This window comes from Cupriavidus sp. FW305-3-2-15-C-LB2 (assembly GCF_058787575.1).
Genome location: NZ_JBYSZW010000059.1, coordinates 1 through 49867 on the forward strand (window position 1 = coordinate 1; position 49867 = coordinate 49867).

The 49867-nt window shown below is 66.0% G+C and carries 41 protein-coding genes; 5 read left to right on the forward strand and 36 right to left on the reverse strand.

All coding sequences use genetic code 11. From position 1 onward, the window contains the following. Positions 1-9: 9 nt before the first annotated feature. Together AC3WRR_RS30400 and AC3WRR_RS30405 are read left to right on the forward strand one after the other, a co-directional pair. Positions 10-708: an AroM family protein gene (locus tag AC3WRR_RS30400; RefSeq protein WP_010809487.1), complete on the forward strand. Its 699-nt coding sequence runs from the start codon at positions 10-12 to the stop codon at positions 706-708. An 84-nt stretch (positions 709-792) separates the two neighbouring features. Next, positions 793-1785 (forward strand): Bug family tripartite tricarboxylate transporter substrate binding protein, encoded by a 993-nt coding sequence (locus AC3WRR_RS30405; protein ID WP_058697173.1) that lies wholly within the window; start codon positions 793-795, stop codon positions 1783-1785. A gap of 37 nt (positions 1786-1822) precedes the next feature. On the opposite strand, the gene truB is transcribed toward AC3WRR_RS30405, so the two are convergent. From truB to AC3WRR_RS30445, 8 genes are all read right to left on the reverse strand, one after another. Next, positions 1823-2770 (reverse strand): tRNA pseudouridine(55) synthase TruB, encoded by a 948-nt coding sequence (truB, locus tag AC3WRR_RS30410; protein WP_010809485.1) that lies wholly within the window; start codon positions 2768-2770, stop codon positions 1823-1825. 98 nt (positions 2771-2868) lie between these two features. Next, positions 2869-3237 carry a 30S ribosome-binding factor RbfA gene (rbfA, locus tag AC3WRR_RS30415; RefSeq protein WP_010809484.1) on the reverse strand — a complete coding sequence of 123 codons (369 nt, stop codon included), beginning with the start codon at positions 3235-3237 and terminating at the stop codon, positions 2869-2871. A 60-nt stretch (positions 3238-3297) separates the two neighbouring features. Next, positions 3298-6186, reverse strand: a complete 2889-nt coding sequence (gene infB / locus AC3WRR_RS30420; protein ID WP_010809483.1) for a translation initiation factor IF-2 — start codon at positions 6184-6186, stop codon at positions 3298-3300. A 91-nt stretch (positions 6187-6277) separates the two neighbouring features. After that, a complete protein-coding gene (gene nusA, locus AC3WRR_RS30425; RefSeq protein ID WP_010809482.1) occupies positions 6278-7753 on the reverse strand; it encodes a transcription termination factor NusA in 1476 nt (491 codons plus the stop codon). After that, positions 7750-8238, reverse strand: coding sequence for a ribosome maturation factor RimP (gene rimP / locus AC3WRR_RS30430; RefSeq protein ID WP_010809481.1), 489 nt, complete (start codon positions 8236-8238; stop codon positions 7750-7752). Before rimP ends, nusA begins: the two co-directional genes overlap by 4 nt. 302 nt (positions 8239-8540) lie before the next feature. Beyond that, positions 8541-10430, reverse strand: a complete 1890-nt coding sequence (rluB, locus tag AC3WRR_RS30435) for a 23S rRNA pseudouridine(2605) synthase RluB (RefSeq protein WP_492298934.1) — start codon at positions 10428-10430, stop codon at positions 8541-8543. Between the two features lie 5 nt (positions 10431-10435). Further along, positions 10436-11290 carry an SMC-Scp complex subunit ScpB gene (scpB, locus tag AC3WRR_RS30440; RefSeq protein ID WP_010809479.1) on the reverse strand — a complete coding sequence of 285 codons (855 nt, stop codon included), beginning with the start codon at positions 11288-11290 and terminating at the stop codon, positions 10436-10438. 568 nt (positions 11291-11858) lie between these two features. Further along, positions 11859-12617: a sulfite exporter TauE/SafE family protein gene (locus AC3WRR_RS30445; protein ID WP_011615605.1), complete on the reverse strand. Its 759-nt coding sequence runs from the start codon at positions 12615-12617 to the stop codon at positions 11859-11861. A gap of 78 nt (positions 12618-12695) precedes the next feature. Here AC3WRR_RS30445 and fnr point away from each other — a divergent pair, with 78 nt between their 5' ends. Further along, a complete protein-coding gene (fnr, locus tag AC3WRR_RS30450) occupies positions 12696-13421 on the forward strand; it encodes a fumarate/nitrate reduction transcriptional regulator Fnr (RefSeq protein WP_010809477.1) in 726 nt (241 codons plus the stop codon). A gap of 63 nt (positions 13422-13484) precedes the next feature. Here fnr and AC3WRR_RS30455 read toward each other — a convergent pair whose 3' ends face one another. From AC3WRR_RS30455 to ugpB, 18 genes are all read right to left on the reverse strand, one after another. After that, positions 13485-13730: a hypothetical protein gene (locus AC3WRR_RS30455; protein WP_492298936.1), complete on the reverse strand. Its 246-nt coding sequence runs from the start codon at positions 13728-13730 to the stop codon at positions 13485-13487. Next, on the reverse strand, positions 13727-13936 hold the full coding sequence (locus AC3WRR_RS30460; RefSeq protein ID WP_011615606.1) for a membrane protein: 210 nt from the start codon (positions 13934-13936) through the stop codon (positions 13727-13729). Before AC3WRR_RS30460 ends, AC3WRR_RS30455 begins: the two co-directional genes overlap by 4 nt. Before the next feature lie 29 nt (positions 13937-13965). After that, on the reverse strand, positions 13966-15453 hold the full coding sequence (ccoG, locus tag AC3WRR_RS30465; RefSeq protein WP_492298939.1) for a cytochrome c oxidase accessory protein CcoG: 1488 nt from the start codon (positions 15451-15453) through the stop codon (positions 13966-13968). 49 nt (positions 15454-15502) lie between these two features. Next, positions 15503-16420 (reverse strand): cytochrome-c oxidase, cbb3-type subunit III, encoded by a 918-nt coding sequence (ccoP, locus tag AC3WRR_RS30470; protein ID WP_011615608.1) that lies wholly within the window; start codon positions 16418-16420, stop codon positions 15503-15505. Positions 16421-16422: 2 nt separating this feature from the next. After that, positions 16423-16587 (reverse strand): cbb3-type cytochrome oxidase subunit 3, encoded by a 165-nt coding sequence (locus AC3WRR_RS30475; protein ID WP_010809472.1) that lies wholly within the window; start codon positions 16585-16587, stop codon positions 16423-16425. 3 nt (positions 16588-16590) lie between these two features. Further along, positions 16591-17253 carry a cytochrome-c oxidase, cbb3-type subunit II gene (ccoO, locus tag AC3WRR_RS30480; protein WP_010809471.1) on the reverse strand — a complete coding sequence of 221 codons (663 nt, stop codon included), beginning with the start codon at positions 17251-17253 and terminating at the stop codon, positions 16591-16593. 18 nt (positions 17254-17271) lie between these two features. Then, the gene (gene ccoN, locus AC3WRR_RS30485) at positions 17272-18720 is read right to left on the reverse strand and encodes a cytochrome-c oxidase, cbb3-type subunit I (protein WP_010809470.1); all 1449 of its coding nucleotides are present in this window, start codon (positions 18718-18720) and stop codon (positions 17272-17274) included. Between the two features lie 155 nt (positions 18721-18875). Then, the gene (ccoS, locus tag AC3WRR_RS30490) at positions 18876-19022 is read right to left on the reverse strand and encodes a cbb3-type cytochrome oxidase assembly protein CcoS (protein WP_010809469.1); all 147 of its coding nucleotides are present in this window, start codon (positions 19020-19022) and stop codon (positions 18876-18878) included. A gap of 3 nt (positions 19023-19025) precedes the next feature. Further along, on the reverse strand, positions 19026-21593 hold the full coding sequence (locus AC3WRR_RS30495; RefSeq protein ID WP_037024106.1) for a heavy metal translocating P-type ATPase: 2568 nt from the start codon (positions 21591-21593) through the stop codon (positions 19026-19028). 105 nt (positions 21594-21698) lie between these two features. After that, a complete protein-coding gene (zapE, locus tag AC3WRR_RS30500) occupies positions 21699-22796 on the reverse strand; it encodes a cell division protein ZapE (RefSeq protein WP_011615610.1) in 1098 nt (365 codons plus the stop codon). 90 nt (positions 22797-22886) lie between these two features. After that, the gene (gene lpdA, locus AC3WRR_RS30505; RefSeq protein WP_010809466.1) at positions 22887-24311 is read right to left on the reverse strand and encodes a dihydrolipoyl dehydrogenase; all 1425 of its coding nucleotides are present in this window, start codon (positions 24309-24311) and stop codon (positions 22887-22889) included. A 102-nt stretch (positions 24312-24413) separates the two neighbouring features. Continuing rightward, a complete protein-coding gene (gene odhB, locus AC3WRR_RS30510) occupies positions 24414-25664 on the reverse strand; it encodes a 2-oxoglutarate dehydrogenase complex dihydrolipoyllysine-residue succinyltransferase (RefSeq protein WP_010809465.1) in 1251 nt (416 codons plus the stop codon). Positions 25665-25753: 89 nt separating this feature from the next. Continuing rightward, positions 25754-28606 (reverse strand): 2-oxoglutarate dehydrogenase E1 component, encoded by a 2853-nt coding sequence (locus AC3WRR_RS30515; protein WP_010809464.1) that lies wholly within the window; start codon positions 28604-28606, stop codon positions 25754-25756. Between the two features lie 329 nt (positions 28607-28935). Next, positions 28936-29682: a glycerophosphodiester phosphodiesterase gene (ugpQ, locus tag AC3WRR_RS30520; RefSeq protein WP_492298941.1), complete on the reverse strand. Its 747-nt coding sequence runs from the start codon at positions 29680-29682 to the stop codon at positions 28936-28938. Between the two features lies 1 nt (position 29683). Then, entirely contained in the window at positions 29684-30784 is a 1101-nt protein-coding gene (locus tag AC3WRR_RS30525; protein ID WP_010809462.1) for a sn-glycerol-3-phosphate import ATP-binding protein UgpC, read from the reverse strand. 37 nt (positions 30785-30821) lie between these two features. After that, entirely contained in the window at positions 30822-31670 is an 849-nt protein-coding gene (gene ugpE, locus AC3WRR_RS30530) for a sn-glycerol-3-phosphate ABC transporter permease UgpE (protein ID WP_010809461.1), read from the reverse strand. Between the two features lie 12 nt (positions 31671-31682). After that, entirely contained in the window at positions 31683-32564 is an 882-nt protein-coding gene (gene ugpA / locus AC3WRR_RS30535; RefSeq protein WP_010809460.1) for a sn-glycerol-3-phosphate ABC transporter permease UgpA, read from the reverse strand. Between the two features lie 153 nt (positions 32565-32717). Continuing rightward, positions 32718-34034 (reverse strand): sn-glycerol-3-phosphate ABC transporter substrate-binding protein UgpB, encoded by a 1317-nt coding sequence (gene ugpB / locus AC3WRR_RS30540; protein WP_010809459.1) that lies wholly within the window; start codon positions 34032-34034, stop codon positions 32718-32720. A 195-nt stretch (positions 34035-34229) separates the two neighbouring features. Between ugpB and AC3WRR_RS30545 the strand changes: the two genes are divergently transcribed. Continuing rightward, a complete protein-coding gene (locus tag AC3WRR_RS30545) occupies positions 34230-35021 on the forward strand; it encodes an HAD-IIB family hydrolase (protein ID WP_011615611.1) in 792 nt (263 codons plus the stop codon). Positions 35022-35095: 74 nt separating this feature from the next. Here the strand turns inward: AC3WRR_RS30545 and ntrC are convergent, their stop codons facing one another. The 4 genes from ntrC to AC3WRR_RS30565 form a co-directional block, all read right to left on the reverse strand. Beyond that, positions 35096-36643 (reverse strand): nitrogen regulation protein NR(I), encoded by a 1548-nt coding sequence (gene ntrC, locus AC3WRR_RS30550; protein WP_011615612.1) that lies wholly within the window; start codon positions 36641-36643, stop codon positions 35096-35098. An 87-nt stretch (positions 36644-36730) separates the two neighbouring features. Beyond that, positions 36731-37909 carry a nitrogen regulation protein NR(II) gene (gene glnL / locus AC3WRR_RS30555; RefSeq protein WP_010809456.1) on the reverse strand — a complete coding sequence of 393 codons (1179 nt, stop codon included), beginning with the start codon at positions 37907-37909 and terminating at the stop codon, positions 36731-36733. Between the two features lie 4 nt (positions 37910-37913). Continuing rightward, entirely contained in the window at positions 37914-38489 is a 576-nt protein-coding gene (locus tag AC3WRR_RS30560; RefSeq protein WP_037024141.1) for a hypothetical protein, read from the reverse strand. Between the two features lie 140 nt (positions 38490-38629). Then, on the reverse strand, positions 38630-40045 hold the full coding sequence (locus tag AC3WRR_RS30565; protein WP_010809454.1) for a 3-hydroxylaminophenol mutase: 1416 nt from the start codon (positions 40043-40045) through the stop codon (positions 38630-38632). Positions 40046-40497: 452 nt separating this feature from the next. Between AC3WRR_RS30565 and AC3WRR_RS30570 the strand changes: the two genes are divergently transcribed. Beyond that, entirely contained in the window at positions 40498-40962 is a 465-nt protein-coding gene (locus AC3WRR_RS30570) for a rhodanese-like domain-containing protein (RefSeq protein ID WP_454749758.1), read from the forward strand. Between the two features lie 68 nt (positions 40963-41030). Here the strand turns inward: AC3WRR_RS30570 and AC3WRR_RS30575 are convergent, their stop codons facing one another. The 6 genes from AC3WRR_RS30575 to hrpA all read right to left on the reverse strand — a co-directional run. Next, positions 41031-41855 (reverse strand): competence/damage-inducible protein A, encoded by an 825-nt coding sequence (locus AC3WRR_RS30575; RefSeq protein ID WP_011615614.1) that lies wholly within the window; start codon positions 41853-41855, stop codon positions 41031-41033. A gap of 12 nt (positions 41856-41867) precedes the next feature. Continuing rightward, the gene (locus tag AC3WRR_RS30580; RefSeq protein ID WP_439668035.1) at positions 41868-42767 is read right to left on the reverse strand and encodes an EI24 domain-containing protein; all 900 of its coding nucleotides are present in this window, start codon (positions 42765-42767) and stop codon (positions 41868-41870) included. A gap of 153 nt (positions 42768-42920) precedes the next feature. Then, positions 42921-43895, reverse strand: coding sequence for a sterol desaturase family protein (locus AC3WRR_RS30585; RefSeq protein ID WP_439668036.1), 975 nt, complete (start codon positions 43893-43895; stop codon positions 42921-42923). Then, positions 43895-44755, reverse strand: coding sequence for a polysaccharide deacetylase family protein (locus tag AC3WRR_RS30590; RefSeq protein ID WP_011615616.1), 861 nt, complete (start codon positions 44753-44755; stop codon positions 43895-43897). The genes AC3WRR_RS30585 and AC3WRR_RS30590 overlap by 1 nt, the downstream gene beginning before the upstream one ends. A gap of 18 nt (positions 44756-44773) precedes the next feature. Beyond that, positions 44774-45772 carry a YVTN family beta-propeller repeat protein gene (locus AC3WRR_RS30595; protein WP_010809448.1) on the reverse strand — a complete coding sequence of 333 codons (999 nt, stop codon included), beginning with the start codon at positions 45770-45772 and terminating at the stop codon, positions 44774-44776. A gap of 153 nt (positions 45773-45925) precedes the next feature. Continuing rightward, positions 45926-49867: ATP-dependent RNA helicase HrpA (gene hrpA, locus AC3WRR_RS30600; RefSeq protein WP_492298945.1), on the reverse strand; the 3942-nt coding region annotated here is incomplete at its 5' end.

The window sequence follows — 49867 nt, forward strand, 5'->3', positions numbered from 1 at the left end:
AACCGAGGCATGAACACGCCTGCCGCACGCCAGCCACGCGTGGCCTTCGTCACCATCGGGCAGGCGCCCAGGACAGACGTGGTCCCGCAGATGATTGCCGACCTGGGCCTGCCGGCCACTGTGGAAGAGTTCGGCATCCTGGACGCGCTGGGCCCGCAAGATATTGCCGCGCTGGCGCCCGCGCCCGGCGAGTACCGCTTTGCCAGCCGGCTGCGTGACGGCACGCAGGCGGTGATGGGCAAGCCGGTGGCCGAGGCCATGCTGGCCCGGCTGATGACCTCGCTGGACGACGGCCGCTTCGACGCCCTGGTGCCGCTGTGCACCGGCACCGCCCTGCCGCCGATGCGGACCCTGGTCATCGAACCGCAGCAGGTAGTGGACCATCTGACCGTGGCGCTGGCGCAGGGCTGCAAGCGGCTCGGCATCGTATTGCCGCTGGAGGCCCAGGTAAGCAGCTTCCACCTGATCCAGCCGGTGCCCTGCGAACTGCGCGTCACCCATGCCTCGCCTTATACCGACGCCAGCACCGATCGCTTCGCGCAGGCGGGCGAGACGCTGCGCGGCTGCGACCTGGTGGTGATGCACTGCATGGGCTACACCGAAGCCATGCGGGCCGAGGTGGCGCGCCATGCCGGCGCGCCGGTGCTGCTCTCCAACCGCATGGTGGCAAGGCTGCTGGGACAGGTACTGGCTGGTGCCGCGGCCTGAATCCAGGCACGAAGCGAATCCATTTTCGGGTAAGGGCAAGCCCGCTGACAGATTGCCCATGACACTGCTGGAGTGGAAGTAACAATGAAACAGGTGGCGAAGTGGATGGGGCCGCTGGCACGCGGCATGATGTGGATGAGCCTGGGCGCGGCGGTAATCCCGGGCGCGCAGGCGCAGGAGTGGAAGCCGGCCAAGCCGGTGCGCCTGCTGGTGGGCTTTGCGCCCGGCGGCTCGGCCGATCTGCTGGCGCGCCTGGTGCAGGCGCCGCTGTCGGAAAGCCTGGGGGTTCCGGTGGTGGTGGAGAACGTGCCGGGTGCGGGTGGCAATATCGCCGCCGACAAGCTGGCCAAGGCCCCGGCCGACGGCTACACCATCGGCATGGGCGCCGCCGGCGCGATGGCGGTGACCCACGTGCTCAACCCCAAGGGCACGCCATACAAGGCGGATGATTTCACGCCCATCGCCATGCTGGCCACCCAGCCGAATGTCGTGATCGTCAATCCGGCCCTGCCGGTCAAGACCATGGCCGACTTCGTCGCCTACGTCAAAAAGACGCCGCAGGTCACCTACGGCACCGCCGGCGTCGGCACGTCAAATCACCTGATTGCCGAAACCATGCTGCACCGTCTTGGCATCGACATGGTCCATGCGCCGTACAAGGGTGCCACCCCGGTGACCACCGACCTGATGGGCGGGCATATCGCCATGACGGTCGACAACATCACCACCGCGGCGACGCTGGCCAAGACCGGCAAGGTCAAGGCGCTGGCAGTCACCGGCAGCAAGCGCTCGCCCCTGTTGCCGGAGGTGCCGACGCTTGCCGAGAGCGGACTGAAGGACTTCAACATGCCGACCTGGCAAGGCATCTTCGGGCCGAAGGACCTGCCGAAGGCAATCGTGGTCCGCTACAACCAGGCGCTGGTCAAGGCCTTGGCGAACCCGGAAGTCAGGAAGAAGATGGCTGAATTCGGCTCCGAGCCCGTGGGCGATACGCCGGAGCATTTCGCCGGGTTCCTCGCCCAGGACCGCAAGATGTGGGCCGATGTCATCAAGACGGCCAAGATCACGCTCGAGTAATTGCTGACGGGGCGGCCATTTACGCCCCTCACGCAATTTACAGCTTGACCAGCCGCTCCGGCCGCAACGCGCCTTCGCGCATGCGTGCCACGCCCAGCAGCCGGGCTGGTTCGCCGGCATAGACGCGCGCCAGCGCATCCTCGGCCAGCCCGGTGTCGGCCGGCAGGTCGCGCTGAGCGATGCGCTGGCCCTGCAGGAAGCGCGCTGCAGAGACCTCGTCCAGATGCACCGGCGCACACTTCTGCAGCAAGGCGTCCACAGGTGCCAGCATGGCCGGGCGCTGCGAGTCGTCGCGCTGCTCGATCTGCTCCAGGGTCACCGCGCCGTCCAGCGTCAGGTCGCCCACGGCGATCCGGCGCAGTCCGGTCAGGTGCGCGCCGCAGCCCAGCGCTTCGCCGATGTCCTCGGCCAGCGTGCGGATATAGGTGCCCTTGCTGCACGTCACCCGCATCGTGAACGACGGGGCTTCGGGCAAGGCGCACTCCAGCAGCGCAATCGAACGGATGGTGACGCGGCGCGCCGCGCGCTCCACGGTCTGGCCGGCGCGCGCGTATTCATACAGCGGGCGGCCGTCCTTCTTCAGCGCCGAATGCATCGGCGGCACCTGTTCGATCTCGCCGAGGAAGCTTGCCAGCGCCTGCTCCACTGCGGCGCAATCGCAGGTGACCTCGCGCACGTCGAGCAGTTCGCCTTCGGCGTCGCCCGTGCTCGAGCGCGAGCCCAGCCGCACTACGGCGTCATAGGTCTTGTCCGCTTCCAGCAGGTCCTGCGAAAACTTGGTGGCTTCGCCGAAGCACAGCGGCAGCAGCCCCGTGGCAAGCGGATCCAGCGTGCCGGTATGGCCGGCCTTGGCCGCGCGCAAGAGGCGCTTGGCGCGCACCAGCGCGTCGTTGGACGACAGGCCCAGCGGCTTGTCGAGCAGCAACACACCATGGACCTCGCGGCGCGGCAGGCGCGGCGGACGGTTGGCGTTGGAATCGGTCATCGGGAGAAAGCGGGAGGCGGGACGGCGATGCGGCGCGGATGGCGGCAACGTAAAGTAGTGGCCGCGAAACCCATGCCAGGGCGGCATGGGCGCCGGCTTCAGTCGTCTTTCGAACGCGTGGCGTTCGCTTCGTTGATCAGCTTGGACATCTCGATCGCATGTTCGACCGAGGTATCGTGGAAGAAGCGCAGCGTCGGCACGGTATGGATGTGCAGGCGCTTGTACAGCAGCGAGTGCAGGTAGCCGGCCTTTTCGTTCAGGATGGCTTCCGCCTCGGCGGCTTCGGCGCCCAGCACGGTGAAGTACACCTTGGCGTGCGCGTAGTCAGGCGTCAGCGCGACCGACTGCAGCGTGACCAGGCCGAGGCGCGGGTCGCGCAGTTCGCGCTGGATCATCTCGGCCAGGTCCTTCTGGATCTGGTCGGAGATGCGGAGATTGCGGGAGGAGATACTGCCTTTCTTGGCCATTCAATACAGTCTGGTCGAGATGACAACGGCAGGCCGAAGCCTGCCGTTGCTTGCGACGCCTTACAGCGTACGCGCCACCTCTGTGATTTCGTACACCTCGAGCTGGTCGCCTTCCTGAACATCGTTGAAGTTCTTGATCGACAGACCGCACTCGAAGCCTTGCTTCACTTCCTTCACATCGTCCTTGAAACGCTTGAGCGAATCCAGCTCGCCGTCGTGGATGACCACGTTGTTGCGCAGCACGCGCACCAGCGAGTTGCGCTTGACCAGGCCGTCGGTGACCATACAGCCGGCCACCGCACCGATCTTCGGCACGCGGAACACCTGACGTACCTCGACCTGGCCGATGGTGGTCTCGCGCTTCTCCGGCGCCAGCATGCCCGACATCGCCGCCTTGATCTCGTCTACCGCATCGTAAATGATGTTGTAGTAGCGGATATCGATGCCGTTGTGCTCGGCCAGCTTGCGCGCACCGGCGTCGGCACGCACGTTGAAGCCGATGATGACCGCCTTCGAAGCCGTCGCCAGGTTGACGTCGGATTCGGAGATGCCACCCACGCCGCCATGCACGATCTGCACGCGCACTTCGGCGGTCGACAGCTTCTGCAGCGACTGCACCAGCGCTTCCTGCGAACCCTGCACGTCGGCCTTGACGATCAACGGCAGCGTCTGCACTTCGCCTTCGGCCATCTGCTCGAGCATGTTCTCCAGCTTGGCGGCCTGTTGCTTGGCCAGCTTCACGTCGCGGAACTTGCCCTGGCGGAACAGCGCGATTTCACGTGCCTTGCGCTCGTCCGGCAGCACCAGCACTTCTTCACCGGCGGCAGGCACTTCCGACAGACCCTGGATTTCCACCGGGATCGACGGGCCGGCTTCCTTGGTCGGCTTGCCGTTCTCGTCCAGCATGGCACGCACGCGGCCGTAGGCGCTGCCAGCCAGGACCACGTCGCCACGCTTGAGCGTGCCGCTGCTGACCAGGATGGTCGCGATCGGGCCCTTGCCCTTGTCCAGCTGGGCTTCCACCACCAGGCCCTTGGCCGGGGCATCCACCGGAGCGGTCAGTTCCAGCACTTCGGCTTGCAGGAGCACTTGCTCGAGCAGGTCTTCCACACCGGTACCCATCTTGGCGGAAACCGGCACGAACGGCGAATCGCCGCCGTATTCTTCCGGCACCACCTGCTCCGCCACCAGTTCCTGCTTGACGCGGTCCGGGTTGGCATCGGGCTTGTCGATCTTGTTGATCGCCACCACGATCGGCACACCGGCAGCCTTGGCATGCGCAATGGCTTCCTTGGTCTGCGGCATCACGCCGTCGTCGGCGGCCACCACCAGGATCACGATATCGGTCGCCTTGGCACCGCGGGCACGCATGGCCGTGAAGGCCTCGTGACCCGGGGTATCCAGGAACGTGATCACGCCGCGGTCGGTTTCCACATGGTAGGCACCGATGTGCTGCGTAATCCCGCCGGCTTCGCCCGCGGCCACCTTGGTGCGGCGGATGTAGTCCAGCAGCGAGGTCTTGCCGTGGTCGACGTGACCCATCACGGTCACCACCGGCGGACGCGGCAGCAGCTCGGCGTCGGTGTGTTCCTCACCGCCCACCACCAGCAGCGCTTCCGGATCGTCCAGCTTGGCGGCATACGCCTTGTGGCCCATTTCTTCCACCACGATCATGGCGGTTTCCTGGTCCAGCACCTGGTTGATGGTCACCATCTGGCCGAGCTTCATCATCTGCTTGATGACCTCGGATGCCTTGACGGCCATCTTGTGCGCCAGGTCGGCCACCGAGACGGTTTCCGGCACGTGCACTTCACGCACCACCGGCTCGGTCGGCGCCTGGAAGCTGCTGCGGCTGTCGTCGTGCTGCTGCTGCCTGCCGCCGCGGCCACGCGGGCCACCGCGCCAGCCGCCCACGCCACCCGAAGTATCGCCGCGGGTCTTCAGGCCGCTGCCCTTCTTGCGGCTGCTGTCGTCCTGCCAGCCCGCCTTCACGACCTTGCCCTTCTTGTCGGCGGTTGCCGTGGTCGTGGTCGTGGTGGCCGGCTTCTTTTCGTCCTTCTTCGCTTCCGTGGTCGCACCGGCCGGCTTCACCGGCTTGTGCAGCGTACCGGTCTGCTCGGCCTTCTTCTCTTCGGCCTTGCGCTCGGACGGCGCCTTCAGCACGCGCGGCGGCGCGTTCAGCATCTGCTGGATCGCACGGGCCTCGGCTTCGGCAGCCTCGCGGCGCTTGCGCGCAGCGACTTCCTGCTCTGCGCGGGCCTTGTCGGCGGCAGCCTTGGCTTCGTCGGCAGCCTTCTGCGCCTCGGCGCGTTCGGCGGTGACGCGTGCCTTCTCGTCCTCTGCCTTCTTGCGCGAGGAATCCTCGTTGGCCTCGGTCACGGCGCGCGACGCGGCAGCCTCTTCCTCCGCCTTGCGGGCGGCGAGTTCGGCCTGGCGGCGCTGTTCAGCCTCCAGCGCTTCCTGGCGGGCGCGGCGCTCGGCTTCCTCGCGCTCGGCTGCCTCGCGGGCGGCCTTGGCTTCAGCTTCCTGGCGCGCCAGCAGTTCGGCCTGCTGGCGTTCTTCCTCGTCGCGGCGAGCTTCCTCGACAGCATCGACGACAGGCGCCTGGGCTTCGACCGCGTCGGCCTGGGCATCGGGCGCAGCTTCGTCGCGCTTGATCAGCACGCGCTTCTTGCGCACTTCCACCTGGACCGTGCGGGTCTTGCCAGTGCCATCCGACTGGCGGATCTCGGAGGTTTCGCGCTTGGTCAGTGTGATCTTCTTGCGGGAGCTGTCGTCGGCCTGGCCGTGCGAACGCTTCAGATAGTCCAGCAGCCTGGTCTTATCCGATTCCGTGATGATGTCTTCTGGCGTCGCTTTGCCCACCCCAGCCGCCTGCAATTGTTCCAGCAGGGCAGCTGCGCTGCGACTCAGTTCTGCGGCCAGTTGGGCAACTGTTGTGCTTGCCATTCAAACCCTTTCAATGCTTGGTTTCTACGTCGGGACAAATCGTTGCGGAAAGCGCGCCCGGGCCAGGTGTAGGCCGGCCCGGCCGTGTCCCTCAGTTGAACCAATGTTCCCGTGCTTTCATGATCAGCGACTTGGCTTCTTCCTCGCTGACACCGGTCATCTCGACCAGCTCGTCCACGGCCAGTTCGGCCAGGTCGTCACGCGTATGGATATCGCCTTCGGCCAGCTTGCCGATCAGTTCCGGGTTGAGGCCGTCGAGCGAGCGCAGGTCCTGCGACACCTCTTCCACCTTTTCTTCCCGGGCCAGTTCCATCGTCAGGAGCGCATCACGCGCGCGATTGCGCAGCTCGTTGACGGTGTCTTCGTCAAAGGCCTCGATCTCCATCATTTCACTGATGGGGACATAAGCCACTTCTTCCAGCGTGGAGAAGCCTTCCTCGATCAGGATGTCGGCAACTTCCTCATCCACGTCCAGCTTGGACATGAACAGCTTGCGCACGACATCGCTCTCTTCGGCCTGCTTCTGCGCCGACTCTTCCTGCGTCATGATGTTGATCTGCCAGCCGGTCAGCTCGGTCGCCAGGCGCACGTTCTGACCGCTGCGGCCGATCGAGACGGCGAGGTTTTCCTCGTCGACCACGACGTCCATGCTGTGCTTTTCTTCATCGACCACGATCGACTGCACCTGTGCCGGTGCCAGCGCGCCGATCACGAACTGCGCCGGGTCTTCCGACCACAGCACGATGTCCACGGCCTCGCCGCCAATCTCGTTGCGCACCGCGGTGACGCGGGTACCGCGCACGCCGACGCAGGTGCCGATCGGGTCGATGCGCTTGTCATGCGCGACCACGGCGATCTTGGCGCGCACGCCCGGATCACGGGCAGCCGCCTTGATCTCCAGCAGGCCTTGTTCCATTTCCGGCACTTCGTTCTCGAAGAGCTTGATCAGGAACTCGGGCGCGGTGCGCGACAGCTCAATCTGCGGGCCGCGCGCGGCGCGGTCCACATTCAGGATATACGCACGCACGCGGTCACCGGTGCGCAGGTTTTCCTTGGGGATGATCTGGTCGCGGGCCAGCAGCGCTTCCACGCGGCCGGACTCGACGATCAGGCCCTTCTTGTCGGCGCGCTTGACCGTGCCGGTCATGATCTTCTCGCCGCGATCCAGGTAGTCGTTCAGGATCTGCTCGCGCTCGGCGTCGCGGATGCGCTGCAGGATCACCTGCTTGGCAGCCTGCGCACCGATGCGGCCGAACTCGACCGACTCGATCTGCTGCTCGATAAAGTCACCCAGCTCGATGCTGGGGTTTTCATCGCGGGCTTCGAACAGCAGGATCTGCTTGTCCGGCTCTTGCAGGCCCAGCTCGTCGGGAACGACCAGCCAGCGGCGGAAGGTTTCATGCTCGCCCGACTCGCGATCGATCGCGACACGGATATCCACGTCTTCCTCGAAACGCTTCTTGGTGGCCGAGGCGAGCGCCGCCTCCAGGGCACCGAATACCACATCCTTGTCGACGTTCTTCTCACGCGCAAGCGCATCGACGAGCAACAGAACTTCGCGGCTCATTGCTTGTTCCCTTTTCTTTGATTTCCTTTGAAGTCGATCACCGGCACCAGGCGTGCCTTGTCGACATCGGATACGGCAAATTCCAGCAGCGCCGGGCCATCTTTGCCTTCGAACTCCAGGCCAATCTTCTCCTCGCCCGCCGCGCCGGTGGGCTCGCGCAGGATGCCTGTGAAGTTCTTCTGTCCGTTGACGGGCAGGCGCAGCGTCACGCGCGCCTCCTCGCCGGCAAAGCGGACGTAGTCGGCCAGCTTCTTCAGCGGCCGGTCCAGTCCGGGCGACGAGACCTCGAGGCGTTCATAGTCGACGTTCTCGACCGTGAACACGTGGGTGAGCTGGCGGCTCACCTTTTCACAATCCTCGATGGCAATGCCGGTTTCAGGCTGATCGATATAGACACGCAGCAATCCGGCCGGGGCACGCTCGAGCTCGACCAGCTCATATCCCATGCCGCTTAGGGTGGTTTCGATCAAATCTGCCAGATGCACTGTTATCCCGAGTAATGGCCATCAACACCGTGGCAGGCAAACCCGCCGGTGCCGTCCGGGACGACCCTGCTGCAGCCCTGCCTGTCCGCCACCCCCTCGCTCCAGCGGAGAGAACCGAAAAACGGGCGAACCAAAAAAAAATGGGCGCAATGCCCATCATTCGCCCATCCTCGACGAGGATGGCTTTTTGAATAGACTTGAATTATACGCGGATTATGTCGAAAAGGCAAAAGCCAGACATTTCCGTGCACTGAATCCGGCGCCGGCGGGCGTTCAACCCGCCATGCGCCGGATTCAAGCGCTTATCGGTTGCCGCCGCGGTTGCCACCACGGTTGCCGCCGCCACCGCCACTACCGCCGCGCGGGGAACGGTTGCCGCCCGGCTTCGACGCCTTCGGCATCACATTGCCGTTGGCTTCGCCGCCGCCGCGACGCGGCTTGCCCTGACCCTGGCCACCCAGGCCGCCCTGGCCACCCTGACCGCGCATGCCACCCATACCGCCCATGCCGGCGCCACCACGTCCCTGGCGTGCGCCAGTGCCGCGCCCGCCGCCCAGGCTGGCCGCGTGCGAGGTCAGCAAGGTGGGCCCGTGGGTGATATAGCCCATCGAGGTCTTCATCGGATCCGGCTGGCTGCTGCGGCCGCCGCTACCGCCCCGGGCGCCGCCCTGGTCGAAGCGCGGCAGGCCGTCCATGCCCGTGGGCATCGGCATGCCGGCAATCGCGGCTTCGGTGCGCTGCTTGCGCCCGCCTACCTTGGTGGCGCCCTTGGGAACCTGCTCGCCCTTGCCGGGCACCTTCAGGCCGACACCGGCCATCAGCGCCTTGACGTCATTGGGCTCGACTTCCTGCCAGCGGCCGCGCTTGAGGCCACGCGGCAGCAGGAACTGGCCGTAGCGGGTGCGGATCAGGCGCGACACGGTCAGCCCGACCGCCTCGAACATGCGGCGCACTTCACGGTTGCGGCCTTCGGTCAGGGCCACGTGGTACCACTGGTTGACGCCTTCACCGCCGCCGTCGGCAATGCGCAGGAAGTTGGCCTCGCCGTCATCGAGCTTGATGCCATGCAGCAGGCGCTGGCGGTCGGCCTCGGCCAGCTCGCCCAGCGTGCGCACCGCGTACTCGCGCTCCACGCCATAGCGCGGATGCATGAAACGGTTGGCAATGTCACCCGAGGTGGTGAAGATCAGCAGGCCTTCAGTATTGAAGTCCAGGCGGCCCACCGCGACCCATTTGCCGGTCTTGATGCGCGGCAGGCTGTCGAACACAGTCGGACGGCCTTCCGGATCGGACTGGCTGACGATCTCGCCGGCGGGCTTGTGGTACAGCAGCACGCGCGGCGGCTTGGTCGACACCTTGCGGTGGATCAGCTTGCCGTTCACGCGGACCTGGTCCGCCGGCAGGATGCGCTGGCCGATATGGGCCGGCAGGCCGTTGACCGAAACGCGGCCCTGCAGGATCAGTTCTTCCATCTCGCGGCGCGAGCCCAGCCCGCCCTCGGCCAGCACCTTGTGCAGCTTGGGCGCGTCGTCGTCGGCCGACAGCTCGCGCACCGGCTTGGCCTTGGTGCGCGGAATGACGGTGTCTTCGTTGTCGTACTGCTCAGAGATCACGAAGCGGAACAGGTCTTCGCTGCTCGCCGTGGTCTTGTCCCCGCCGCCCTGGCCCTTGCGGGGCGCCTGCGGCTTGCCGCCATCCTTGCGGCGGCCCTGCTGCCGCGCACCGGTACCCTGCGCCTCGCCCGGCGCTGCCGCCTTGCCTGAGCGCTGGACCGGCTTGCGCTTGCGGCCGGGCTGCTCAGGCTTGTCGGTGCCTTCGGCCCTGGCCGCACGGTCGACCTTTTCTGCCTTGCTGGTGCCCTGGCCGCCCTGGCTACCCTGGCCACCCTCGCCCTGCCCCGTCTTGCGCTTGCCGCGGCCACGCTGGCCACCGCGCGCACCGCCCGCCGCCTGTGCGGCGCCCGCTTCACCGGCATCGGCCTGGCCGCCGGCGCCTTCGGCGCCCTCGCCGCGGTCCTGTGCCTGGCGGCGCGATGCGACCAGGTTCCTCAGCCCGCGGCGCAGCCCCTTGCGGCGGGGCGCGGCTTCGCTGCCCGATCCGGGTTCTGCGGCGCCGGTGTCGGAGGGTGCGCCCGCATTGCGGGTGTCTTGCTCAACGGAATCAGACAAGATATTCACTATCGGATGTTGCATGTTGTTCAGTTCGGCACGCGCTCGTCGTGCTCGCTCGGGTGCGGCGGGGTGCCGTTGTCCGGCAAATCGCCCCGCGCCCCGTCCGGATTGGGTGCGGCTGGTTCGGTGGAAGCGGCCTCGGCGGCATCGTCGGCTGCAGCTTGCAGCGGTTGCGCGTCAAAGCCATTGGCGCCTTGGTCGACCGGGCCGGTCGTCTCGGCTTCGTTTGCGACGGATGCTTCAGCCACATCCGCCGCATGCGCGGCGGGGTTGGCAAAAGCCTCTTCGTCGGCGCTGGCCGCCTTGTTTGCAGCCAGGTCTTCAAAATTGATGGCCTGCTGTTCCAGCAGGGTTGCCTGCGCCTGCGCCTGGGCATCTTCCAGCGGCGGCAGCTCATCCAGCGTACGCAGGCCAAGATCGTCCAGGAACGCCTTGGTGGTCGCATACAGCGCCGGCCTGCCCGGCACGTCGCGGTGTCCGATCACCTCGATCCAGCTGCGGTCCTCAAGCTTCTTGATGACTTCCGTGCTGACCGTCACGCCGCGGATTTCCTCGATATCGCCGCGGGTCACCGGCTGCCGGTAGGCAATGATCGCCAGTGTTTCCATCACCGCGCGCGAATATTTTGGCGGCTTTTCTGGATTCAGCCGATCCAGGTATTCACGCATTTCCGGCCGGCTCTGGAAGCGCCAGCCGCTGGCCAGGGCCACCAGTTCCACGCCGCGCGGCCGCCAGTCCTGGCGCAGTTCATCAAGCAGCACGCGGATGGTGTCTGCGCCGACGTCGTCGTCAAACAGCCGCCGCAGATCATTGACGCGCAACGGTTCCTGCGCGCAGATCAGCGCCGTCTCGAGGACGATCTTCGCCTCTTGGGTATTCATGTTGATGGTGTGCAGCCTGTCTTTGCACCTGCTCCCGGACGGATCCGGGGCACCGGAGATTTTGGATACAGCGGTGCGAAAGCCACCGCCATCTCATTGCGCAGCTAGCCGGATACCTGCTGCATCCAAGCCGTGCACTTCCCTATCTTTGCATCGAGTTGCCGGGCGTTCCGGCAGGAGATCGTTCGCATGCGGTTATGGGCCAGCCAGCGAACCTCTTGCGTAGCGCGTCCGCACATACCGGACGTCGCTGTCAGCGAACTGAAGGCCTCGGACGCAAGAAAAACGGGTATCGGGAGCAAGGCCGGCATCGCCAACACCGCAGTGCCAGCCGGACTTTTGAACCAGATCTTTTGAACCGGATGGACTGTGGGGACGGGACGGGCATCGAAAACCTTCCGCTTCCCCTGCCCTGAACTCACCTTCTGGTATGAAGGCCGCCTGGCGCTGCTCGCCCGCTGCTTACCGCGGCTCACAAGACACCGCGCGATACCGCAATGTTGGCGATTGTATGGCATTCCCGCCCCCGCCTGCAACCATCATCCGTTGCCCGCGCAGCGCCGGCGCCTCAGAACACCAGGCAGAATCCATGCTCGGCCAGCGAATGTGGCAACAGCACCGCTCGCGCAATGCCAAGGCCGCCGAACGCCATTACCGCCAGGCCGGCCCCCAGGCGCACGCCGGGACGTCGCGACAGCGTACGCAAATAGCCTGACAGGCCGGAGAGCACCAGCAGGTTAGGCAGTGTGCCGAGCCCGAACACGCCCATCACGAGTGCGCCGGACGCCGCATTGCCCGCCAGCAGCGCGAGCGTGAGCGCCCCATAGACCATGCCGCACGGCACCAGCCCCCACGCCAGGCCCACGCCGTATCGCCGCGCCAGGCCGCCGCGTGCGCGCACAAAGGACGGCATGCCGCGTGCCACGCCACCCAGCCGGCGCGCCACCGCTGCGCTGGCACGCGACGCCAGCCGCTCCAGCCAGTCGACGGTAAACGTGTTGCCGCGCAGCAACCGCCAGCCCGACCACAGCAGCATGACGCTGCCCGCGCCGAACAGCCAGCGCTGCACCGGCAGATAGTCCTGTTTCCACGCCGAAGCACCGACCGCGCCTAGCGCGGCCCCAAGCAGCATATAGGTCGAGATCCGGCCCAGGTGCATTATCAGCAACTCGCCGAGCCAGGCGGCACGGCTGGGCACCAGACTGATCGTCGCCGCCGCGCCGTGACGCTGCTCCACGGCCAGCGCCACGCCGCCGCACATGGCGGCGCAGTGGACCCCGCCCAGCAAAGCCAGCAGAAAAACGCTGATCAGTACGCCAAGTGTCAATTCTCACTCCCTACCACATCACATCGCACGGTAAAATGCCGTTATCGCGCCCTCGCTGCCATTTCTAGCAGGTTCCAATTGCTCACCTCCATTCCCATTACCGAGATGTCACCACGCTGCTCCACCTGTGCGATGGGGCAGCTGTGCCTTCCGGTCGGCATGTCGCAGCAAGACCTCGCCAAGATGGACACGCTGGTTCAGGAACGCATCCGTGTGCACAAGGGTGAAACCCTGTATCGCATGGGCGATCCACTCACCGCGGTCTATGCCGTGCGCTTTGGCACGCTCAAGACCCACGTCACCACTGAAGACGGCCGCTCGCAGATTACCGGCTTCCACCTGCCCGGCGAAATTGTCGGTCTCGACGGGCTGGGCGAGATGCAGCATGCCTCCGATGCCGCCGCGCTGGAGGACACCGAAGTCTGCGTGGTCCGCATGAGCGAGTTGCAGTCCCTGTCGGCAGACCTGCCGTCGCTGCAGCAGCAGTTCCTGCGCCTGATGGGCAAGGAAATCACGCATGACCAACTGATGCTGGTCACGCTGGGCTCGATGCGCGCCGAGGAACGGCTTGCCGCCTTCCTGATCAACCTCTCTGAGCGCCTGTCGGCACGCGGCTATTCGGCGTCCGAGTTCGTGATGCGCATGAGCCGCGAAGAGATCGGCAGCTACCTGGGCCTGAAGCTCGAAACCGTCAGCCGCCTGTTCTCCCGCTTTGCCGAAGCCGGCCTGATCCAGATTCGCCAGCGCCACGTCAAGCTCGTGGACATCGACGGCATCAAGCAGCTCTACAGCCGCTCCTGCTAAGCGGCCAAGGCGCTGCCAGGTACCGCATGCGGACATGGCAGCGCAGACCTCACACCGATCCGCTTATTCCAGTTCGTCGGTATCGCTGAGCCGCGACGGCATGGTGTAGAGCGTCAGTCCGCTGGACAACGCGCAGAACACCCAGGCCATCAGGAAACCAACGGTGTAGACCGATTCGCGGGACGCTTCGATCGGCTGGCCGAAGAAGTTCAGGTCACCGGGATCCACCACCGAAAACACCGTCGCGGTCGCGAACCCGGCCATCAGGAACGCCGGCCAGAGTACCCACATCAGCCAGCGCAACCTCATGGCTGCCTCACAGCGGCAGCCTTGGGCGGCGCGGCGTCGGCCTTCTCGACCACCAGGCCATGGCGCGTTGCACCCTGCACCGGCATGTCCGGATGCGTGGATGCCAGCCAGATCGTCACGCCACACGCCACCATCGCCACCAGCGGGCCGCTCATCAACAGCCACGGCCACGGCTCCTTCCACCACGGATTGCCTTGCTGACTCATCTTGCCCCCTTCATCTTGACGACCTAGCTTCACAAATCGCGCGGCACGATGAAACTGGTGGATTGCCGGATTTCGGCATGCCCCCGCTCCGTGCCTTCGCTCGTCACCGTCACGTTGATCTTGTGCGTGCCCTGCGCCGCGGCCTCGATCGGCACGCGGATCCGGATCGGCAGCAACCGGTTGGACGTCGGCGCCAGCGATTCGGCCTGCTTGTCGTATTCCACGGTCAGGTTCTTCAGTTCGTCGCTGTCGGCGCGCACGCTGATCTGCATCGGCGCTTCGGTGGTGTTGATCAGCTGCAGGCGATAGACATTCTCGATCCAGCGGCCTTCCACTTCACGGCCGAGCGCACCACGGTCGCGGATGATGTCGACCTTCAGCGGCGTGCGCAGCGCGATCGAAGCCATGAACCCGGCCAGCAACGCCACCCAGATCACGGAATAAATGACCACGCGCGGGCGCAGCAGGCGCTTGCGTGATGCCGCCGCGGACAAGCCCTTGCGCATCGCGTTTTCCGAGGTGTACCGGATCAGGCCGCGCGGATATTCCATCTTGTCCATGACCTGGTCGCAGGCGTCGATGCAGGCGCCGCAGCCGATGCACTCGTACTGCAGGCCGTCGCGGATATCGATGCCCGTCGGGCACACCTGCACGCAGATGCTGCAGTTGACGCAGTCGCCAAGCCCCGCCTTGTGGTGGTCGGTCTTGCGCGACCGGCTTCCGCGCGGCTCGCCGCGGCCGACGTCGTAGGTCACGACATAGGTATCGCGATCCACCATCACGCTCTGGAAACGCGCATACGGGCACATGTACTTGCACACCTGCTCGCGCATGAAGCCCGCATTGCCCCAGGTGGCGAACGCGTAGAACAGCATCCAGAACGACTGCCACGGCCCCAGCGACAGGCTGAGCACCTCGCCGCCCAGTTCGCGGATCGGTGCGAAATAGCCGATGAAGGTAAAGCCGGTCCAGAGCGCAATCAGCACCCACAGGAAGTGCTTGGTCGCCTTGAGACGGAACTTGCGCAGGCTCCACGGATCGCCATCGAGCCGGATGCGGGCGATGCGGTCGCCTTCGACCCGCCGCTCGATCCACATGAAGATCTCGGTGTAGACCGTCTGCGGACAGGCATAGCCGCAGAACAGCCGCCCCGCGATCGCCGTGAACAGGAACAGCGCCAGCGCCGAGATGACCAGCAGCACCGCCAGGTAGATGACGTCCTGCGGCCACAGCACCAGCCCGAAGATGTAGAACTTGCGCTCGCCAAGGTCAAACAGCACGGCCTGGCGGCCATTCCATTGGAGCCAGGGCGTGCCGTAGTAGATCAGCTGGGTCAGGATCACCAGCCAGACCCGCCAGCTGGAGAATGCGCCCGTCACCGAGCGCGGGTAGATCTTGCGGCGGACCTCGTAGAGCGTTTCGTCAGAGGTCTCGCCCGGCGCAGCGGCCGACCGTTGCAGGTCCCACGTTTGCTGGGGGGCCGCCCGGGCCATTTCTTCGGTCCCGGGTGCGTTCATGGGCATGCTCTCCCGCGAGCTGCCAGCGCCCGCTCACATGAGTCGTCGGTCATTGCCCGGCTCCGCCCCCAGTATTGGACAGACCCCAGACATAGGCCGTCAGCATCCGGATGCGTTCAGGCGTCAGGATCTCCTCATGCGCAGGCATGTGGTTGTTATGGCCCTTCAGGATTGCGTCGACGATACTGCCTTCCGAGCTGCCATACAGCCAGACGTTGTCCGCCAGGTTGGGCGCGCCGAGCGCCTGGTTGCCCTTGCCGCCGGCGCCGTGGCATGCCACGCAGGTCGTCTTGAAGGCGCCCTCGCCACGCGACGCACGGATCGGGTCCGACGACAGGCCCGACAGCGAGCGCACGTATTGCGCCACGTCGCCCGCCTGCTTGGCGTCGATGGCCGCGGCAAACGGCGGCATCACGCCATTGCGGCCCTTGGTGATGGTCTGCTGGATGATGTCGGGTTCGCCACCATAGAGCCAGTCGCTGTCTGTCAGGTTCGGAAAGCCGCGGCTGCCGCGCGCGTCCGAGCCGTGGCATTGTGCGCAGTAGTTCAGGAACAGGCGCTGGCCGATCTCGCGCGCCTGCGGATCCGCCGCCACCTGCTTGACGTCCATCTTCAGGTACTTGGAGTAGATCTCGTTCTGCATTTTCTCCTGCGCCGCGCGGTGCGCGGCAAGTTCGCCCTGCGTGGAGAACTTCAGCACGCCGGCATACGAACCCAGTCCCGGATACAGCACCAGGTAGGCCAGGCTGAAGATGCAGGCCAGCAGGAACATCCACATCCACCAGCGCGGCAATGGGTTGTTCAGCTCGCGCAGGTCACCGTCCCAGACATGGCCGGTGTCTTCAGTGCCGCCGGTGGTCTTGGCGACCTTGCGTTGCGAGAACAGCAGCCACACGCACCAGACGATGCCGATGAGCGCGATAGCGGCAATGTAATAACTCCAGAATTCGGAAATGAAATCGCTCATGGCTAGGTGTTCCGGCTCGATGTTGTCGTGGTTTCGTCAGGCAGCGCGAACGGCAGCATGGCGGATTCCCGGTTAGCGGCCTGCCGGCCGGCGGACCAGGCCCACCAGCAGATCCCCAGGAAGACGACCATCGACACGACGGTCGCAATGGCAGTGATCATGGCCATGGCTTACTCCTTGGGTGCCGCAGCCGCGGCGGAATCCACGCGGACGTTGCGGCGGTTGGTGCCCAGGCCTTGCAGGTAGGCAACCAGCGCATCTTCTTCGGTCTTGCCCTTGAGCTCGTCCGGTGCCTTGGCGATCTCGGCATCCGTGTACGGCACGCCCAGGCGCACCAGCGCGCGCATGCGGGCCTGGATGTCGTTGGTGGGCAGCTCGGCCTTTTCCAGCCACGGGTACGATGGCATCACGGATTCCGGCACCACGTCGCGCGGATTGCGCAGGTGGATGCGCTGCCAGTCATCCGAGTAGCGCCCGCCCACGCGCGCCAGGTCGGGACCGGTGCGCTTGGAGCCCCACAGGAACGGGTGGTCGTAGACCGACTCGCCCGCCGTGGAGAAGTGTCCGTAGCGCTCGGTCTCGGCCTGCAGCGTGCGGACCTGCTGCGAGTGGCAGCCGACGCAGCCTTCACGGATATAGATATCGCGGCCCATCAGCCGCAGCGGCGAATACGGGGTGATGCCCGGATCCGGCTCGGTGGTGGAGTGCTGGAAGAACAGCGGCACGATCTGGACCAGACCCGCAATGCTGACCACGAGGATCGTGCAGATGATCAGCCAGCCGATGTTCTTCTCCAGCGTTTCGTGGGAAAAGAAGCGTTGTTTGTCGGACATCTTTCTATCCTGGATTGATCAGTGGGCAGAGGCAGTGATGCTGGCCGGAATCGGCGCATCCACGGCGGGCTTGCCGACAATGGTCTTGAGCACGTTGTAGGCCATCAGCAGCATGCCGGACAGGAAGCACAGGCCACCCAGCAAGCGAATCAGGTAGAACGGGTACTTGGCCTTGACCGCTTCGACGAAGGCATAGGTCAGCGTGCCGTCAGGCTGCGTGGCGCGCCACATCAGGCCTTCCATCACCCCGGCGATCCACATCGAGGCGATATACAGCACCACGCCAATGGTCGCGATCCAGAAGTGCCACTCGATCAGCCGGACGCTGTACATCTGCTTCTCACCGAACAGACGCGGAATCAGGTAGTAGAGCGAGCCGATCGAGATCATCGCGACCCAGCCCAGCGCGCCCGAGTGCACGTGACCGATGGTCCAGTCCGTGTAGTGCGAGAGCGCGTTGACGGTCTTGATCGACATCATCGAGCCTTCGAACGTGGCCATGCCGTAGAACGACAGCGCCACCACCAGGAACTTCAGGATGGGGTCGGTGCGCAGCTTGTGCCAGGCCCCCGACAGGGTCATGATGCCGTTGATCATGCCGCCCCACGACGGCGCCAGCAGGATCAGCGAGAACACCATGCCCAGCGACTGTGCCCAGTCCGGCAGCGCGGTGTACTGCAGGTGGTGCGGGCCGGCCCACATGTAGGTGAAGTTCAGCGCCCAGAAGTGGACGATGGACAGGCGGTAGGAGTAGATCGGGCGCTCGGCCTGCTTGGGAATGAAGTAGTACATCATCCCCAGGAAGCTGGTGGTCAGGAAGAAGCCCACGGCGTTATGGCCGTACCACCACTGGATCATCGCGTCCTGCACGCCGGCATAGGCCGAGTAGGACTTCCACAGCGACACCGGCATCTCGATGTTGTTGACGATGTGCAGCAGCGCGATGGTCAGGATGTAGGCGCCAAAGAACCAGTTGGCGACGTAGATATGCCGGGTCTTGCGCTTGACGATGGTGCCGAAGAACACGATCGCGTAGGCCACCCAGACCGCGGTGATCAGCAGGTCGATCGGCCATTCCAGTTCCGCGTATTCCTTGGAGCTGGTGATCCCCAGCGGCAGCGTGATGGCGGCGGCGACGATGACCAGTTGCCAGCCCCAGAACGTGAACGCGGCCAGCGGGCCGCAGAACAGGCGGGCCTGGCAGGTGCGCTGGACCACGTAGTACGAGGTCGCGAACAGCGCGCTGCCGCCGAAGGCGAAGATCACCGCATTGGTATGCAACGGCCGCAGCCGGCCAAACGACAGCCAGGGTGTGTTGAAGTTGAGTTCGGGCCAGATCAGCTGTGCTGCCAGCAGCACGCCGACGGCCATGCCGACGATCCCCCAGACTACCGTCATGACAGCGAACTGTCTTACGACGCCGTAATTGAAGGTGTCGACGCGTGAAGACGCGGCAGTGACATCCATTCAGACCCCCAAAGCTTAGAGAAAAGAAAAAACCTACTGACAGTGTGACTTTAGAAAAACCATGCTGCATGTGCGTTGATCTTTATCAAGTCGCTCAGGGCATGCATGGAACCTGCGTGCTGGGCCCCGGTCGGAGGGCGCGCCGCGCGGCGGGTTCATGGCTTGTCGTTGTCCAGCAGGATCGATTCGGCGGGCCGGTCCAGGTCGTCGTACTGCCCGGCATGGAGGGCCCACCACAGCGCGCCCGCGATGACCACGACAAGCACCAGGCTCATCGGCACCAGCAGGTAAAGCGTTTCCATCTGTCAGACTCCCTTGTGGCGCGGCTTGCCGGCGCGCAGCAGGCGCCAGGCATTGGCCACTACCAGCAACGACGACAGCGACATGCCGATGCCGGCCATCCAGGCCGTGACCAGCCCCGTCGCTGCGAGCGGGATGGCCACGACGTTGTAGAAGAAGGCCCAGCCCAGGTTCTGGCGCACCACCCGGCGCGTCCGGCGCGACACCGCCAGTGCGGTGGCGATCTCGGCCACGCCGCCGTGCGTCAGCACCGCGTCCGCACCGGCCTGGGCCAGCGGCGCGCCGCTGCCGATGGCGATCGACACCTGGGCCTGCGCCAGCACCGGCGCATCGTTGATGCCATCGCCCACGGCCAGCACCACCGCCCCGCCCTGCTGCAGCCGCGCGACGTAGTCGCGCTTGCCTTCCGGGGTGACCGCGCCGGCTACGCAGGCTATGCCGAAGTGCGACGCCCACCAGTGGACCGCTTCGGCGTGATCGCCCGATACCAGGTGGCAGCGCACGCCAAGTTCACGCAGCCGCACGAGCAACTGCGGCGTCTGCGTCCGCTCCACATCGGCCAGGACGAAGCGCGCCAGCGGACCCGCTGGCGCGCCCAGCCACACCACGGTGGCGCCAGGATGGTCCGCGTCGCTGCGCCAGGTGTCCGGTGCCTGGCCGCTGTCGGGCGCCAGCGCCGCGACAAAGTCGGCGCGGCCGAGCCGCAGGCGTTGGCCATCGACGATCGCCTCCAGGCCCTGACCCGGGACGTTGCGCATGTCGGACACCTGGAGCGACATGCCGGAGTTACCCTGCGCCGCGGCCACCAGCGCGCGCGCGATCGGATGTTCGCCACCGCGCTCCATCGCGGTGGCCAGCGCCTGGCATCGGGTCCGATCGGCGTCAGCCAGCGGCTCGACCGCGGCCACGGCAAAGCGCCCTTCGGTCAGCGTGCCGGTCTTGTCGAGCACCACGTCGGTGACGCGCGCCAGCGTCTCCAGCGCGTGGCCGCGTGTCAGCAGCACGCCGCGGCGCGACAGCGCCGCACCGGCCGCGGCCAGCGCGGCCGGCGTGGCCAGCGACAAGGCGCACGGGCAACTGACCACCAGCACCGCAATCGTCACCAGCAAGGCGCGCGACGGATCGATCCAGAGACCCCATACCAGCCCGGTCAGCGCCGCCAGCCCCAGCAGCGTCGCCACGAACCAGCCCGCGACGCGGTCGGCCAGCGTGGCAAGGCGCGGCTTTTCAGCCAGCGCGCGGTCCAGCACCGCGACGATCTCGGCCAGGCGGGTGCCGGCGCCGACGCGCGTGATCCGCAGTTCGAGCGGGCTTGCCGTATTGAAGCTGCCGGCCAGCACGGTCTCGCCGGCGGCGCGGCGCACCGGGCGGCTCTCGCCGGTCAGCATGGATTCGTCGAGTTCGCTCGCGCCCGCCACCACGGCGCCATCGGCGGGAACGATCTCGCCGGCCTTGACGCGGATCAGATCGCCCGCACGCAGGCGCGCGACCGGCACACGCTCGCCGGCCTCACCCGTCGCGACCAACCGTTCGCAGGTGGCCGGCAGCTGGCGCGCCAGCATCTCGGCGCCGCTGCGCGAGGCCTGGCGCACGCGCAGTTCCAGGTAGCGGGCCAGCAGCAGGAAGGCGACGAACATCGTCACCGAATCGAAATACACCTCACCCACTCCGCGCACCGTGGCCAGCGCGCTGGCGGCAAAGCCGGCGCCGATGCCGATCGCCACCGGCACGTCCATACCCATGTGGCGCTGGCGCAGGCTGCGCCAGGCACCGGCAAAGATCGGCGAGGCGGCATAGAACACCACCGGCAGCGTCAGGGCGAAGCTGGCCCAGCGCATCAGCTGGAGCTGGCCAGGGTCGATGGTGGCCTCGTGCGTGTAGATCGGCCACGCATACATCATGACCTGCATCATGCCGAGCATGGCCACCGCCATGCGCATCAGCAGCCCGCGGCGCGCGCGGCGGTCCTGCTGGTCGGTGCGCGAGACTTCGAACGGCCAGGCCATGTAGCCGATGCCAGCCAGCGCGGCCAGCAGCCCCGCCACCGTCTGGGCGCCATCGCGCCAGCGCACCACCACGCGCCGCGTGGCGACATTGGCGACCGCGGACTCAACGCCCGGCTGGCGGCTCAGGTGCTGTTCGATCAGCCACGCGCAAGCGGCACAGCGGATGTTCTCTGGCGCCAGCGTGATCTCGGCGCGGCCGCTGTCCAGCGGGCGGACAAACTGGGCGCGCAACTCAGGGGTGTCGTAGGCGGCCCAGATCGGTTCGGCCTCGCGACGGGCGTCGTCGTCGATGGGGCGGGCGAAGCGGGCTTCATCCCCGTACAGGTGCGCAAAGCCGGCCGCATGGAGGGTCTGCGCCAATGCCTGGCAACCGCCGCAGCAGAACACCCGGCGGCTGCCGTCCAGCTCGGCGGCAAGCGGCTCGGTGTCCGTGACGGGCAGGCCGCAATGGAAGCAGGCCAGCCGCGCACCGGCGTCGGCAGCCGGGCCCAAGGCATCACGGAGCGCGGACGGCGGGTACGGTGCCAGTAAGCTGGCTGAAGGACTGGTGACTGGGGGCGACGACATGGGAACCTTTTTCTACCCGATGGAGGGTATATGCGGGCCCCCGAATCGACCTTGATATAGGTCAATGCGGCCCGGCAATCGTCGCGCCGGGCCGGAAAACAACGCTCAGGTGAGCGTGGTATCCATGGTGCGGCGCTCGGATTCCAGGTATTCGCGCGATTGCATCTCGATGATGCGCGATACGGTCCGATGGAACTCATTGGCCATCTGGCCTTCGGTGTAGAGTTCGTCCGCGGGCACTTCCGCCGACATCAGCAGCTTGACCTTGTGGTCGTAGAAGACATCGATCAGCCAGGTGAAGCGGCGTGCCTCGGACGACATGCGCGGCGTCATGCGCGGCACGTCGGACAGGATCACGGTGTGGAACTGGGACGCCAGCTCCAGGTAGTCGTTCTGTGAGCGCGGGCCGCCGCACAGCGTGGCAAAGTCGAACCACACCACGCCGTTGGCCTTGCGCAGCGCACGCAACTCGCGATGCTCGATATGCAGCAGCGGCGACTCGTCGGCCACGCCGGCAATCGAGGTGAAGGCGTCGCGCAGCGCGGAACTGGCCTTGGCGCCGAGCGGCGTGTGGTACGCCTGCACCTGCTCCAGCGCGCGCTTGCGATAGTCGATGCCCGCGTCGACGTTGAGCACGTCGAGCTTCCGCTGCAGCAGCGCGATGGCCGGCAGCACGCGGTCGCGGTGCAGGCCATCCGGATACAGCAGGTCCGGGCGGTAGTTGGAGGTCATCACGAACTGCACGCCGTTCTCGAACATCTGCTGCAGCAGCCGATGCAGGATCATCGCGTCGGCGACGTCGCTGACGTGGAATTCATCGAAGCAGATCAGCCGGAAGCGGCGCGCGATGCGTCTGGCCAGCTCATCCAGCGGATCGGGACGGCCGCGCAGCTCTTCGAGCTGGCGATGGACCTCGCGCATGAACTCATGGAAATGCAGCCGCGTCTTGCGCACCACCGGCACGCAGGTATAGAAGCTGTCCATCAGGAAGGACTTGCCGCGCCCCACCCCACCCCACAGGTAGACGCCCTTGGGCACGTCGGGACGGACCAGCAGCTTCTTCAGCGCATTGTTGCGGCGGCTCTTGTAGGCCACCCATTCGTCGTAGCACTGCTGCAGCCGGGCCACGGCACGCAATTGCGCTTCGTCGGACTGGTAGCCGCGCTCCTTCAGTTCCTTCTCGTAGTACTCGGTGACGTTCATGCTGACGGGTTCCTGCGGCACGGGCCGCAAGTGAAAACGGCGCGCCGCGGATGCGGCGCGCCGGTACTCAGGCAATGCGAAGCATGCGCCTTACATATTAAGCTGACGCTTGTCGACGGCCAGCGCGGCTTCGCGCATGACTTCCGACATCGACGGGTGCGGGTGGCAGACGCGGCCGATATCCTCGCTGGCGGCCTTGAACTCCATCGCCACCACGGCTTCGGCGATCAGGTCCGAGGCGTTGGCGGCAACGATGTGCACGCCCAGGATCTCGTCGGTCTTGGCGTCGGCCAGCATCTTGACGAAGCCGTCGGCGTGGCCCATGCCCAGTGCACGGCCGTTGGCCATGAACGGGAACTGGCCGGCCTTGTACTCGCGGCCTTCGGCCTTGAGCTGGGCTTCGGTCTTGCCTACCCATGCGATTTCCGGGAAGGTGTAAATCACCCACGGAACGCAGTTGTAGTCGATATGCGGCTTCTGGCCGGCGATGCGCTCGGCCACGGCCACGCCTTCGTCCTCGGCCTTGTGCGCCAGCATCGGGCCGCGCACCACGTCGCCGATGGCCCACAGGCCCGGCACCTTGGTGGCGCAGTGGTCGTCCACCTCGATGAAGCCGCGCTGGTCCGCGGCCAGGCCGACGGCGTCCAGGCCCAGGTTGTCGGTATTGGGCACGCGGCCAACCGACACGATCAGGCGATCGACCTCCAGGGTCTGCGCCTTGCCGTCCTTGTCGGTGTACTTGACGGTCACGCCGTTCTTGCCGGTCGTCACTTCGTTGACGTTCACGCCGAGGCTGAACTTCAGGCCCTGCTTGGTCAGCTGCTTCTGCGCTTCCTTGGCCACGCCTTCGTCGGCGGCGCCCAGGAACGCGGGCAGCGCTTCCAGCACGGTCACATCGGAGCCCAGGCGGCGCCACACCGAGCCCAGTTCCAGGCCGATCACGCCGGCACCGATCACGCCCAGCTTCTTCGGCACTGCGGGGAACTTGAGCGCGCCCTCGTTATCGCTGACCAGGTCATTGTCGACCTTGATGCCCGGCAGGTGGCGAGCCTTCGAACCGGTGGCGATGATGACCTGCTTGGCGGTCACGACTTCACCGGCAACGTCGACCTGGAAGCCCTCGGCGCTCTTGCCGACGAACTTGCCGTAGCCCTTGAGCAGCGTCACCTTGTTCTTGCGGAACAGGAACTCGATGCCCTTGGTCATCTTGCCAACGATGTCGTCCTTGCGCTTGAGCATCTTGGCCACGTCGACCTTGACGTCGCCCACGGTGATGCCGTGGTCGCCCAGGTGGTGCTGGACGTTCTCGAACTCCTCCGAGGAAGCCAGCAGCGCCTTGGAGGGGATGCAGCCCACGTTCAGACAGGTGCCGCCCAGGCGGGCTTCGCCCTTGGGATCGTCATACGGATTGCCTTCGCAGCAGGCCACGTTCAGGCCCAGCTGGCCGGCGCGGATGGCGGCGATGTAGCCGCCGGGGCCGGCGCCGATCACCAGCACGTCGAATTGTTTGCTCATGGAAATTCCTTTGTGGGCGCCGGCGACAGCTTGTGCCGGCGCGCCTTCATCACGGGGGAAGCGCGCCCCGCGCACGGCAGGCGTGCGCGGGGGGACCGTTAATTACAGGTCCAGCAGCAGGCGGGCCGGATCTTCCAGCGCGTCCTTCATGGCCACCAGGCCCAGCACGGCTTCACGGCCGTCGATGATGCGGTGGTCATAAGACATCGCCAGGTAGTTCATCGGGCGGATCACGATCTGGCCGTCTTCCACCACCGGGCGGTCCTTGGTGGCGTGCACGCCCAGGATGGCCGATTGCGGCGGGTTGATGATCGGGGTCGACAGCATCGAACCGAACACGCCGCCGTTGGAGATCGAGAAGGTACCGCCGGTCAGTTCTTCCAGCGACAGCTTGCCGTCACGGGCCTTGACGCCGAACTCGGCAATCTTCTTCTCGATGTCGGCCAGGCTCATCTGGTCGGCATTGCGCAGGATGGGCACCACCAGGCCACGCGGCGAACCCACGGCGATGCCGATGTCGAAGTAGCCGTGGTAGACAATGTCGTTGCCGTCGATCGAAGCATTGATCAGCGGGAACTTCTTCAGCGCGTGCACCGCGGCCTTGACGAAGAACGACATGAAGCCCAGCTTGACGCCGTGTTCCTTCTCGAAGCGGTCCTTGTACTTGTTGCGCAGGTCCATCACCGGCTTCATGTTCACTTCATTGAAGGTGGTGAGGATGGCGTTGGTCGATTGCGATTGCAGCAGGCGCTCGGCGATACGGGCGCGCAGACGGCTCATCGGCACGCGCTCTTCCGGGCGGTCGCCCAGCGCGGCAAAGTCAACCGGGGCCGAAACCTGCTGCAGCGCCGGCTTGGCGGCAGCCGGAGCCGGAGCAGCCTTGGCGGCCGGGGCAGCAGCAGCGGCCAGCGCGTCACCCTTGGTGATGCGGCCGTCCTTGCCGGTGCCTGCAACCTGGCCAGCCGACAGGCCGGCTTCTGCCATCAGCTTGGCAGCCGACGGCATCGCCACACCACCTGCGGCGGCCGGAGCGGCGACAGCAGCGGCAGGTGCCGGGGCAGCGGCGGCAGGTGCCGGAGCGGCAGCAGCCGGTGCGGCGGCGCCAGCGGTGGCTTCGGTGTCGATCTTGGCGATGATCTCATCGGCCACGACGGTGTCGCCGTCGTTCTTGACGATAATCGACAGGACACCAGCCGACGGGGCCGGCACTTCCAGCACGACCTTGTCGGTTTCGATCTCGATCAGGATTTCGTCCTGTGCAACAGCCTCGCCCGGCTTCTTCTTCCAGTTGAGCATGGTCGCTTCGGCGACCGATTCGGAGAGCTGCGGAACCTTGACGTCAACGATAGCCATGGTTGTGAATTCCTCGTGTTATGCGTGTTGTCTTTATGCTGGCTATGCCACGGCGGCCGTCTGCGCGCGCCGCCGTAGCTGCCGCTTGATTACTTGGTCAGAACAAAGCCCTTGAGCTTGGCGAAGGCAGCCTCCAGCAGCGCCTTCTGTTGCTCGTTGTGCTTTGCGTAGTAGCCCACTGCCGGCGAAGCCGAAGCGGGACGACCGGCATAACCGAGCTTCTGGCCATCCGTCATGTTTTCCATGATGTAGTGCTGCACGAAGAACCAGGCACCCTGGTTCTGCGGCTCGTCCTGGCACCACACGATTTCGGTGGCGTTCGGATACTTCTTGAGTTCTGCTGCCACGGCCTTGTGCGGGAACGGATACAGCTGTTCCAGGCGGATCACCGCCGTATCATTGGCCTCGCGTTCCTTGCGCGTGTTGACCAGGTCGTAGTAGACCTTGCCCGAGCACATGATGACGCGCTTGACCTTGCTGGCGTTGAGCTCTTCGTGGTCAGGGATGACCGTCTCGAAGTGGCCCTTGGCCAGGTCCGACAGCGGCGACACAGCGTCCTTGTTACGCAGCAGCGACTTCGGCGTCATGATCACCAGCGGCTTGCGGAACAGACGGATCATCTGTCGGCGCAGCAGGTGGAAGATCTGGGCCGGCGTGGTCGGCTGGCAGACCTGCATGTTGTGGTCCGCGCAAAGCTGCAGGAAGCGCTCGATACGGGCCGAGCTGTGTTCCGGGCCCTGGCCTTCGTAGCCGTGCGGCAGCATCAGCGTCAGGCCCGAGGCACGGCCCCACTTTACTTCACCCGACGAGATGAACTGGTCGATCACCACCTGGGCGCCGTTGACGAAGTCGCCGAACTGGGCTTCCCAGATCACCAGCGCGTTCGGTTCGGCGGCCGAGTAGCCGTATTCGAAGCCGAGCACGGCCTCTTCGGACAGCACCGAGTCGATCACCGTGAACGGTGCCTGGTTTTCCGACACGTTCTGCAGCGGCACGTAGCTGCCGGCATCCCAGCGCTCGCGGGCCTGGTCGTGCAGCACGGCGTGGCGGTGGGTGAAGGTGCCGCGGCCAGCGTCCTGGCCGGTGATACGCACCGGGTAGCCCGACGACACCAGCGAGGCGAAGGCCAGGTGCTCACCCATGCCCCAGTCCAGCGGCTGGTCGCCGCGGCCCATGTTGGCGCGGTCCTTGACGACCTTCTCCACCAGCGGGTGCAGCTTCAGGGTCTCAGGCGTGGTGGTGATGCGTTCGGCCAGGCGCTTGAGCTCGGTCACCGGCACGGCGGTGTCGGCGGCGTCGGTCCACTTGCGGTTCAGGAACGGCATCCAGTCCACGGCGAACTTGTTCTTGAAGTTCGACAGGACGGGGTCGGCGGTGTGCTTGCCGGCGTCCATCGCGGCGCGGTATGCCTTGACCTTCTCGTCGCCGAACTCGGCCGGGACCAGGTTCTGCGCGGCCAGCTTGTCAGCGTACAGCTTGCGCGTGCCGGGGTGCTGGGCGATCTTCTTGTACATCAGCGGCTGCGTGACCGCCGGGGTGTCCTGCTCGTTGTGGCCCAGCTTGCGGAAGCAGATGATGTCGACCACGACATCCTTCTTGAACTCCATGCGGAAGTCCACGGCCAGCTGCATGGCGTACACCACGGCTTCGGGATCGTCGCCGTTCACGTGCAGCACCGGGGCCTCGATCATCTTGACCACGTCCGTGCAGTACAGCGTCGAACGCGCGTCGCGCGGGTCGGAGGTAGTGAAGCCGATCTGGTTGTTGATGACAATGTGCATCGAGCCGCCCGTGCCGTAGCCGCGGGTCTGCGCGAGGTTCAGCGTCTCCATCACCACGCCCTGGCCGGCAAAGGCCGCGTCGCCGTGCACCTGCACCGGCAGCACTTCCTTGTGGCCGACTTCGCCGCGGCGTTCCTGGCGGGCCTTGGCCGAGCCTTCGACCACCGGGTTGACGATTTCCAGGTGCGACGGGTTGAACGCCAGCGACAGGTGGACCGGGCCGCCTTCGGTCGAGACATCGCTCGAGAAGCCCTTGTGGTACTTGACGTCACCGGCCGGCAGGTCGTCGACGTGCTTGCCTTCGAATTCGGCGAACAGGTCGGCGGGCATCTTGCCCAGCGTGTTGACCAGCACGTTCAGGCGGCCACGGTGGGCCATGCCGATCACGATTTCCTGCACGCCCTTGCTGCCGGCGTGCTGGATCAGCTCGTCCATGGCGGCGATGAAGCTTTCGCCGCCTTCCAGCGAGAAGCGCTTCTGGCCGACGTACTTGGTGTGCAGGAAGCGCTCCAGGCCTTCAGCCGCGGTCAGGCGGTCCAGGATGTGCTTCTTCTTTTCCAGCGTGAACACGGGCTTGGAACGCGTGGTTTCCAGGCGCTCCTGCCACCAGCGCTTCTGCGCCTGGTCGCTCACGTACATGAATTCGAAACCGATGGTGCCGCAGTAGGTTTCGCGCAGGTTGTTGAGCAGCTCGCGCAGGCTCATCGACTCCTTGCCAAAGTAGGTGTTGCTGGCATTGAAGACGATGTCGAGGTCTGCTTCGGAGAAACCGTAGAACGCCGGGTCCAGATCCGGCAGGGGCGGACGCTCCTGGCGCTTGAGCGGATCCAGGTCGGCCCAGTGCGAACCGATGTTGCGGTAGGCGGCGATCAGCTGGGTGGCAGCGACGCGCTTGCGGCCCATGTCGGAATCGGCCGAGGCAACGATGGTCCTGATGGGGCCTTGCTTGGCGCGCTCGGCGAACGAGGCAACGATGGGGGCGTGGGGGATATCCCGGCCGTTCGAGCCGTCGACCGCAGGAACGTTCTGCATGGCGTCGAAATACGCGCGCCAATTGTCGGGAACCGAGGCGGGGTTCTGGAGGTAGGCCTCGTACAGTTCTTCGACATACGGGGCGTTACCGCCGAAGAGGTACGAGTTGCTCTGATACTGCTGCATCATGGGACGCTCACTATTCTCCGGGAATGCCGGAGTTCAGCGGGTTATTCAACCTTCCGCGACACGGCTTGACCGGTTAGCGGATCGCAAACAACTCTTGGGAGCCCAACTGAGGCGCCTACACAAACGGCACCGCTTGGGTGCCGCGTGTGATGGCTTCCTCACAAGGCCCGAAAGGGCAAGTTGTGCGGGGAAGGACCTAAAGTCTTCACGGCGTTAAGAATAGCATGAATTGCCTTTGATCAATGTGGACTTTTCGCGATACGAAACACCTACCCACGACAAGTCGGTTCGCAATCAGCGAATTAGCAACACCCGCACAACAATTTGAATCAAGGCGCGATCTGGTCGACGGCGTCTGTGATCAGCCCGTCCAGGCCCCAGGCCAGCAACTGCGCCGCCCGCGCCGGATCGTTCACGGTATAGCAGAGGACCCGGAAACCGGCCGCGTGCGCGGCGGCGATCACGCCGGCATCCAGTTCGCGGTGGTTGGCATCCAGCGCCACGCAGCCCAGCCGGCGCAGCCGCTCCAGCCAGTCCGCGGGCAGCTGGTCGAGCAGCAGCGCGCGCGGCAGGTCCGGCGCGACGCGCGCCGCGGCGGCCAGCGCCTCTTCAGAAAACGATGACAGCAACGGCGGCACCGCGGCAGCCGCCCACAGCGACTGCGCGTCCAGCGCCACCGCCGCACCGGTGCGCGCCTCGGTGCCGGGCACTGGCTTGATCTCGATATTGACCATCAAGCCGTTGGCCTGGGTATAGCGTGCGATGGCCGCCAGCGTCGGCACGGGCTCGCCGGCGAAGGCGGGGCTGTGCCACGTGCCGGCGTCCAGCTGCGCGAGTTCGCCCAGTGTCAGCGCATCCACCCTGCCCTTGCCGCTGGTGGTGCGGTCCAGCGTGGCGTCGTGCATCAGCACCGGCTTGCCGTCGGCCGACAGCTTCACGTCGAACTCGAACATCCGGTAGCCAAAGCCGGCGCCGTGGCGAAACGCTGCCAGCGTGTTCTCCGGCGCCAGCTTGCCGGCGCCGCGGTGCGCGATATGGCTCGGGTACCGCCAGGCAGTGTCGGTTACGCTGGTCATGTCAGGCCTCGATGCGCTTGCCCGTATCGGGCGCAAAGAAATGCAGGTGCTCCGCCGACGACGTCACCGGCAGGCGGTCGCCGGCGCGCACGTGCGCATGGCTGTCCAGGCGCACCACCACCGCCTGTCCGCCAAGCGAGCCATAGGCAAAGGAATCCGCGCCGAGGGCCTCGACCACGCGCACATCGACTTCGGCGATGGCCTCATGCGCGGCGCACGGCTCGATATGCTCCGGGCGCAGCCCCAGCAGTGCCTGCTCCGGCAGGTGCAGCCCCATCGGCAGGTGCCCCAGCGTGGCGTTGGCGGCCTCGCCTTCCTTCGCCACCACGCGCATCTGCGCGCCAGTGTCGCCGCCGGCGTTGCGCGCCACCGGGATCAGGTTCATCGGCGGCGAGCCGATAAAGCCGGCCACGAAGGTGCTGGCCGGACGCGAATAGACTTCCAGCGGCGTGCCGATCTGCTCGACGCGTCCGGCGTTGAGCACCATCATGCGGTCGGCCAGCGTCATCGCCTCGACCTGGTCGTGCGTGACGTACAGGCTGGTGGTGCCCAGGCGCCGGTGCAGCTCCTTCAGTTCCAGCCGCATCTGCACGCGCAGCTTGGCGTCCAGGTTGGACAGCGGCTCGTCGAACAGGAACACCGCCGGCTCGCGCACGATGGCGCGGCCCATGGCCACGCGCTGGCGCTGTCCGCCCGACAGCTGGCGCGGCTTGCGGTCCAGCAGCGGCGCCAGCTCCAGGATGCCGGCGGCATGGTTCACCCGCTGCGCGATCTCGGCCTTGGCCATGCCGCGGATCTTCAGGCCGTAGGCCATGTTGTCGTATACGCTCATATGCGGATAGAGCGCGTAGTTCTGGAACACCATGGCGATGTCCCGCTCGGCCGGCTCCAGGTTATTCACGACCTTGTCGCCGATATGGATTTCGCCGCCGGTGATGGTTTCCAGCCCCGCCACCATGCGCAGCAGCGTGGACTTGCCGCAGCCCGAGGGGCCGACGATGACGATGAATTCGCCGTCGGCGATCTCCATGTCGATGCCGTGCACCACCTGGACGCTGCCGGCGTAGGTTTTCTGAACGTTGCGTAGCGACAGTTTTGCCATTGCTGTTGTCCTGCGCGTGGCTCGTGGCCACCGCGCCTTATTTTTCCGTTTCGACCAGGCCCTTGACGAACCACTTCTGCATCAGCACCACCACCACCGCCGGCGGGATCATCGCCAGCATCACGGTGGCCATCACCAGGTTCCAGTCGGTGGCCGCGTCACCCGAGCGCGAGATCATCTGCGTCACGCCCACCACCACCGGCGTCATCGACTTCTGCGTGGTGATCAGCAGCGGCCACAGGTACTGGTTCCAGCCGTAGATAAACTGGATCACGAAGAGCGCGGCGATGCTGGTGCGCGACAGCGGCAGCACCACGTCCCAGAAGAATCGCAGCGGCCCGGCGCCGTCGATGCGCGCGGCCTCGGCCAGCTCGTCCGGAATGGTCAGGAAGAACTGGCGGAACAGGAAGGTGGCGGTGGCCGACGCGATGATCGGGACGGTCAGGCCAAAGTAACTGTCCAGCATGCCGAGGTCCGACACCACCTTGTAGGTCGGCAGGATGCGCACCTCCACCGGCAGCATCAGCGTGATGAAGATCAGCCAGAAGAAGGTCTTGCGCAGCGGGAACTTGAAATAGACGATGGCAAAGGCCGAGATGATCGAGATCGCGATCTTGCCCAGCGCAATGCCCAGCGCCATGATCAGGCTGTTCTTCATCATGGTCGAGACAGGCGATGCGGCCTCGCCCACGCCCTGGAACAGCACGGTGCGATAGTTCTCGATCAGGTGGCTGCCTGGGATCAGCGTCATCGGCGCGTCCAGCACCTCTTCGGCGGTCAGCGTGGACGCAACGAAGGTCAGGTACACCGGGAACACCACGATCACGATGCCCAGGATCAGCACCGCATGGCTCAGGAAATCAAGGAAGGGGCGACGTTCTACCATGTGCTGTCTCCGTCAGTACTGGACCTTGCGTTCAACATAGCGGAACTGCACCACGGTCAGCGCGATCACGATCACCATCAGCACCACCGACTGCGCGGCCGAGCCCCCGATGTCCATGCCGCGGAAGCCGTCATGGAAGACCTTGTAGACCAGTGTGTTGGTCGAATTGAACGGGCCGCCGTGGGTGACCGCGTCGATGATCGCGAAGGTATCGAAGAACGCGTAGACCACGTTGATCACCATCAGGAAGAAGGTGGTCGGCGACAGCAGCGGGAACATGATCGACCAGAAGCGGCGCCATGGGCCGGCGCCGTCGATGGCGGCGGCCTCGATCAGCGAGCGCGGGATGCTCTGCAGACCCGCCAGGAAGAACAGGAAGTTGTAGCTGATCTGCTTCCAGGCGGCGGCCAGCACCACCAGCAGCAATGCCTGGTCGCCATTGAGCAGGAAGTTCCATTCCACGCCGAGCTTGCGCAGCGCATAGGACACCACGCCCAGCGTCGGGTTGAACATGAACATCCACAGCACGCCGGCCACGGCCGGCGCCACCGCATACGGCCAGATCAGCAACGTCTTGTAGCCGACGGCGCCGCGGATGATGCGGTCGGCAAAATAGGCCAGCAGCAGCGCGGTAGTCAGGCCCACCACGGTCACGCCCACGGCAAAGATGGCGGTGGTCTGGAACGACTCCACGTACAGCGGGTCGTTCCACAGCATGCGGAAGTTGTCGAGGCCGACGAACTCAAGGTTGATGCCGAAGGCATCCTGCTGCAGCATCGACTGGTACAGCGCCTGCCCGGCGGGCAGGAAGAAGAAGATCAGCGTGATCGCGATCTGCGGCAACACCAGCAGATACGGCAGCCACGGCGAACGGAAAACGACGCGTTTTTCCATGAACGGATTCCGGCGAATGCTGCGGGTCGCGGCATCGGACTAGGTACGGAGTTGCGGAGGGCCCCGATCGGTGAGACAGGGCCGTCCACAATGCAATCGGGCGGAGGTTTCGCCACCGCCCGATTGTCACATCAGCTTGCTGGCTATGCCGGCTTACTCGCGGGCAGTCTTCTGGAAGCGCTCCAGCAGATCATTGCCGCGGGCCACGGCCGAGTCCAGCGCCGCCTTGGGCTCCTTCTTGCCGGCCCAGACGGCTTCCAGTTCCTCGTCCACCACGGTGCGGATCTGCACCATGTTGCCCAGGCGCACGCCGCGCGACTTGTCGGTGGTCTTGACCACCATCTGCTGCACCGACACATCGGCACCCGGGTTCTTGTCGTAGTAGCCCGATTTCTTCGTCATCTCGTAGGCGGCCATCGTCACCGGCAGGTAGCCGGTGGCCTGGTGCCAGTCAGACTGGATCTCGGGGCGCGACAGGAAATTGAAGAACTTGGCCACGCCCTTGTACTCGTCGGGCTTCTTGCCGCCCATCACCCACAGCGAAGCGCCGCCGATGATGGTGTTCTGCGGGGCACCCTGCACCTCCGGGTAATACGGCAGCTGTGCCACCGCGAACGCGAACTTGGCATTCTTGCGGATATTGGCCAGCGATGCCGACGAGCCGGTGAACATCGCGCACTCGCCGTTGTAGAACTTGGCCTGCGACTCAGCCTTGCGCCCGCCGTAGCTGAAATAGCCCTTCTTCACCATGTCCTGCAGGTTGGTGATGTGCTTGACGTGCAGCGGGCTGTTGAAGAGCAGGCGCGTGTCGGTGCCGCCGAAGCCGTTGTTCTTGGTCGCGTACAGCGTGTTGTGCCAGGCCGAGAAGCTCTCCAGGTGGACCCAGCCCTGCCAGTCGGTGGTGTAGGCGCAGTTGGTGCCCGAGGCCTTGAGCTTGGCCGAGTACTGCATCACCTCGGGCCAGGTCTTGGGCGGCTTTTCCGGATCCAGGCCGGCCTTCTTGAAGGCGTCCTTGTTGTAGTAGAACACCGTGGTCGAGCTGTTGAACGGGAACGACAGCATCTCGCCCTTGGACGAGGTGTAGTAGCCCGCCACCGCCGGGATATAGGCCTTCTGGTCGAACTTCTCGCCGGCGTCCTTCATCACCGCCGATACCGGCTTGATCGCGCCCTTGGCGCTCATCATGGTGGCGGTGCCCACTTCAAACACCTGCAGGATGGCGGGCGAGCCACCGGCGCGGAAGGCCGCAATGCCCGCAGCCATGGTTTCGTCGTAGTTGCCCTTGTTGACCGGCACCACCTTGTATTCGGACTGGCTGGCGTTGAACTTGTTGGCGATCTCGTTCACCTTGTCGTTCAGGGCGCCCTGCATGGCGTGCCACCACTGGATTTCAACGGCGGCGTGGGCGCTGCCGGCCCCGGTCAGGGCTGCCAGCGCTGCGAGTTTGAGCACGGTACGGGATAAGGACATCGGTGGCTCTCCTTTGGTCTGTCTGTTCCGGTCGGTCGAAAATCCGACAGTATGTGATTTTTTTGTGACAGCGGCATGTTACGCCTGTCGCACCTGAGCTAGCAAATCAGCAGATTCACCAGTATGGCCAGTACGATGCCTTTTGCAGTGCAATAAGGGAAATTGCCGCCAGATCCGCGGTTACAATGGCCCGCCATGCAATCCCTGAACAAGCTCTCTAATTCCGTGCTGCAGCGCGTGCGCGGCGTGCTGACCGACATCGACGGCACCCTGACCACCGACGGGCGGCTGCCGGCCTCGACCTACCTGGCGCTCGACGGGCTGCGCCGCGCGGGCCTGCACGTGATCCCGGTCACCGGGCGCTGCATCGCCTGGGCCGAGATCCTGACCCGGCTGTGGCCGGTCGACGCCATCATCGGCGAGAACGGTGCGTTCTACTCGCACTTGCACAACGGCCGCCTGCAGACCCGCTTCCTGGACGATGCCGCCACGCGCGCGCGCAACCTGGAGCGCATCGAAGCGCTGGGCCAGCGCATCGTGCGCGAAGTGCCGGGCTGCGCGCTGGCCTCGGACCAGGCCTGGCATGCCGCCGACCTGGCCATCGACCATGCCGAGGACGTCGCGCCGTTGCCTGCAGACGCCGTGGCCCGCATCGCCGCCATCATGCGCGAGGCCGGCATGACCGCCACGGTCAGCTCGATCCATGTCAACGGCTGGTTCGGCCTGCACGACAAGCTGTCGATGAGCAGGCTGTGCGTGGCCGAACTGCTGGGCGAAGACGTGGACGCGCGCCGCGACGAATGGCTGTTTATCGGCGATTCGGCCAACGATGCCAGCATGTTCGCCCACTTTCCGCTGTCGGTTGGCGTGGCCAATGTGCGCGACATCCTGCCGCAGCTGCCGGTGCCGCCGGCCTATATCACCGCAGCGGCCGGTGGCGAGGGCTTTGCCGAGATGGCGCAGCGGCTGGTCGAAGCGCGCGGCTGAACACCTCACGCAAAACAAGAAAACCGGCCGGGAAAGTCCCGGCCGGTTTTTCTTGTCACCCGCCCTGCCCTGGCTCAGTCGAACCCAAGCTCCTGCAGCTTGCGCGTGATGGTATTGCGCCCGATCCCGAGCCGGGTCGCCGCCTCGACGCGGCGCCCGCGCGTGACACCCAGCGCGGCCTCCAGCACGGCCTTCTCGAAGCGGCGCGTCAGCACATCCATGACCTCCGGCTGGCCGGCTTCGAGCATTGCCCGTGCTTCGCCGGCGAGCAGGCTTTCCCAGCCGGCCGAGGCCAGGGCCGGGACCACCGTCGCCACGGACGCGGGCCGGACTGCGGTGGCCGTGTCGGCCTCTGCCACCGTCGTCGCGTAGCCGCCGTAGTCGGCCAGGTCAGGCGCGCTTTCATACTCGGGCGCGCGCGCTTCGGCAACGCGCTCGGGCCGCGGCGCATTGACCGGCTCGCTGGTGCCGGCTTCCAGCATCTCGCGCGGCAGGTCCTTGACCTCGATGGTCTGGGCCGGCGCCATCACGGTCAGCCAGTTGCACAGGTTCTCCAGCTGGCGCACGTTGCCGGGGAATGGCAGCGTGCTGACATAGGCCAGCGCTTCGTCGGACATGCGCTTGGGCTCGACGCCCAGTTCCTTGGCGCTCTTCTGCAGGAAATGACGCGCCAGCAGCGTGATGTCCTCCGGGCGTTCGCGCAGCGGCGGCAGGCGCAGCCGGATCACGTTCAGGCGGTGGAACAAGTCTTCGCGGAACAGCCCTTCCTTGACGCGCAGCTCCAGGTTCTGGTGGGTGGCGGCAATCACGCGCACATTGGCGCGCAAGGGGTTGTGGCCGCCGACACGATAGAAGTTGCCATCGGACAGCACGCGCAGCAGGCGCGTCTGCAGGTCGAACGGCATGTCGCCGATTTCGTCGAGGAACAGCGTGCCGCCCTCGGCCTGCTCGAAGCGGCCGCGCCGCATGGTCTGCGCACCGGTGAAGGCGCCGCGCTCATGGCCGAACAGTTCGGATTCGAGCAGGTCCTTGGGGATGGCTGCGGTATTGAGCGCGATAAAGGGCCCGTTGGCACGCGGGCTGTGCTTGTGCAGCGCGCGTGCGACCAGCTCCTTGCCGGTGCCAGACTCGCCGGTGATCATCACCGTCACGTTGGACTGCGAGAGCCGGCCGATGGCGCGGAACACGTCCTGCATCGCCGGCGCCTGGCCGAGGATCTCGGGCGCATCGACGAGGCGGTCGTCCAGTTCTTCCTCGCGCAGGCTTTCTTCCAGCGCGCGGCGGATCAGCTCAACCGCCTTGTCGACATCGAAGGGCTTGGCCAGGTATTCGAAGGCACCGCCCTGGAACGCGGCCACGGCGCTGTCCAGGTCAGAGTAGGCCGTCATCACGATGACCGGCAGGCCCGGATGCCGCGCCTTGATGGCCTGCAGCAGGTCCAGGCCCGATCCGCCGGGCATGCGGATATCCGATATCAGCACCTGGGGCTGGTCTTCTTCCAGCGCGGCCAGCGCATCCCGCACATTGGTGAAGCTGCGCGAGAGCAGGCTTTCACGGGCCAGGGCCTTTTCCAGGACCCAGCGGATTGATTGATCGTCGTCGACTATCCAGATCGGCTTCATGTGCGTCGCTTGTCTGCTCGGTGTCATTTGGTCTTCCGCATGCCCGGCCACGGCGGATGCACCATCGCTCGCGGACGGCAGCAAAAGCTAGTGCAGCGGCAGCAGGATGCGGAAGTCGGTACAGCCCGGCCTGCTCTCGCATTCGATCAAGCCCTCGTGCTGCTGCACGAAGGTTTGAGCGAGTGTGAGACCGAGTCCGCTGCCGCCATCCCTGCCCGATACCAGCGGATAGAAGATGCGTTCGCGGATGTCTTCGGAAATTCCCGGGCCGTTGTCGATGACATGCAAGTCCAATGCCAGCTTGAACAAGCGCTTGGCAATCGTGACCTGGCGCGCCACGCGCGTGCGCAGCACGATCTGTGCATCGCCGCGCGCCATGCGGTCGGCCAGCGCCTGCGCGGCGTTGTGCACGATGTTGAGCACGGCCTGGATCAGTTGCTCCATGTCGCCCTGCAGCTCGGGCAGGCTGGCGTCGTAGTCGCGCACGATCTCCAGCCCGTTGGGGAACTCCGCCAGCACCACCGAGCGCACGCGCTCCAGCACTTCGTGGATATTCAGGCTGGACACGATATGCGGATGCCGGTGCGGCTCCAGCAGCCGGTCCACCAGCGTCTGCAGCCGGTCCGATTCCTTGATGATGACCTGCGTGTATTCGCGCAGCGAGCGCTCCGGCAGCTCGAACTCCAGCAGCTGCGCCGCGCCGCGAATGCCGCCCAGCGGGTTCTTGATTTCGTGGGCCAGGTTGCGGATCAGTTCCTTGTTGGCCGAGGTCAGGTCCAGGATGCGTTCTTCGCGTTCGCTGCGCACCTTCTGTTCATTGGGCAGGATTTCCACCACCACGGTGTCGCCGACCGCTTCCAGCGCGGAGATCACCACGTGCACATGGGCCGGCTCCTGCAGCGGCGGGTGCAGGATCAGGTCCTGCCGGCGCACGTCGAACTGCCGCGTGACCACGGTGTCGATCATGCTGTGCAGCTCATCGGAACGCCCGAACAGGTCAGGCAGCGTCAGCTCCACCATGCCCTTGCGCGACACGCCGAAGGTGGCTTCAGCGGCCGGGTTCGCAAAGACGACGCGCAGCCCCGGCTGCTGCACCAGCAGCACCGGGTTGGCCACTACGTCCAGGCCGGCATGGAACGCCACGGCGCCCATGGTCAGCACCTGGGCGCTGCCTTCGGCCGGCGCCGCATCAGCCGCCGGCGATTCGCCACGGGCGCCGTCGGCACCGCTGGCCTTGCGCGACACTCCGCGAATCAGGCGACGCATAAGACTAGTCCTTCAAATTGCCAAGCTCGCGCCGCAGCGACGCCGCATTGGCCTCGCTGCGGGCGATGTCGTCGCGCAGCGCTGCCGTGCGATCGAGGTATTTCTGATAGTTGCGCTCATTGCCCTGGCGCTCCGGCTGGCCGTTGTTGTACTCGGCACGCAGCGCCTGCAGCTTGGCCTCTTCGGCCTGCAGCTCCTGCGAGAGCACCGCGCGGCGCTCACCGTCGCGGCTCTTCTGCGTGGCACTGTCCACGCGCGGGAAGCTGGTGCCGCCAGCCGCCGCGCCGGCGGTGCTGCCAGCGCCCTTGGCCGGCGCAGCGATACGCCCGCCCGGGACCGTCACCACCTCCGGCAGGTTCAGCTTCTTGCAGCCCTTGCCCGCGTTGCCATTGCGATACTCGGGCACGCCATTGGGCCCGGTGCAGACATAGACGTCCGAGGACTGCGCGGAAGACTGCCCGGCCCACGCGCCCAGCGTCAGCGCCACGGCACTCACCAGAACAGGGAATCCGAGACGAAATTGGTGCAGAGATCGGGGCAAGGTCAGGGTCCGGCGGGCCGTGCGTGAAGAGGCGTCCATGAACATGGCGTTAGGTTTGAACGGGATGGAACACGATTCCCCATTCTAGCGAGCAAAGCAAAAAGGGACAGCCGAAGCCGCCCCTTTCTGGTGCAACTGTTGCCCGGCCACAACCTGCGTCATTCCCGGGCAAAGGCCGCTTACAGCGAGTAGTACATTTCGAACTCGACCGGGTGCGTGGTCATGCGGAAACGCGTGACTTCTTCCATCTTCAGTTCGATGTAGGCATCGATCATCGAGTTCGAGAACACGCCGCCGCGGGTCAGGAACTCGCGGTCGTTGTCCAGGTACTCCAGCGCCTGGTCCAGGCTCGAGCACACGGTCGGGATCTTTGCATCCTCTTCCGGCGGCAGGTCGTACAGGTTCTTGTCGGCAGCTTCGCCCGGGTGGATCTTGTTCATCACGCCATCCAGGCCGGCCATCAGCAGCGCCGAGAAGCCCAGGTACGGGTTCATCAGCGGATCCGGGAAGCGGGTCTCGATGCGGCGGCCCTTCGGGTTGGCCACATACGGGATGCGGATCGAAGCCGAGCGGTTGCGGGCCGAGTAGGCCAGCTTCACCGGAGCTTCGAAGCCCGGCACCAGGCGCTTGTACGAGTTCGTGCCCGGGTTGGTGATGGCATTCAGGGCACGGGCGTGCTTGATGATGCCGCCGATGTAGTACAGCGCGAATTCCGACAGGCCGGCGTAGCCGTTGCCCGCGAACAGGTTCTGGCCGTCCTTCCACACGGACTGGTGCACGTGCATGCCCGAACCGTTGTCGCCAACGATCGGCTTCGGCATGAAGGTGGCGGTCTTGCCGTAGGTGTGGGCGACGTTCTGGATCACGTACTTCTGCATCTGGGTCCAGTCGGCGCGCTGCACCAGCGTGCTGAAGCGGGTGCCGATTTCGTTCTGGCCCTGACCAGCCACTTCGTGGTGGTGGACTTCAACGGGGATGCCCAGCGATTCCAGGATCAGGCACATTTCCGAACGCATGTCCTGGAAGGTGTCGATCGGGGCGACCGGGAAGTAGCCGCCCTTCTTGCCCGGACGGTGGCCGCTGTTGCCGTGCTCGAATTCCTTGGCCGACGACCACGGGGCTTCTTCGGAATGGATCTTCACGAAGCAGCCTTGCATGTCGACGTTCCAGGTCACGCCGTCGAAGATGAAAAACTCGGGCTCCGGACCAAAGAAAGCGGTGTCGCCCAGGCCGGTGCTCTTCAGGTAGGCTTCGGCGCGCTTGGCGATGGAACGCGGGTCGCGGTCATAGCCCTTGCCGTCCGACGGCTCGACCACGTCGCAGGACAGCACCAGCGTCGGCTCTTCGTAGAACGGGTCGATGTGGGCGGTGTTCGAATCCGGCATCAGCAGCATGTCCGAAGCTTCGATACCCTTCCAGCCGGCGATCGACGAACCGTCGAAGGCGTGGCCGCTTTCGAACTTGTCTTCATCGAAGTGCGACACGGGCACGGACACGTGTTGCTCCTTGCCTTTGGTATCGGTGAAACGGAAATCGACGAACTTGACGTCGTTTTCCTTCACCAGCTTCATCACGTCTGCAACGCTGTGGGCCATGCCAATCTCCTGGATATTCGGCGGAAGTCTGAGAAAGCCAATTCTTGGGCCTGTCGTCACCGGCGCCGATGCATGCTCTGCCGCGCCGTCCCGACCAGCCACGAAAGGACGAAGAATGTTAGCAGAAAGCGTGCCATGCGAACGCCCCACCGCCACCGGCAGCCCGAAAAAAGTGCAACGTCGGCGAACCGCGCACCGCGGCGGCGTAAGAGAAGCAGCGGCTCGGCTGCCGAGTGGCGCACCGGTTACACGCATTCCGGCGTAGCGCCTCCTAATAAAACACCACAATGGTGCATTCAGCAAGGCGTCGCACTTGAACAGTGCGGATGCACCAAAAGGAGTCACCCGACGCCCCAACAGCAGTCAATGAGGCTTCGAATCGGCCCGGCGCTATAGAATAGTGCGTTGCGGCTTTGCCGCCTCCAATTCCATTCCTCAAATTTGTCACGCAGATGACCACCCGAGACGATCTCCTCCAGGCCGCCCGCCAGCGCCAGCAACAGAACCAGCTCCCGTATTTTGGCGCGCTGTCGCCGCAGGAAGCCTTTGCGCTGCTGCAGAACGATCCTTCCGCCGTGCTGGTCGACGTGCGCACCCAGGCCGAACTGGACTGGGTCGGCGGCGTTGACGTGCCGGATGCGCAGTTCGCCCATGTCGAATGGATGTCCTATCCGGGCGGTGCGCAGAATGCCCGCTTTGTCGAAGAGCTGAGGGCACGCGTTCCGGCCGACGTGCCGGTGCTGTTCCTGTGCCGCAGCGCGGCGCGCTCCAAGCACGCCGCGCGCGTGGCCACCGACGCCGGCTACCACTTCGCCATGGACGTGCTGGAAGGCTTCGAGGGCAACCGCGACGACCACCACCACCGCAAGACTGTTGAAGGCTGGTGCGTGCGCGGACTGCCGTGGCACGGCGCCTGATCGCGGTCGGGCCAGAATGAGAGAAGGGGCAGCCAAGGCTGCCCCTTCTTCTTGCGACCCGTGCCGCCTTAAGCCTGCGCCGCTTCGCGCGGCGGCTGCTCCACGATCTCGAACCCCATCGCCTGCACGCCTGCGAGCAGCATCGCATAGGCCGGTGCCAGCAGATCGGCCGGGCCCTTGACCCCCAGGTCGATATGGCGGCGCGCGAAGCGGTCGCCGCGCTGCACGTCGCCGACCGAGGGCAGGCTGAACACGCGGATGCCCGGATGCGCCGCTTCGACCTTCTCCATCAGCGGCGTCAGCGTGGACTCCGGCGCCTCGAACACGTAGAAGGCCCGCTCCTGCTGCTGCACCTGGTGGAACAGGTGCGCATAGTCGTGGTCCAGCACCCATTCCATCATCGGCCATGCCATCACCGGGAATCCCGGCATGAAGTGATGGTGACCGACCGAAAAGCCCGGGATGCGGTTGTAGCTGTTGGGAATGATGCGCGCGCCCTTGGGGAACTCGCCCATTTTGAAGCGGTGCTGGTTTTCCGGCTGATTCAGGTCGGCCTTGACCGGGTCGCCGCCGGCGGTCTCGGCAATGCGCAGCGCAATCAGTTCGCGCGCCTCGGGATGCAGCACCAGCGGCACGCCCAGCGCGGCGGCCACGCACTGGCGGGTGTGATCGTCCGGCGTGGCGCCGATGCCGCCGGTGCAGAACACCACGTCCGGGCCGGCCAGCGTGCGCCGCAGCGTGGCGGTGATGCGGGCTCGGTCATCGCCGACGTATTCGGCCCAGTCCAGCGCCAGCCCGCGCGCGCCCAGCAGTTCGATGGTGCGGCGCAGATGCTTGTCTTCACGCCGCCCCGACAGGATCTCGTCGCCAATGACGATCAGGCCAAAACCCATATTGCCCTCGCTTCAGGAATTTTCGATGCGGCGCACGTCGCTCGGCGCCAGGTCGATGACGTCGCCGTCAAGCGCCGGCTGGTCCGGCTGATGCGCCGGCGGCTGGGCCGGCACCGCCGCGCGCTCGGCCCGCAGCTGCGCCAGCGCGCGCAGGCAGAAGTGGCCGAACCACAGCGCCGAGAAGATAAAGATCAGCACATACAGCCACAGCGTGCCGGCCAGCACGAACGGAAACAGGAAGATCACCGCCGCCGACGACACCCACAGCAGCGTCGGCGCCGAGCCCAGCAGCCCCACCGCCACCCCGATCACCAGCAGCGGCGTGCGGTGGCGGCGCAACAGCGTCTTGCGCTCTTCGGCGCTGGCGTGGTCGGCGAGCGCGTCATACGTCATCACGCGGTAGGTCAGCCAGCCCCACAGCACCGGCGGGATCAGCGCAAAGAACGGCGGGATCAGCCACAGCGGCAGCGTCACCAGCACCAGCACCAGGAACACCAGCGTGCTGCCCAGCGACTGGAACACGCTGCCCAGGATGCTGCCGCCATGGGCCTTGGCCAGGTCCGGGTAGCTGCGCTCCAGGTGGCGCACCACCGCCGGCACCGAGAACACGCCGATAAACATCAGCATCGAGGCAATCACCAGCGGGATTGCCAGTGCCGCCACGAACAGCGGCGCCACGATGGTGCGCATCGATTGCAGGCCGAACCAGTCGAGCGCGCTGTAGATCCAGCTGGTCAGGATGGAGGTTTCCAGGAAGCTGCGCGTGGCGCCCATGATGGGGTCCCAGCCCCACCAGAGCAGACCGCCCCACAGCAGCGTGGCCAGGACGAAAGGCAGCACGGTCAGCATCAGCATGCGGGGATGCAGCTGGCTGACCAGCGCGCGGCCAAACGAGCGGAAGATATCGTTCATGCAGTCGAAGGCAGACAGGAGGAAAGGCGCCGGGCGCGGCAGAAGTCCGACTGGGCCGGACCGGCGGCAACCCGGAACACTAGCATACGCCGCTTGCCGCCGCGGCGCGCCGTGTTGCGCCGCGGGTGGAGGACTACCTCCAGACCCGCCGTTTCAGCGCAGCCGCAGCAGCCGCTTGATGCCGTACCACTGGTGCGCCAGGAAGCCCGCGCCGTAGTCGTGGCCCTTGCCCAGCGGCGGCGGCAGCTGGTCGCGGATGCCGGTCGGGTGGTAGGTCTCGGTGAAGACCGCGGTGCCGAGCAGCATGTCCCACCACGGGAAGATCACGCCGTAGTTGCAGCCGCCCAGCTTGGCCGGTGCGCCGTCGGCCTCATGGCCGATGCCCACGGCGTGGTGGGTGCGATGAAAGCGCGGCGAGATCAGCAGCCGCTCGCCGATGGCGCCGAATTGCAGTCGCACGTTGGCATGCTGCAGGCTCTGCAGCAACTGCGACAACGCCACCAGCAGCACGTACTGCGACGGCTCCACGCCCACGCCCAGCGCCACCAGCGCGAACACCAGATCGCGCAGCATGTCGTCCAGCAGGTGGTTGCGGTTGTCGCTCCACAGCGTCATCTGGCGCTGGCTGTGGTGCACCGCATGCAGATGCCACCACCAGCGGAACGAATGCGACAGCCGGTGGTACCAGTAGTCGAGGAAGTCGAACAGCAGCAGGTAGACAAAGAAGCTGACCAGCGGCACCGAGGTCACGCCCGGCCACCAGTCTTCCACATTGATGCGGTGCCAGCCCATCAGCCGCAGGTCGCCTTCCAGGGCGTCGGTCAGCGGCGCGAGCAGGAAGAACATGGCCAGCCGGAACAGCCCGAGCCGGTGGATCACCGTGTAGAAGATATCGGTGCGGATGCCGGCGCGGTCGGATACCGGCTCGACCGGGCGCCATTTCTCCAGCGGCCCCAGGATCAATGCCATCACCACGATCTGCACCAGGCCCACCAGCAGCCACTCGGTGCCGGTGAAGGCTTCCTCGGCATAGCGGCCAAACCCGAGGTCGTAGACCACGGGCAGCACCACGTCCTGGAACAGCGTGCCCTCGACCTGGCCGATCCAGCCGTTCAGCGTCTCCCACATCAGCGCCTGCCCTCCTTTTGCCCGACTGGCTGCGGCCTGGCGATCCAGTCGCGGTAGGCCGGGTGCTCGCGCAGCGTCGCGAAACAGAATCCCTTGCGCTCAAGGCCGGCGAGCAGCGGCTCCAGCACGCCGGGCGCCCACGGATCCTTGCGCGACCAGATGCCCAGGTGCGCCATGGTGATATCGCCGTCGCGCAGGTTGGCCAGCGCGCGTTCCAGCAGCGCCGCGTTGGGATAGCGGTCGGACGACAGCTCGTCGCCCAGGAACCCGGCCGGCGCCCAGCCGACGTGGCGGAAGCCGCACTGCTCGGCCCATTGCACCGTCTGCGGGGCGGTGCGCCCGCCCGGGGCGCGCCACAGCGGCACCATGGCGGCGCCGGTCATGCCGTGGAAGGCGTCGGCGCTGCGCCGCAGCTCCTGGCAGAATCCGGCCGCGTCCATGACCATGTCCTTGCCCGCCTGCGTGCCGAACTGCGGCCTCATGGTCACATGCCCGGCGTGCACGCTGCGCAGGTAGACATGGTCGAAGGTATGCGTGCCAAAGGCGTGGCCGTCGGCCACCAGTGACTTCCAGTACGGCGCCCAGGATGGGTCCAGCGAACTGTCCTGGCGCACGGTCGGCTCATTGGCCAGGAAGAAGGTGGCGCGGATATGGTGGCGGCGCAGCGTATCGGCGATCAACTGCGCCTGGCTCATGCTGCCGGTGTCGAAGGTCAGGTAAAGCGTGCCGGCCGGGCACGCCTTGGCGCCAGGCTTGGGCACGTCAGCCGCCTGCAGCGCCGACGGCAGGACGCAGGCAAGCGCCAGCGCAGCCAGCAGCCTGCCCAGCCGTCCGGATCGCGATGCCCTGGTATCGTCCATGGTCCCTGCCCTGCCCGGTCAATACAGCGGCGCGCGAGTGCGGAAATAGATGCCGTGCGGCGAGCGCCCGACGCGCACGGTCTTGACCAGCTTGCGGCTGGCCACGTCGACCAGGCCGACCGAGCGCGCCCAGCGGAAGGTGACCCACAGCGTCTTGCCGTCGGCGGTCAGCTCCATGTCGTCCGGGCCCGGCGGCAGGCCGGTGATGTCGCCGACCTTGGCCAGCGTCTGCTGGTCGATAATGCTGATGCTGCTCGTGACCCGGTTGCTGAGGAACAGGTGGCGCTTGTCGCCGACCGCGCGGAAGTTGTGCGCGCCCTTGCCGGTCTGGATCTGCTTGACCACCGTGCGCGTGCGCCAGTCGATCACGGCCACGTAATCAGCCCCGGTCATGCCGACCAGCAGGTATTTCTGGTCCGGCGTGACCCAGATGCCCGCCGGCGCCGAGCCGGTTTCCATGCGCCACATCACGTTCTGCGTGACCAGGTCGATGGCTGCGACCTCATTGGAGTCCTGCAGCGTGATGAAGGCGATGCGGCTGTCGGCGGTAAAGGCGATATGGCTGGGGGTCTTGGCCAGCGGGAACTGCTTGGCCAGCTTCAGCGCCTTGCCGTCCCAGCGGTAGAGGTCGACACGGTCGAGCCGGTTGCCGGTGGCGACAAACCACTTCTGGTCCGGCGAGAAGCCGATCTGGTACGGGTCGTCGACATTGGGCACGCGCTGCTGGACCTTGCCCGAGACCGGGTCCAGGAACACCAGGTCGTTGCCGACCGCGTTGGCAACGATCAGCGACTTGTCGTCCGGCGTTGCGATCAGGTGGTGCGGTTCCTTGCCGATCGGGAAGGTCTCCAGCACCTTCTGCGTATCTTTGTCGATCAGCGTGACGGTTGCATCACCTGAATTCAGGATCACAACCACTTCCGCCGATGCCGGTGCGGCCAGCAGGCCCAGCGCCAGGGCGCCCACCGTGAAACCACCAGCTACAACACGACGCAATGCGAACCGCAGCGCAAACATAAGACCCGCCAGAAGAAGACTGAACCGGCGATTCTAACGGTTGAGCACGAAAATCCGCTGACGCCGCGGCCGAACTCGATCAAGATTTTGGCAGATTGTTGCGCCGGAGCGACCATTTGCGGTTCGCCCCGGCATTGCGCCCCGCGCCGGCGCTCAGCGCTGCATCGATTCCCACACTTTCTGCAGCCGCTTGACCGACATCGGCACCGGTGTGCGCAGCTCCTGGGCGAACAGCGCGATGCGCAGCTCCTCCAGCATCCAGCGGAATTCCTCCAGCCGCGCGTCCTCGCCGCCGCGGCCCTGAGTGCGCAGCTGCTTTTCGGCCCGCTGCCACTGCTGCACCAGCGGCGCCATCTCCTGCGTGCGCTGGGTGTCGCGCGCCGGGTCGCCCTTGAGCTTGTCCACCCGCATGGCGATGCCCTTCAGGTAGCGCGGGAAATGGACCAGTTGCGTGTATGGGGTCTCGTCGACAAAGCGCTTGCCCATCAGCCGCCCGAGCTGCGCTTCCATGTCCGCATGGGGCCCGGCGAACGGCTTGGCCTGCAGCAGCTTGCGCGGCAGTCCGGCGTACTCGGCCAGGATGGTCCCCACCAGCCGCGCGATCTCCTGCGCCAGCAGCGACAGCCGGGTGCGGCCCTCATCCTTGCGTGCATTGAACTCGGCCTCGTTGCGCGGCAGCGGCGCCTGCATGCAGGCACGCTCCAGCGCCAGCATCACGACCTGTTCGCGCAGCATCTCCTGCGTGCCCAGCGTCATGTACTGCATCGCCATCTGCTGCAGGCCCGGGATGTTCTTCTCGATGAACTTGACCTGCTCGCGCAGCTGCAGCGCAAACAGCCGGCGCAGCCCCAGGTGGTGGACGCGGGCGGCTTCCTGCGGGTCGTCGAAGACTTCCACGTCGCAGTGCGTGCCGCGATCGACCAGCGCGGGGTAGCCGAACAGGGTCTGGCTGCCCTTGCGGATCTCCAGCAGCTCGGGCAGCTCACCGAAGGTCCAGCCGGTCAGGCCCTCGTACTTGCCGGGCTCGGCCGCGGCCAGCGGCGCCGCCTGCTCCGGGGCCTGGGTTGCCGCCTGTGCCGCGGCTTGCGCGGCCACCCGCTGGAACGACTGCTGCGCCTGCCCGCCCAGCTCGGCGCGCAGCTGGGCCAGGTTGCGGCCCATCTCAAGCTGGCGGCCGTGCTCGTCGACCACCTTGAAGTTCATCGTATGGTGCGCGGGCAGCGTTTCCAGCTTGAAGTCGGCGCGCTTGACCATGGTGCCGGTCTGCTCGCGGATATCGGCAATCAGCACGTCCAGCAGCTCGCCCTCGCCAAGCGGCTGGCGCGCGACAAAGGCCGCGGCATATTCCGGCAGCGGCACGCAGTGGCGGCGCAGCTTCTGCGGCAGCGACTTGAGCAGCAGGTGCACCTTCTCCTTGATCATGCCCGGCACCAGCCAGTCGGCGCGCTCCTGGCGCACCTGGTTGAGTGCGTACAGCGGCACGGTCAGGGTCACGCCGTCGCGGTGGCTGCCTGGCTCGAAGTGGTAGGTCAGCCCCATGTCCACCCCGGCCACGTTCATGGCCTTGGGGAACAGGTCGGTGGTGATGCCGGCCGCCTCGTGCCGCATCAGCTCGTCGCGGTTCAGGTACAGCAGCTTGCGGTCCTTGCCGCTCTCTGCCTGGTACCACTGCTCGAAGCTGGCCTGCTGGCAGATGTCGGCGGGAATCGCGCGATCGTAGAAGGCGTAGATCAGTTCGTCGTCGACCAGCACGTCCTGGCGGCGCGACTTGTGCTCCAGGTTCTCGATCTCGCGCACCAGGCGCTGGTTGTGCGCGTAGAACGGCAGGCGCGTGTCGAACTCGCCCTCGACCAGCGCACGGCGGATAAAGATCTCGCGCGCTTCCTGCGGGTTCATCGGGCCGTAGTGCACGCGCCGGTGCTGGTAGACCACCAGCCCGTACAGCGTGGCGCGCTCCAGCGCCAGCACCTGGCCCGCCTTCTTTTCCCAGTGCGGATCGCTCCAGCTGACCTTGAGCAGGTGACGGCCCACCTGTTCCAGCCACTCCGGCTCGATGCGCGCCAGCGTGCGCGCGAACAGCCGGCTGGTCTCGACCAGCTCGGCCGCGACGATCCAGCGCCCGACCTTGCGCGCGATCAGCGAGCCCGGCCACAGGTGGAACTTGATGCCGCGCGCGCCCAGGTATTCGCGGCCCTTGCCGTCGCCATCCTCGATGCGGCAGCCGACATTGCCCAGCAGGCCGGTCAGCAGCGCCTTGTGCACCTGCTCATAGGTGGGCTCGCTGTCGTTCAGGCGCCAGCCCTGCTCGGTCACCGTGGTCAGCAGTTGCGAATGCACGTCGCGCCACTCGCGCAGCCGCAGGTGCGACAGGAAGTGGGCGCGGCACTGGTCCTGCAGCTGGCGGTTGGACTTCTTGTGCGCGACCGCGTCCTCGAACCACTTCCACAGCTTGACCCAGCCCAGGAACTCGGACTTCTCGTCCATGAACTTGCGGTGCGCCTGGTCGGCGGCTTCCTGCGCCTCCTGCGGGCGGTCGCGCGGGTCCTGCACCGACAGCGCGCTGGCGATGACCAGCACCTCGCGCAGGCAGTGATGCTCGCGCGCGGCCAGGATCATGCGCGCCACGCGCGGGTCCAGCGGCAGCTTGGCCAGCTGGCGCCCGGTGCCGGTAAGCTGGTTGGCGTCGTCGACCGCGCCCAGTTCCTGCAGCAGCTGGTAGCCGTCGGCAACGGCGCGGCCCAGCGGCGGCTCGATAAACGGGAACGACTCGATCTCGGTCAGCCGCAGCGCCTTCATGCGCAGGATCACCGCGGCCAGCGACGAGCGCAGGATCTCGGGGTCGGTAAAGCGCGGCCGGCCGGCGAAATCGGACTCCTCATACAGCCGGATGCACACGCCGTTGGCAACCCGGCCGCAACGGCCGGCGCGCTGGTTGGCAGCGGCCTGCGAGATCGACTCGACCTGCAGTTGCTCGACCTTGTTGCGGTACGAGTAGCGCTTGACCCGCGCCAGCCCGGTATCGACCACGTAGCGGATGCCCGGCACCGTCAGCGAGGTTTCGGCGACGTTGGTCGCCAGCACGATGCGCCGCGCGTTGGACGGCTTGAACACCCGCTCCTGCTCCTGCACCGACAGCCGCGCAAACAGCGGCAGGATCTCGGTATGCGGCGGGTGGTGCTTGCGCAGCGCCTCGGCGGCTTCGCGGATCTCGCGCTCGCCGGGCAGGAACACCAGCACATCGCCCGGGCCGACGCGGCACACCTCGTCGACCGCCTCGACAATGCCGTCGTACAGGTCGCGCTCGCGCGCCTGCGGGCTGCGCGGCGCGCCCGCGGGCACGTCCTCGGTGATCGGACGGTAGCGCACTTCCACCGGGTACAGGCGGCCGCTGACCTCGATCACCGGCGCCGGCTTGTCGCCCGAGGCGAAATGCTGGGCAAAGCGCTGGGCATCGATGGTGGCCGAGGTGATGATCACCTTCAGGTCCGGGCGCTTCGGCAGGATCTGGCGCAGGTAGCCGATCAGGAAGTCGATGTTCAGGCTGCGCTCGTGCGCCTCATCGATGATCAGCGTGTCGTAGGCGCGCAGCAGCGGATCGTTCTGAGTCTCGGCCAGCAGGATGCCGTCGGTCATCAGCTTGACCGACGCCCCCGACGACATGGTGTCGTTGAAACGCACCTGGTAGCCCACGTGCTCGCCCAGCGGCGTGCCGATCTCCTGCGCAATGCGTTTGGCGGTCGAGGTGGCGGCGATGCGCCGCGGCTGGGTGTGGCCGATCAGCCCCCCACCCTCGCGCCCCGGGCCGCGCCCGATCGACAGGCAGATCTTGGGCAGCTGGGTGGTCTTGCCCGAGCCGGTCTCGCCCGAGACGATCACCACCTGGTTGGCCAGCAGCGCCGCGGCGATCTCGTCGCGGCGGCCGGAGACCGGCAGGGCCTCCGGGAAGGTGATGGGCGGCAGCGGGTTGACCGGCCTTGGCGCACGCGGCGCACGCGCCTCGCGGGGACCGCGTGGCGGGCGCTGCCCGGCTTCACCGGCCGGCCGGGCAGCGGCTGGCTGCGCACGGACGTCCGGCTTCCTGGCCGGGCCTGGGGC

Excerpts from the sequence above, each read along its gene's own strand:
- ccoO (WP_010809471.1), bottom strand. The coding sequence starts at position 17,253 with ATGTCCGACAAACAACGCTTCTTTTCCCACGAAACGCTGGAGAAGAAC.
- ccoS (WP_010809469.1), bottom strand. The coding sequence starts at position 19,022 with ATGGAAACGCTTTACCTGCTGGTGCCGATGAGCCTGGTGCTTGTCGTG.
- AC3WRR_RS30580 (WP_439668035.1), bottom strand. The coding sequence starts at position 42,767 with ATGAACGATATCTTCCGCTCGTTTGGCCGCGCGCTGGTCAGCCAGCTG.
- AC3WRR_RS30595 (WP_010809448.1), bottom strand. The coding sequence starts at position 45,772 with ATGTTTGCGCTGCGGTTCGCATTGCGTCGTGTTGTAGCTGGTGGTTTC.
- odhB (WP_010809465.1), bottom strand. The coding sequence starts at position 25,664 with ATGGCTATCGTTGACGTCAAGGTTCCGCAGCTCTCCGAATCGGTCGCC.
- AC3WRR_RS30525 (WP_010809462.1), bottom strand. The coding sequence starts at position 30,784 with ATGGCAAAACTGTCGCTACGCAACGTTCAGAAAACCTACGCCGGCAGC.
- infB (WP_010809483.1), bottom strand. The coding sequence starts at position 6,186 with ATGGCAAGCACAACAGTTGCCCAACTGGCCGCAGAACTGAGTCGCAGC.
- AC3WRR_RS30570 (WP_454749758.1), top strand. The coding sequence starts at position 40,498 with ATGACCACCCGAGACGATCTCCTCCAGGCCGCCCGCCAGCGCCAGCAA.
- AC3WRR_RS30590 (WP_011615616.1), bottom strand. The coding sequence starts at position 44,755 with ATGGACGATACCAGGGCATCGCGATCCGGACGGCTGGGCAGGCTGCTG.
- AC3WRR_RS30560 (WP_037024141.1), bottom strand. The coding sequence starts at position 38,489 with ATGGACGCCTCTTCACGCACGGCCCGCCGGACCCTGACCTTGCCCCGA.
- AC3WRR_RS30565 (WP_010809454.1), bottom strand. The coding sequence starts at position 40,045 with ATGGCCCACAGCGTTGCAGACGTGATGAAGCTGGTGAAGGAAAACGAC.
- AC3WRR_RS30545 (WP_011615611.1), top strand. The coding sequence starts at position 34,230 with ATGCAATCCCTGAACAAGCTCTCTAATTCCGTGCTGCAGCGCGTGCGC.
- ugpQ (WP_492298941.1), bottom strand. The coding sequence starts at position 29,682 with ATGACCAGCGTAACCGACACTGCCTGGCGGTACCCGAGCCATATCGCG.
- AC3WRR_RS30455 (WP_492298936.1), bottom strand. The coding sequence starts at position 13,730 with ATGAGGTTGCGCTGGCTGATGTGGGTACTCTGGCCGGCGTTCCTGATG.
- AC3WRR_RS30460 (WP_011615606.1), bottom strand. The coding sequence starts at position 13,936 with ATGAGTCAGCAAGGCAATCCGTGGTGGAAGGAGCCGTGGCCGTGGCTG.
- ugpA (WP_010809460.1), bottom strand. The coding sequence starts at position 32,564 with ATGGAAAAACGCGTCGTTTTCCGTTCGCCGTGGCTGCCGTATCTGCTG.
- AC3WRR_RS30475 (WP_010809472.1), bottom strand. The coding sequence starts at position 16,587 with ATGGCCATGATCACTGCCATTGCGACCGTCGTGTCGATGGTCGTCTTC.
- rbfA (WP_010809484.1), bottom strand. The coding sequence starts at position 3,237 with ATGGCCAAGAAAGGCAGTATCTCCTCCCGCAATCTCCGCATCTCCGAC.
- ugpE (WP_010809461.1), bottom strand. The coding sequence starts at position 31,670 with ATGGTAGAACGTCGCCCCTTCCTTGATTTCCTGAGCCATGCGGTGCTG.
- rluB (WP_492298934.1), bottom strand. The coding sequence starts at position 10,430 with ATGCAACATCCGATAGTGAATATCTTGTCTGATTCCGTTGAGCAAGAC.
- AC3WRR_RS30495 (WP_037024106.1), bottom strand. The coding sequence starts at position 21,593 with ATGTCGTCGCCCCCAGTCACCAGTCCTTCAGCCAGCTTACTGGCACCG.
- ccoN (WP_010809470.1), bottom strand. The coding sequence starts at position 18,720 with ATGGATGTCACTGCCGCGTCTTCACGCGTCGACACCTTCAATTACGGC.
- ccoG (WP_492298939.1), bottom strand. The coding sequence starts at position 15,453 with ATGAACGCACCCGGGACCGAAGAAATGGCCCGGGCGGCCCCCCAGCAA.
- lpdA (WP_010809466.1), bottom strand. The coding sequence starts at position 24,311 with ATGAGCAAACAATTCGACGTGCTGGTGATCGGCGCCGGCCCCGGCGGC.
- AC3WRR_RS30515 (WP_010809464.1), bottom strand. The coding sequence starts at position 28,606 with ATGATGCAGCAGTATCAGAGCAACTCGTACCTCTTCGGCGGTAACGCC.
- nusA (WP_010809482.1), bottom strand. The coding sequence starts at position 7,753 with ATGAGCCGCGAAGTTCTGTTGCTCGTCGATGCGCTTGCGCGTGAGAAG.
- ugpB (WP_010809459.1), bottom strand. The coding sequence starts at position 34,034 with ATGTCCTTATCCCGTACCGTGCTCAAACTCGCAGCGCTGGCAGCCCTG.
- ntrC (WP_011615612.1), bottom strand. The coding sequence starts at position 36,643 with ATGAAGCCGATCTGGATAGTCGACGACGATCAATCAATCCGCTGGGTC.
- zapE (WP_011615610.1), bottom strand. The coding sequence starts at position 22,796 with ATGAACGTCACCGAGTACTACGAGAAGGAACTGAAGGAGCGCGGCTAC.
- AC3WRR_RS30405 (WP_058697173.1), top strand. The coding sequence starts at position 793 with ATGAAACAGGTGGCGAAGTGGATGGGGCCGCTGGCACGCGGCATGATG.
- truB (WP_010809485.1), bottom strand. The coding sequence starts at position 2,770 with ATGACCGATTCCAACGCCAACCGTCCGCCGCGCCTGCCGCGCCGCGAG.
- ccoP (WP_011615608.1), bottom strand. The coding sequence starts at position 16,420 with ATGAGCGATTTCATTTCCGAATTCTGGAGTTATTACATTGCCGCTATC.
- AC3WRR_RS30585 (WP_439668036.1), bottom strand. The coding sequence starts at position 43,895 with ATGTGGGAGACGCTGAACGGCTGGATCGGCCAGGTCGAGGGCACGCTG.
- AC3WRR_RS30575 (WP_011615614.1), bottom strand. The coding sequence starts at position 41,855 with ATGGGTTTTGGCCTGATCGTCATTGGCGACGAGATCCTGTCGGGGCGG.
- glnL (WP_010809456.1), bottom strand. The coding sequence starts at position 37,909 with ATGCGTCGCCTGATTCGCGGAGTGTCGCGCAAGGCCAGCGGTGCCGAC.
- scpB (WP_010809479.1), bottom strand. The coding sequence starts at position 11,290 with ATGAATACCCAAGAGGCGAAGATCGTCCTCGAGACGGCGCTGATCTGC.
- AC3WRR_RS30400 (WP_010809487.1), top strand. The coding sequence starts at position 10 with ATGAACACGCCTGCCGCACGCCAGCCACGCGTGGCCTTCGTCACCATC.